The organism is Devosia alba, assembly GCF_039938915.1.
Taxonomy (GTDB): domain Bacteria; phylum Pseudomonadota; class Alphaproteobacteria; order Rhizobiales; family Devosiaceae; genus Devosia; species Devosia alba.
The window spans coordinates 1-57,215 of record NZ_JBDUUI010000012.1 but is presented as its reverse complement, the minus strand read 5'-3'; the positions used below and the strand labels follow the sequence as shown (position 1 = coordinate 57,215).

Sequence of the window (57,215 nt, the reverse complement as noted above, 5' to 3'; positions counted from 1 at the left end):
CGATGTATAATCGCTACTTCACCAAGGACGGCAATCTGGTCAAGGTGTCGAACTTCAGCGATGACGAACTCGATAGCCTGATGAAGCAGGGCCAGGCTGAAACCGACCCGGCCAAGCGCGTCGAAATCTTCCATGCTTTCGAGCAGCGCCTTGCCGAGCAGTCGCCGTGGATCTGGCTGTCAACGTCCTACAGCTACACCGCCCAGCTCAAGACCGTTTCGGGCTATGAGCCTTCGCCAACCGGTACCCTGTTCGGCATCACCAAGATCGCCATTCAGTAATCCAACCGGGGTCGGCCTCCAGGCCGGCCCCTCTAGCCGCGGAGCGGACAGCGATGAGCTATGTGGTGCAGCGTCTGCTGACGTTCCCGTTGATCCTGCTGGGTGTTTCGGTCCTGGTATTTGTGTCGATCCGGCTGATTCCGGGCGACGCGATTACCGCCATGCTGGGCACCGAGGCCGGAATGATGACCCCGGACCAGCGCGCGGCGCTGGCCGCCTATTTCGGCATTGATCAACCGGTCTGGTCACAATATTCGCGCTGGTTCCTCGGGCTGTTTCAGGGCGATCTGGGTGTATCCTCGATCTATGCCAAGCCGGTTCTGACGGTGATCCTCGAGCGCTTCCCGCTGACGCTGCAGCTGTCGCTGATGGCCATGGTGATTGCCCTTGGTGTCGGCGTACCGCTGGGGGTGCTTGCCGCCACCCGCAATGAGCGACCCAGCGATCTGGTGGTGCGCGTGCTGGCCATGCTGGGCCAGTCCACCCCGAGCTTCGTCATCGGGGTGTTGATCATCTATGTACTCTCGGTGTTTTTCGGCATGGTGCCGGCGATGGGGACGTTCACGCCAATCACCGTCGATCCCTGGGGCAGCCTGGGGCAATTGTTCTTTCCCGCCGTCACGCTGGGCTTTGCCTTCGCCGCTTCGGTGACCCGCATTTCGCGATCCTCCATGCTCGACGTGCTCAGTGACGACTATGTCCGTACCGCGCGCGCCAAGGGCGCCTCGCCGATGAGCGTGGTCTGGCGCCATGCGCTGCCCAATGCGCTGATCCCGGTGGTCACGCTGTCGGGTGTGGAGTTCGGCTATCTGCTGGGTGGCGCGGTGATCGTCGAGCAGATCTTCGCCTTGCCCGGACTCGGGCGGCTGGTGCTTGATGCCATCACCCAGCGCGACTATGCGCTGGTGCAGGGCACGGTATTGTTCGTGGCCTTCAATTTCCTGGTGGTCAACCTGCTGGTCGACCTCGCCTATGTCGCGCTCGATCCGCGTATTCGTCTCGGGAGCCGCTGATGACCAGGGTTTTTGGCGCATTGTGGCAGCACCCGTCTGGCCGTATCGGACTGTTCATTATCGGGCTCTATCTCACCCTGGCGCTGCTCGGCGTGCTCGGCCTGACCCCGCATCCTGCGCTCAAGCAGTTCATGATCGACCGGCTGACGGGCCCCAGCGCCAACTATTGGATGGGTACCGATCTGCTGGGCCGCGACACCATGAGCCGGCTGATGCTCGGCATCGGACAATCCATGCTCATTGCCTTTGCCTCGGTCGCCTGGGCGACCCTGGCCGGCACCATTATCGGCCTGTTCGCCGCCTGGCTGGGCGGGCTCTGGGATGGTGTGCTGATGCGGCTGATGGATGTGCTGCTGGCCTTCCCGGCCATTCTGCTGGCGCTGCTGATCATCGCCATTGTTGGCCCCGGCACCTTCACCAGTGTGACGGCCATCGCCATTGTCTATACGCCCATTTTCGCCCGCGTGGTGCGGGGGCCGGCCCTGTCGCTCAAGCAGCGCGACTTCGTCGATGCCGCGCGCACCTTTGGCAGCTCGCAGCGCTATATTCTGAGCCGGCACCTGCTGCTCAATCTGGTGGCGCCGCTTGCCGTCCAGGTTACCCTGGCGCTGGCCTGGGCCCTGCTGACCGAAGCCGGGCTATCCTTCCTCGGGCTGGGCACCCAGCCGCCGACCCCATCGCTCGGCCTGATGCTGGCGGAAAGCAAGAACCTGATGCAACAGGCCCCCTGGCTGATGATCTTCCCCGCCTTGACCATCATGCTGGGCATTCTGGGCTTCAACCTGACTGGTGATGCGTTGCGCGACATTCTCGATCCGCGCACCCAAAGGAGGACGGCATGACGCCCTTGCTTCGCGTCCGCGATCTCCATGTCGGCTTCGGTCGCGACCCCAAAGCCAATGAAGTGGTCAAGGGCGTCAGCTTTGAGCTGATGGCGGGCCAGACCCTGGCCATTGTCGGGGAGTCAGGGTCCGGCAAGTCGGTGACGGCCTTGTCGATCAACCGGCTGGTGGACTTTGGTGGCGGCCAGATTACGGCTGGCTCGATCCATTTTCAGCGCAGCGACGGGTCGGTGCTCGATGTCACCCAGGCCGACGAGAAGACGCTGCGCCAGGTGCGCGGCAGTGGTATCGGCATGATTTTTCAGGAGCCGATGACCTCGCTCAATCCGGTGCACACCGTCGGCGCCCAGATCGAGGAGGCCTTCCGGCTCAATCGCGGTTTGACCGGTGCCGCCGGGCGACAGGCCGCGCTCGACGTACTCGACCGCGTGCGTATCCCTGATGCAAAATCGCGCCTGGCCTATTATCCGCACCAGCTCTCGGGCGGCATGCGCCAGAGGGTGATGATCGCCATGGCGCTGGCCAGCAGCCCGCGCCTGTTGATCGCGGACGAGCCGACCACGGCGCTGGATGTCACGGTGCAGGCCCAGATCATGGCGCTGCTGGCCGAACTGCGCGCCGAAACCGGCATGTCGATGATTTTCATCACCCACGACATTGGCCTGGTCGCCGGCATAGCCGACAATATCATGGTCATGCAGCAGGGCGTGGCCGTCGAGCAGAACCAGATCGATGCCGTGCTCGACAATGCCCAGCACGACTATACCCGCCACCTGCTCAAGGCCGTGCCGCATTTCAGCGCCGGCAAGGCGGTGCGTACCGATGGCCACCGCGTCGAGGGGCGCGCGCCGATTGTCAGCGTCGACGATCTGGTCGTGCGCTTCCCGGTCAGCCGTGGGCTGTTCCGCGCCAAGGCCGCCGTGCATGCCGTCGACGGCGTGAGCTTTGACTTGCAGCCGGGCGAAACCCTGGCGATTGTGGGCGAGAGCGGCTCGGGCAAGTCGACCACGGCGCGTGCCATTCTTGGCCTCAACAGCCACCAGCGCGGCGCTATCACCACCGCTGCGGGTCGCTCAAGACGACCGATCCAGATGGTGTTTCAGGACCCCTTTGCCTCGCTCAACCCGCGCCTCAATGTCGAGGCGCTGCTGGCCGAGCCGGCGATTGCCAATGGACAGCGCAAGGACGCCGCGCTGCACGAGCGCATGCAGTTTCTGCTCGAACGGGTCGGCCTGCCCGCCGATGCCCTTGAACGCTATCCGCACCAGTTTTCCGGCGGTCAGCGCCAGCGCCTGTGCATTGCCCGTGCGTTGATGCTCAATCCCGATGTGGTGGTGTTGGACGAGGCCGTGTCGGCACTCGATGTGTCGGTGCAGGCGCGGGTGCTCGATCTGCTGGTCGACCTGCAGCGCGAGTTCAATCTGGCCTATCTGTTCATCTCGCACGACATGGCGGTGGTCGAACGCATTGCCCATCGCATCGCGGTGATGTTTGCCGGCCAGATCGTTGAAATCGGCGAGGCGCGTGGCGTGCTCGCTGATCCCCAGCACAGCTATACCAAACGTCTGATCGCCGCCGTGCCGGCTGTCGAGCGCCGCAATCAGCACTTTGCCGTGGATATGACCCAGGTGCCCTCGCTGGTGCGTCAGGCTGGCTATGAGCCGCCAGCAGCACGCTGGCGCCAGGCCGGTATCGACCATCAGGTTCGCGTCGAGGTGGCCTCATGAGCCGCATCGAAAGCCGGATCGAGCGGGCCATGGCGCCGCTGAGCCAAGCCGTTGATTCCGCGCGCCTGCCCGGTGGCGTGCTGGGACTGATTGACCGTGACGGCAATCGCGCTGTCCGCGTCCTTGGTGCGGCGCAGCTGACGCCGGAGCGCCGGCCCATGCGCCAGGCCACCTGGTTTGATCTGGCCTCGCTGACCAAAGTGCTGTTCACCACCGAGCGCATTCTGGCGCTGGCCGAAGCCGGCACCATCGACCTTGACGCGCCGCTGATCAGCGTGTTGCCCGATTTCCGCCAGTACAATCCCGACAATTGGGAGCGCAGGATAACCTTCCGCCAGTGTCTGGGCCACCAGACCCCGTTTCCCGCCGTGTTCCCCCTCTACACCTATGGCCGCGATCCCGACCTGTTGCGCGCCTTTGTGCTGCAGCATGAGTGGCCAGCGGGTCCCGCCGTCTATTCCGACATCAATTTCATTCTGCTCGGCCTGGCGCTGGAGCGGCTTGAGGGGCGCTCCATCCGCGCGATGAACCCCGGCACCGGCTTTGCCTGGTCGGCCGAGCCGGCCCAGGCCGCCGCGACCGAGCAGTGCACCTGGCGCAACCGCCTGCTGGTTGGCGAGGTGCATGACGACAATTGTGCGGCGCTGCAGGGCGCCGGTCATGCGGGCCTGTTTGGCACGGTTGATGGGCTGCTCGATTTTGCCGTCGGCAAATTGGCGACGACCGCGCCCGATGCCCTGATCCGCACGCCTGTATCAGCGCGCCGCACCCATGGCTGGGAGCGCCCCCATGATGGCTGGTCGGGTGGCGAGCGCTGCTCGGCCGACACTATCGGTCATACCGGCTTTACCGGCACCGGACTGTGGATCGATTTTGCGCGCGGCCATGCCTGGACACTGCTGAGCAACCGCATTCATCCGACCCGCCATTTTGACAGCGGCATTTTTGCGTTGCGCCGTGCCGTGGGCGATCTGATCAATGCCGACTAGGGAGATGACGATGGAACCGATCTGGGCTGTGGGCCTGATGACCGGAACGGTGCTGGACGGCAATATCGATGTGGCGCTGCTGCGCACCGATGGCGAGACCATTGAGCGCTTCGGGCGCTACACTCTGGCGCCCTATCCGGCGGCGATCCGCACGCTGCTGGAAGATTGCCTGGCACAGGCCCGGCTGTGGAATTTCGAGGGCCCCGAACCGGCGATTTTTGCCGCCGCGGAGGACGCCCTGACCCGAGCACAGTCGAGTGCCGTTGCCGATCTGGTGGCGCAGGCGGGCCTGAGGCCCGATGACATTGGCGTTGTCGGTTTTCATGGCCAATCGGTGCTGCATCGCGCCCCGCAGCCCGGGCGGATCGGTGCCACGCGCCAACTGGGCAATGGCCAGTTGATGCACGACCTGCTCGGCATTCCTGTGGCCTATGATTTCCGCTCGGCCGATGTGCGCGCTGGTGGTCAGGGGGCGCCGCTTGCCGCCGTCTATCATCAGGCTTTGCTGCGCACCATTGGCGCGGTGGACGGGCGCACGGCGGTGCTCAATCTGGGCGGCGTGGCCAATGTGACCTGGTGGGATGGGCACGATCAACTGATCGCCTTTGACGCCGGCCCGGCCAATGCGCCGCTCAATGATTTCATCAAGGGACTTGGTCTGGGCGAGATGGATCGCGATGGCGCCATGGCGTTGCGCGGCAGGGTCGATGAAGCGCGCCTGAGCCAGTTGCTCACCCATCCCTATCTCACCGCGCCCTATCCCAAATCACTCGACCGTTTTGATTTCCTCGCCAGCATGGCCGATGGCCTGGGGCCCGAGGATGGCGCCGCGACATTGACCGCCTTCACCGCCGGGGCGGTCGGCAAGGCGCTCGACCTGCTGCCGCGCCGTCCCGAGCGGATCGTGGTGTGCGGTGGTGGCCGGCATAATCCGGCGATCATGCACATGCTGGGGGAGCGGGCCCATGTCGAGGCGGTCCCTGCCGAAGCGGTCGGCTGGCGCGGCGACGCCACGGAAGCGGAGTGCTTTGCTTTCCTGGCCGTGCGGGTGCTGCGCGGCTTGCCGATCAGCTTCCCGACCACGACCGGCGCGCCGCAGCCGCTGACCGGCGGCATTTTGGTGGGCTGAGAATGGATAAACCCGTCATCGAGGTTACCGAGACGCCGTCGGCTGCCGATCTGGAAACCATCGCCCATAATCTGAGTGCGTTCAACGACAGCGCGGTCGGACCGGCAGACCGCCGGCCGCTCGCCGCCTTCGTAAGGGTCGATGGCGAGTTGGTGGCGGGCCTGTCCGGCTATACCGGCTGGGGTTGGCTCTATGTCCAGCTGCTCTGGATCGCCGAGACGCAACGCGGGCGAGGGCTGGCCCGTCAACTGCTGGCGGCCGCCGAGGCCGAGGCCATGGTGCGCGGCTGTCATGGCGCCTATATCGACACCTTCAGCCCGCAGGCGCTGCATGTCTACCAGCAGGCGGGCTACACCGTGTTCGGCACGCTGCCCGAGTTCCCACGTGGCCACACGCGCAGTTTTCTCTCCAAGGCTCTGGCATGAGTGCGCCTACCCGCATCTGGCAATGAAATTCCCGGACGCCAGCGCTCTGCGCCGCAAGAAAGGGCTACCTCACGCTTGAGGCTCGCCGCGCCATCGCCCCCTGCAGTATCCAGTAGGCGAGGGACCCAGCAACGCAATACCCTGCGTATCCGAAGGTCTGCACGGGGACAGCCGCCCCTGTGTCGATGAGCAAACCGGCAATGCCCGGTCCCAGTGCAGATGCAGCGACAAGGGCGGCTGTGGCCAGCGAACGAATGGCGCCGATGTGCGCCGTACCGTAAATCTCGACCCATAGAGCGCCGACTACCGGGTTCATCATCCCCTGGGTGAGGCCGATGCCGGCAAAGACGAGTGGCATGGACCATATCGGCTGGGCAGTTCCCAGGATGAGACTGGCCACGGCAAGGGGCAGCAGCACGAAAGGCATGAGGCGCCAGGAGCCAAAACGGTCGACCATGAAGCCGGCGAAGATCGATGACACCGCGACCGACAGGGACAGAAAGGGGAACATGGCGGTGAAGGTCGTCAGATCCCAACCCTTCACCTCGGTAAGATGGGCCTGGTGGAATATGTACAGCGTGCCAATGGCAGGCGGCGCCATGATCCCCGGGAGCAGCATGTAGAACAGCGGGTCCCGCAGAACTCGCCCCCTGGTCCACTGGGATCCGGTTGGCTCCAGCGTGGACATGCCGTCAGGATTGGCGATGACGGGGCGGCCCTTTCTCCCTTCCGGGGGATCGCGCAAGAGAAACCAGATCGCGGGCACCACGAGGCCGACCAGGACTGCTGCCGCTCCAGCCCACACATTGCGCCAGCCGAAGGCCAGGATCGAAACCGTCAGCACGAATGGCAACACCGCGTCACCGATCGTGTAGCCCAACCCGGCGAAGGAAAGAGCCCGTCCTCGAAAGCGGTTGAACCAGCGCGACATAGTGGTCATCGCGACATGACTCAGCATGCCCTGTCCGAAGAACCTCAACAATGCCAGGGCGACGACCAGAATGGCGACATGACCCGCGCCAGCCATCATCAAAGCCGTGGCCGCCAGCCCAAGCATGCAGATAATGGCCAGACGTCTGGCCGGCAGCCTGTCGGCGAGGACCCCGGCGAACACCAATACGCTGGCGCTGGCGAGCGTGGCCAGCGTGTAGAAACCGCCGAACTCGCCATGGCTAAGGCCAAATTCGGTCCGAAGGGCGGTGTTGAACTGGGCGATGAAGTTGGTTTGGCCGGGCATGGTGGCCAGGGTCATCATGGCGCCCCCGGCTATCCATTGGAACTGGCGCCCCGTCAACTCGGACAATGGCGGCGATTTGGGCGAGGCAATGACGGACAAGGAGGTGACTTTCCCGGCGGTGCCGGTGGATAAAGAAGAAAGGCGACAGTTGCCAAGCGGCCAGGGACCGCGGCGCGAGCGTAGCTTTGATACCCGAGCCTATCCAGTGTTTGTCTGCGCACAGGAAATGCACAGTGTCGCTGCCGGATCGATTTCAAGTCGCCTGAGAGAAATGGCTTCGCCACAGTCGAGGCATTCACCGAATTCGCCCGTTTCGAGCCGCCTCAGGGCCATTTCCAAGGCCACCCTCCGGGCCTGACGCCGTTGATCGGAAGCCTGGGCCAGAGCCTGCCCTTGAATGGCGTCCATGCGGGACAAGCGACCCACGCTCTGCTGATCCAGTTCAACCGGCGCCCGGTCCGCTTCGGTGCCTGTCGACAACCGATGAAGCTCCGCGAGTTCACTGCGGATGAGGGTCTCAAATCGAGGCGAATCCTTGCCCTTGAAATGTTCAGCCATCAGGCGTCTTCCCCCAGTCGGCCGCCATCGCTGAGCAGGATGCGCTTGATGGATGACGGCATGTTTCCCTCCCCCGATTATGGCGGGCTGCTGGCCGCGATAGCGGCCAGCATTGGCCGTCAGCGAAACAGCATCACCGGACGCTTGACCGATCGGACCATCTCGGCGGTGGTGCTGCCGATGAACAGGCTGCGGATGCGGGAGTGTCCGTAGGCACCCATGACCAGCAGGTCGATGTGGTCGGCCTCGGCATGGGAAGCGATGACCTTCTCAGCCTCGCCATCCTCGATGTGGGTGTGAATGGTGTAACCGGCGCTCCGCAGCACATTGGCAGCGGCCTCCAGGTTCCCGCGCGCCTCGGGGGTATCCCTGCCGGCTGTGACCAGGTGACCTTCCAGCCCCGCGAACAGCTTGCCGGTTGCGATGTGGTTGATGGCCTTCATCACACTGGGGCCACCATCGAAGGCAACCAGGAAGCGTTTGACCGGCTGGAATGCCCGTGAAGCAACCAGGACAGGCTTCGTGCTGGTCCGCACGACGCGCTCGAGATTGGAACCGAGATGCAGCTCGGCGAAGTCAGCAGCCTCGCCACGCTTGCCAATCAGGATCAGGTCGGCCTCTTTCTCGAGCTCCTGCACGGCTTCGACAATGTCGCCGGTTCGCAACTTGCCAATGACAGAAGGTGCGCCGGCCTGAAGCAGGCGCTGCACACCAGCATCGACGATCAGGCGGCCCCGCTGCTGCGCCAGCTTGGCGCGCTGGGCATCATGTTCGGCCAGTTCTTTGAGAAGGCTAGACCGGGCGCCCAGTTCCAGGCTGCCCGACAGGTCGAACGGGGTGCTGGAGAGATCGCGACGCCCGATCACATGAACAACGTCGACGCTGGCCGCTATGGTCGTAGCCACCCAGGCAGCATGATCGAGGACACTGTGGGCGTAAGCCGAGCCGTCGATGAAAGCGATGAGTTTGGTCATCCTGGGTTCTCCTCCTAATGGCCCATGAGGCGGTCGAGCGCCCCTGGCTTGTCATGGATGGCCAGGCGATCGACGATGGTCTCGCTGGCCTCGTTCATGCCGACCAGGTTCACCTCGGCGCCCTCGCGGCGGAACTTGAGGATGATCATGTCCAGCGCCTGGACGCTGGAAATGTCCCAGATATGGGCATGCGTGACGTCGATGGTGACCTTCTCCAGCGCTTCCTTGAAATCGAAGGCATTGCTGAAGTCCTCGGCCGAGGCAAAGAACACCTGACCCTCCACCGTGTAGGTCCGCTCCCGGCCGTCGGGTGACAGGCTGGAGCTGATCCGGAAGATCTGCGAGATCTTCCAGGCGAAGAAAATGGCAGAAAGCAAGACGCCGACCAGGACGCCGATGGCCAGGTTATGGGTATAGACCACGGTCAGCACCGTCGCGAGCATCACGATCGATGAGCTGCGGGGATGGGTAACCAGGTTCTTGACCGAGCTCCATGAGAAGGTGCCGATCGAGACCATGATCATGATGGCCACCAAGGCCGCCATCGGGATCTGGCTGACCAGATCGCCCAGCACCAGGATCATGAAGAGGAGGAAGACGCCGGCCGCAAAGGTCGAGAGCCGCCCGCGGCCGCCGGACTTCACGTTGATGATCGACTGGCCGATCATGGCGCAACCGGCCATGCCACCGATAAAACCGGTCACCGTATTGGCGATGCCCTGGCCAACGCACTCCTGATTGCGGTCGCTCTTGGTGTCGGTGAGCTCGTCCACGATCTGGGCGGTCATCAATGACTCAAGCAGTCCCACGACAGCGACAGCCGCCGAGTAGGGCAGGATGATCATGAGCGTTTCGAGATTGAACGGGATCTGCGGGATCAGGAATATGGGCAGCGTGTCAGGGAGTGCACCCATGTCGCCCACCGTGCGAACGTCCAGGCCAAGCGCCAGCGCAAGCGCCGTCAGCACCACAATGCAGACCAGCGGGGACGGAATGGCTTTGGTGATGCGAGGGAAGAGATAGATGATGGCGAGACCGCCGGCGACCATGGCATAGGTCAGCCAGCTGACATTGGTCAGCTCCGGCAACTGCGCCATGAAGATCAGGATGGCCAGCGCATTGACGAAGCCAGTCATCACCGACTTCGAGACGAAGCGCATGACATAGCCGAGCTTGAGGAAGCCGGCCGCGATCTGCAGGAGGCCCGCGAGAACGGTAGCGGCCAGCAGATATTGCAGCCCGTGATCCCTGACCAGGGTGACCATCAGCACCGCCGTTGCCGCCGTAGCCGCCGAGATCATGCCGGGGCGACCGCCGACGAAGGCAATCAGGACGGCAATCGAGAAGGAAGCATAGAGGCCCACCTTGGGGTCGACGCCAGCGATGATGGAAAAGGCGATGGCTTCAGGGATAAGGGCGAGGGCGACCACAAGGCCGGCGAGAATGTCGCCTCGTATATTGCCGAACCATTCGGCACGCATTCGGGGGAGGATATCTTGCATCTGGTGTCCATCTGTGGAGCGCCGCCAGCCAAAGGGGCTGTTGCAGCTGTCGGGATACACGGATGTCCTGAAGGGAAGCGGCGGCAATGCCCATGTCGGGCCCTACGAAACGCGGTCATCTGAAAAGAACACAGCTTGGATGGTAGTGCCGAATTCGGGATGGTCTGACCGGCAGCCGAACGCTTCAGGCGTTCCGTTGCATTGATGTTCATACGATCTGGTAGGTGACCGGGGGATGGGCGCCCGGAGAAGCCACCCGCATTGCGGGTCCGACGACGGTGCTTGAATGCCCCAGTTGACCGTGAGAAGCAAGGGGCAACACCTTCGCGGCAAGGCGATCCCTGTCGCCACGCAGATCGCGCAGCTGGATCGCCGAGCGGCTCGAACTGGTCAAGCCCCATCCGTGCTGCGCGACTTTCGGCTACTCAGGCCGCCATCTCAGTAGTGTGGGGAGTTTATTGGAGCGGGTGAAGGGAATCGAACCCTCGTCACTTGCTTGGGAAGCAAAAGCTCTACCATTGAGCTACACCCGCGACGCGCGAATAGATGCTGGAATTCGCGGCGGGCGTCAAGGCACCGTGACGCCCGCGTGTCATCGCACGCTCTCGCCTGACCTGCATTTTCGCAGCCCTGATGCTGGTCTCGGCGTTCCGATACTCGTCAACGTTGACGGTCCTTGCCAGGCAGGGCGGGGGGCAGGGCACCATCGTCCGTTTCTTTGAGCCCGAGATCGTCCAGCAGCCAGTCTTCGGCGTTTTCAAGTTCCTTGGGCAGGGATCGGCTTTGGTCTGTGACGGGCGGCGCTGCCAGCCAGATCGCGAGCCGCTTCAGCATTGCGACAATGGAGCGACGCAGCTGGCTTACGTTGTGATCCGAATAGGCGATTGACATGACAGGGCCTCGTTTTGCTGTTCTCACACAGCCTGTCAGCGCACAACACATCGTTCAAACAAATGTTTTGAACTTTAATGATCGATAAAGCGGATGTATAGGTAATAGCATGATCGCAATCGACCCAGATTTTCTGCGCAGTTTCCTCGCCATTTCCGACACCGGCAGCTATGGCGCGGCCGCCAAGCGGGTGAACAAGACCCAATCCACCGTTTCCGCCCAGATGAAGCGGCTTGAGGACACACTGGGCGTTACGCTGTTTGAAAAGGCTGGCCGCCGCAATTTTCTGTCTCCAGAAGGGCTTCGGTTGCTGCATTACGCCAAGTCCATCGTGCGCCTGAATGAAGAGACGGTGAACGCCTTCCGACGGGTTGAGGTGGCCAGTGCCATCAAAATTGGCATGTCCGATGATTATGCCCAGGCATTCCTCACGCCCGTGCTCAAGCGGTTTACGCAGCGTTATCCGCAAGTGGAGGTGGAAGTGCTGACCGCCGACACGCGCGAACTGCGCGAGCGAGCGGATCTGGACAGTTTTGATGCGATCGTCGTTTCCGCAAATTCCAGGCTGGATGGCCTGGAGATATTGCGGCGCGACCGCCTTTATTGGATCGGCGGCGAGGGTTGTCACGTTCATCTCGAGGAGCGCTTGCCCTTGGCGCTCTGGTCCGAGGGATGTAACTGGCGGGCCATGGGATTGGCCGCGCTGGCACAGACCAACAGGGACTATCGTATCGTCCATACGACATCCAATGCGCCCCTGTTACGCTCTGTTGTGCGCGAGGGGCTGGCGGTCACGATTGGCCCGAAGTGGTATCTGGGCGCCGGTCTGGTTCTGCTCGAGGACATGAACAGGACGTGGCCGCCGGGCGAGGACAGTGTTGGCCTCAAGGTTCGGTCCAACGAGCTGTCAGAGCCATTAGAGGTGTTTCTCAATTATCTGCGCAGCTGTTTCCGCAAGGAAGGCAGCTTTGCCGATGGGTAGCCATCGGGCGCAGCCTTGCCGCCCTATTCGCTGTAGGGCTTGAAGTGCTTGGACAGCTTGAGAGTCTGGGCCTGATAGTTCGAGCCCGAGGCGGTGCCATAGAGCCGGTCCGGTGTTTCCGCCAGCCGTTCATAGATCAGCCGGCCAATGGTCTGGCCGTGGCCGAGCAGAAACGGTACCTCGCGGCTGCGCACTTCAAGCACGGCACGGCTGCCCGTGCCCCCGGCGGGGGAATGGCCAAAGCCGGGGTCGAAAAACCCCGCATAGTGGACGCGGAACTCACCCACCAGCGGGTCAAACGGCATCATCTCTGCGGCATGGGTCGGCGGCACATGCACCGCCTCATCGCTGACCAGAATGTAGAATTCGTCCGGATCCAGGATCAGCTCCTGGCGGCCGCGATTATGCAGCGGCTCCCAGAAATCGTGCACATCGAGCGCCGCCTTCCTGTCGACATCAACGACGGCGGTATGGCGCTTGGAGCGAAAACCCACCAGCCCATTGCGTCCGGTGCCCTTGAGGTCGATCGACAGGGCGACCCCATCGCCGACCGGCACATCATTGTCGAACACCAGCGTGTCGCTGGCGTGCAGCGCCTGGTGCTCGGCGACGGTGAGGCGGTTGTCGCCACGGCGGAACCGCATCTGGCTCAGCCGCGATCCGGTCCGCACCAGGATCGGAAAGGTGCGCGGGCTGATTTCGACATAAAGCGGGCCCTGGTAGCCCGCAGGCATCTGGTCAAAGCCGCGGGCGCGATCGCCAATGACACGGGTGAACACGTCCAGTCGCCCCGTCGAACTCTTGGGATTGGCCGACGCGCTGACCATGTCGGGCAGTTCCAGGCTTTCCTGCAGCGGCACCAGATAGACGCAGCCGCGTTCCAGCACGGCGCCGCGGGTCAGATCGATCTCGTGCAGTTTGAGCGCTTCGATGCGTTCGGCCACCGAATGGCTGGGACCGGGCAGGAAGCTTGAGCGCACGCGGAAGGCAACTTCGCCCAGGCGAAGGTCCAGACTGGCCGGTTGCACCTGATCGGCGTCGAACGGGCGATCGGCGATGATCGAGCCCTGCTGGTGCAACGCCTCGATCAGCCGCGCCGGAAACACGCCCTGCGGCCAGCTCTGTTGCTTGTCCATACTCTTGCGCTTTCCGTTACTTTGGCTGTTCCTAGCAATCCCTGCAATTGACGCCAACAGCCAATTGGCTTTAGATCACAACCCAGTGGTGATTTGGCCGGTCGCTTGCAGCCACTTTAAACAAATTGCTAAAGACCGTTTGGGAACCGGCCGCCTGTAGCGAGCCGGTTTTTTGTTTTGAAAGCGTGACCATGTCCAAGGCGAATAACCCTCTTCTCGACCCCACCCGCCGGTCAGCCGAGACCCAGCTGGTCCATGGCGGTGGCAAGCGCACGCAGTTCAATGAGACCAGCGAAGCGCTGTTCCTCAATTCGGGCTACAGCTACCCCAGCTCTGAACATGCCGAGCGCCTGTTCAAGGGCGAACTTCCCGGCGCACATAATTATTCCCGCTTTGCCAATCCGACAGTCGACGTGTTTCAGGAGCGCATGGCGCTGCTCGAGGGCGCCGAGGCGGCCCGTGGCTTTGCCTCCGGCATGGCTGCGGTCACCGATGCGGTGATGAGCCAGGTCCGTGCTGGCGATCACATCGTCGCCTCCCGCGCCCTGTTTGGCGGCTGTCGCTTTGTGGTGGAAGATTTCATGCCGCGTTTCGGCGTCACCTCGACCCTGGTGGATGGCCGCGACCCGGCGAATTTCGCCGCGGCAATGCAGCCCAATACCAAGGTGGTGTTTATCGAGACCCCGACCAATCCGACGCTGGAACTGGTCGACATCAAGGCTGTGGCCGATATTGCCCACGCCCATGGCGCCGTGCTGATCGTCGACAATGTGTTTGCCACCCCGCTCTATCAGAAGCCGCTCGCACTGGGCGCAGATCTGGTCACCTACTCGGCCACCAAGCATATTGACGGGCAGGGCCGGGTGCTTGGCGGTGTCGTGCTGGGCTCCAAAAAGCTCATCGAGGGGGATATACACACCTTCCTGCGCCAGACCGGTGCTTCGCTCAGCCCCTTCAATGCCTGGGTCTTGCTCAAGGGCCTGGAGACGCTACCGCTGCGCGTGCGCCAGATGACCGAGAGCGCCGGCAGGATTGCCGAGGCGCTGGCCAGCCACGCCAAGGTGCAAAGCGTCATCTATCCGCATCACCCCAGCCACCCCCAATATGACCTGGCCAAGGCGCAGATGACCGGCGGGTCGACGCTGGTGGCACTGGATGTCAAAGGGGGGCAGGAGGCGGCGTTCAGGCTGTCGGATTCGCTGGCCGTGATCCTGATCTCCAATAATCTGGGCGATGCAAAATCCATCATCACCCATCCGCGCACCACGACCCACCAGCGGCTGACCGAAGATGCCCGGCTTGAAGTGGGCGTTACCCCGGGGCTGCTGCGGCTCTCGGTCGGGCTTGAATCCAGCGACGACTTGATTGCTGATCTTCTATATGGCCTGGACCAGATCTAGGGAGACCAACCAAATTGCGGCTGCTGGGTTTGATAATGCTGCTGGTACTCGCCGGGTCGGGTGCGCCCGTTCTGGCGCAGGCTTTGCCCTATCACGCTGATCCCTCGGCGCGCGAAATCCTGCCCGGTGCCAACGCCGTACCGGCCATCCGCTTTCTGACCACCGCTGATTTTCCGCCCTTCAACTTTCGCGACGCGAGCGGCGAGCTGATCGGCTTCAATGTCGATCTGGCCAAGGCGATCTGCGATGAGGTCAACGTCGCCTGTACCCTGCAGGCCTGGCCGTGGGAACAGGCCGCCAATGCCCTGTCTGACAATCAGGGCGATGCGCTGGTCGCCGGACTGGAGATGTCCGAAGCCAATGGGCAATTGTTCGACTTTTCCGCTACCTACATGGCCTTGCCGGGGCGCTTCGTTACCCGCGCTGAGGATGTCAGAAGCTTCGATATCGATGGGCTGACCGGCAAGACCGTTGCGGTACGCCGTGACAGTGCCCATCAGGCCTTCATGCAACGCTATCTGCCAGATGTCAGCGTGGAACAGTTCGACACCGAACTGGCGGGTCTGGCGGCACTGCAGGCCAGCGCGGTCGACGTATTTTTTGGCGATGGCATGCGGACGTCATTCTGGCTCAACCAGAACCTTGATTGCTGCGGTTTTGCTGGCGGTGCCTATTTTCGCCCCGCCCTGTTCGGCGAAGGATTGTCGATTGCCGTGCCGGCCGGCAATGACGCCATCCGCCACGCCATTGACTGGGCCCTGGTGCGGCTCAAAGACAATGGCGTATTGGACGAATTGTATCTGCGCTGGTTTCCGGTGGGCTTCTACTAGAGTGTCTTCAGCAAGAGTGGCGCGACTTTTTGCAGCTCGAAGACGCGACCCATCGCAAACCTAGTCCGGCATGCGCCGATGGCGGGCCCGCGCACCCACTTCGATCGCTGCGGTGGTCAGGCGATCAAGGTCCAGCCGATCCCGCAGCATTTCGAGGAACCGGAGTTCCTCCTGCTCCAGATGCAGATCGACCGAGGTCACCTCAACGGCTACGGCATAGGCTGTATCCTGCAGCTTGGCGGGCAGGGCGGCAATGGCATCATCGATCACCTGGTCGAGGCCACCCGGACCATTGAGCTTGTCGGCGCAGGAATTGGCGACGGCGGTCAGACGACCGGGATCAAAGCTCTCGAATACTGGCAAGCGGCTGATCAGCCCCTGGATGCGCACCAGTTCCTTTTCAGTCATCTGGCTGTCCGAGGAAGCGGCAACGATCATCAGGTGGATCAGGGCATCATGGGCAATATTGGGCATTGAATCTTCCAGCTCTGGCTTCGGCAAGCGATTGCTAGGCGTGTCAGGCGGGCTTGGCAAGCTTGGCATGCTCTGAAAGCGTTGACGCCATTGCGCGGGGATGCAACACCACCGGCATTTCCTCATCTTGAAAGGCCTGCCCTTTGTCGCCCGCTCCGTTGCCCGTTCTCGATCCTGCGTATTTTGACGCTGCCCAGACAGCCCGCGCCTGGCCGTTTGAGGAAGCTCGCAAACTGGTCAAGCGGCTTGAGAAAACGGGCAAGGGCGAGGCCGTGTTCGAAACCGGCTATGGCCCGTCGGGCCTGCCCCATATCGGCACGTTCGGCGAAGTGGCCCGCACCACCATGGTGCGCACGGCCTTTCGCCTGCTGACGCGCGACGAGGTCCCGACGCGGCTGATCTGCTTTTCCGATGACATGGACGGGATGCGCAAGATCCCGGAAAACGTGCCCTCCAGAGAGGCCATGGAGCCGCATCTGCAAAAGCCGTTGAGCGCGGTGCCTGATCCCTGGACCAATGAATATGCCAGCTTCGGCGACCACAACAACGCCATGCTGCGCCGGTTTCTCGATACCTTCGGCTTCAACTACGAATTTGCCAGCGCCACCGACTATTACAAATCCGGCAAGTTCGACACCGTGCTGCGGCTGGCCGCCGAGCGCTATGACGACATCATGAAGGTTATGCTGCCTTCCCTGGGCGCCGAGCGGCAGGCTACCTATAGCCCTTTCCTGCCGATCTCTCCGATCAGCGGTCGCGTGCTCTATGTGCCAATGAAGGAAGTCAACGCCAAGGACGGCACCATCACCTTCGACGACGAGGACGGTCGTGAAACCACATTGCCCGTCACCGGCGGTCACGTGAAGATGCAGTGGAAGCCCGATTTTGGCATGCGCTGGGCTGCTCTTGGCGTTGATTTTGAAATGTTCGGCAAGGATCACCAGACCAATGCGCCGATCTATGACAGGATCTGCGCCATCCTCGGCGGCAAGCCTCCCGAGCACTATGTCTATGAACTGTTCCTCGATTCCGAGGGCCAGAAGATTTCCAAGTCCAAGGGCAATGGCCTGACCATTGACGAGTGGCTGCGCTATGCCGGCAATGAGAGCCTGGGGCTTTACATGTTCCAGAAGCCGCGCACGGCCAAGCGTCTGCATTTCGATGTCATCCCGCGCGCTGTCGATGAATACTATGCCTTCATCGCCGGTTACCAGGATCAGGACACCGCGACGCGGTTGGAAAACCCGGTCTTCCACGTCCACTACGGTGCTGTGCCAAACCCCGATGTGCCGCTGAGCTTTGCCCTGCTGCTCAATCTCGTGGCCACCGCCAATGCCGAAGACACCAAGGTGCTCTGGGGCTTCATCTCGCGCTATCTGCATGGCGCGACGGCGCAAACCCACCCCGAGATCGATCGCCTGGCAGGTTACGCCGTGCGCTATTTCAACGACAAGGTGAAGCCGGCCAAGGTCTATCGCGCGCCGACCGAACAGGAACGCGCAGCGCTGCAGGACCTGCACGACCAGCTTGGCGCGCATGAAGGCTCGGTGGATGCCACAGCACTGCAAAATCTGGTCTATGAGGTCGGCAAGGCCCACCAGTTCGAGCCGCTGCGCGATTGGTTCAAGGCCATCTATGCCGTGCTGCTCGGTGAAGACCAGGGCCCGCGTTTTGGCTCGTTCATCGCCCTGTTCGGGGTCGCCGAGACGCGCAAGCTGATCGCCGACGCCCTGGCCGGGAAAATGCTGGAGAGCTAGTCCAGCGCCTTGCGGAAATACACCACGCGACTGGTTTCAGCAAAACCGAGCGCGTGATGCATCTGCTGGCTTATGGTGTTGTCCAGCAGGGCATCGGATGCCAGTTCGGTGCAGCCGCGCTGCCGCACCCAGGTTTCGATGCTGGCAAGCAGCTGCCGGGCGAGACCCATCCGGCGATATTGTGGCGCCACATAGATGCCTTCAACGAAGCCGACCGGGGAGGTGTTGCAGCCATTGACGTGGTCGTGGCGGATACTGGCCTCGGCAAAGCCGGCCGGTGTACCGTCGGCCAGCCGGACGATCAGGTTGATGGTGTCATGGGGTCGGTGCAGCTGCGCGGCGATCTCGGCCCGGTGCTCGTCAGGCGCGGTGTCGGGCCACAGGGCCTGGCGCATCGCCGCCCAGGAATCACCGTCGGCGCCTGTGGCGGCAGTGACCGACATCACTGGCTGGCCCAGATGATGCGGGCGATCCAGTCGATCTCGGTCAGCGCAAAAATGCGTGGTTCGTAGGCGGGATTGAGCGAGTGCAGTTCGATCTGCTTGCCGGTCTGGCGATAGAGGATCTTGGCCATGACTTCGCCGTCATGTGTCCTGACCACCACCCGATCGCCCCGCCGCACCTGCTCGATGGGCGACACCACGATCCGGTCGCCTTCCCGATAAAGCGGCTCCATGGAATCGCCGTGCACCTCAAGCGCATAAATGCCGCCCTGTTCAGGGGCGGGCAGGGCGATTTCATCCCAGCCTTGTCCAACCGGAAATCCGGCGCTGTCAAAAAAGCCGCCACTACCAGCCTGCGCCAGCCCGAGCAGCGGCACCGTGTGCTGAGGCGCATTGTCATTGAGCTGGAGGAAGGCCCCGGTGCCTGACAGGAAGGCGTCAAAGCTCTCGCCCGTGGCGTCCAGGATTTTGGAAATACTCTCGGTTGACGGCCAGCGTTCGCGCCCATCCTTGCTGATGCGCTTGGAAACGTTGAACGCCGTCGCGTCGAGACCAGCCAGCTTGGCGAGCGCCGAAACGGAATGACCGTGGCGCCGCGCCAGCGCATCAATCCCGTCCCAAATGGCTCTGTGTGACAGCATGGCATGAGTCCAAGGCAGGAAGTATGTCTCAGGTGTGGAATTTAATCCTATCTATATTCCCCTCCACGGCCCGTGTAAAGAGCCGATTCCCGGCGCTTGCGGCCAGCCGCACACCCCATTAGGTTCGCGCTCATGAGCACCCCAGATTTCGTCTACAAGATCGCCACCGAAGCCGCGTTCGCACCCGCCCGCGACACGCCCTCCTTTACCGGCATGACGATCGATGCCAAGGATGGCTACATCCATTTTTCCACTGCCGCGCAGCTGGCCGAGACCCTGCGCCTGCACTTTGCCGGTCAGTCCGGGCTGGTGCTGCTGGCGGTACGCAGCGCCGATCTTGGTGATGCCTTGATCTGGGAAGCGTCGCGCGGTGGCGCTTTGTTCCCTCATCTTTATGGTGGACCGCTGCCTTGCGCTGCCATTGCCTGGGAGGCGCCGCTCAGCGTCGCCGCCGATGGCAGCTGCGTCTTGCCCGAGGCCGTGCAATGATTTTTTCTGCGCTCTCCCCGCTGCTGCGCATTCCGGCCTTGTCGGGGATGACCCAGCAGGCACTGCTCAAGATGGACGCCGAGACCGCGCACGGCGCCACGATTACCGCGCTGCGACTGGGTCTGGCGCCAGAGCAGAGCCACGCTGACAGCCCCGAGCTGCGCACCAGGTTGTGCGGCATGGAGCTGAACAACCCGATCGGCATGGCGGCGGGCTTTGACAAGAATGCCGAGGTGCCGCGTCAACTGGCGCAGATGGGTTTTGGCATGGTGGAAATCGGCACGGTCACGCCGCGCCCGCAATCGGGCAATCCCAAGCCGCGCCTGTTCCGCCTCCCCAGCGCCCAGGGCGTGATCAACCGCATGGGCTTCAACAATGAAGGCCACGACGCTGTGTTCGCCCGGCTGAGGGGTTTGCGTGTTCCAGCAGCGCTTGGGGTCAATATTGGCGCCAACAAGGATAGCGAGGATTTCGTTGCCGACTATGTGCTGGGGGTGCAGAAATTTGCCGATCTGGCCGATTACCTGACGGCCAATATTTCCTCACCCAATACGCCCGGCCTGCGCAATCTGCAGAGCGATGAAGCCCTGCGCCGTTTGCTCGGCGAACTGCTCGCCGCCCGGGCCAAGGCCAAAACGCGCGTGCCGGTGTTTCTCAAGATTGCGCCCGATCTGGATGAAGCCGCGCTCGATGTGATCGCCAAAGGGGTGCTCGCCACCGATCTTGATGGCCTGATCATCTCCAACACCACCACTGCCCGCGACACCGTAGCCGGGCTCGACAATGCCGACGAAGCCGGCGGGCTGTCGGGCAAGCCGCTGTTTGAGCGCTCAACCCAGAAACTCGCCCAGATGCGCCAGCGCGTCGGCGATCTGCCCATCATTGGTGTCGGCGGTATTCACTCGCCACAATCGGCCCTGGCCAAGTTCGAGGCCGGCGCCAATGCGATCCAGCTCTATTCGGCGCTGGTGTTCGGCGGCCTCGACCTGCTCGATACCATCAAGCGGGGGCTCGTAGCGGCCGTACGCACCCACGGAAAGACCAATATCGATCAGTTGGTGGGGAGCCAGACGGCCGACTGGGCCGCCGGCAAAGCGCGGCCCTAGGGCTGTTTCGGACTGGTGGAAAACAACGCTTCGAACTGACCATCTTCAATCCGAGCCGCAGCGATCACCGCCTGGGTGCGGCTGTCGACGTCCAGCTTCTGCAGGATGGCCGAAACGTGGGCCTTGACCGTGGCCTCCGAGATCGTCAGTTCATAGGCGATCTGCTTGTTCATCAGGCCGTCGCTGAGCATCATCAGGACCCGTACCTGCTGTGGCGTCAGCGTTGACAGGCGGCGCATCAGCGCGGTGTGGTCATCGTCGCTGCTCAGCAGTGTCCCGTCGGGCACAAACACCTCGCCCGACAGCACGGTCTCGATGGCCCGGCGGATTTCGGTCGGGCCGGCCGATTTGTGCAGATAGCCCGCTGCGCCCAGCTCGAACGCCCGGCGCACCACGGTGCTGTCCTCTACCGCCGAGATGATCATCACCGGAATATCGGGGTATTGTGCGCGCAGCAGCAGCAGCCCCGAAAAGCCCCGCACCCCCGGCATGTTGAGGTCGAGCAGCACCAGATCGCAATCACGGTCAGCCTCAAGCGCGGCGCTCAACCCGGCCAGATCGCCGGCCTCCTCGACTGTTACCGTAGCGTCGCCACCAGACAGGGTCTGGCGTAACGCGGCACGGAACAGTGGATGGTCATCGACGATGATGATGCGGCGGCGTGTCATGTTGGTGTCAGCCTCTCAACGCAGACAATTCAGGTGCACAATCAACCTATAGCCATAAGATCCCAGAAAATCAGCTCTCTTGGGGGACTTAACAGGCATAATGCGACAATGCTTAACCGGTTCTTTACCATGTCTTACCAAGAGTGGCCGTCATACCTTCGTGTTGAATCGCGAGGGGACCGTCTTTTCATGACAGGTACCGTTTATGGCTCGCGCGCACTCATTTCAGGATCTGTCCGACCGGTCGAGTGACCCCCAGCCGGGCGAGTGGCAGGCACTGCGCGGCGAATTGGTAGCCCTGCTCGATCAGGTTGAAAACCGCTACGCCCGCGTTGACCGCGAAGAGCCGGCGCTTGATGGACTGACCCAGCGCGTTCGCAATCTGCGTGATCAGGTCATTGGTCCCGAGCCGGCTGTCCGTCGCCGCGAAGCCCTGCGCACCGTCAAGCGTGCGGTTGACCGGTTTAGTGATCGCGACGAGGCCACCCGGATCGAGGACGAGCAGGACGCCCTGGCAAGCGCCATCGCCGAGATCCGTGGCCGCCAGATGGCGGGCAGTGCTGTCCCCATGGGCCGCCATATCGTTGATCTGCCCGAATTCCGCGAGCTCAATGGGCTGGTCGGCGGCCTGTCTGGCCGCCTCGAACAGCTCGAAAGCGAACTGAAATTCCAGCGCCACGGCAATGGCAGCGTGGACGAAGTGGCCAGCCAGGTTGAGCAACTCACCCACGTCGTCGAGCTGCTGGCCGGTGCGGTCGGCGAGACTGGGCAGGTCAAGCGCCTCGAGTCCCAGATCGCTGCCTTGGCCGCGCTGATCGAGCAGGGCCCCAAAGTTGGCCTCAGCGCCATCAACAAACGCCTTGATGATGTCTCGGCCACCGTCGGCAAGCTTGCCGAACTGCAGGCCCAGCAAATGGAACGCGAAATCGCGCGTGAAGACCGCCCTGCGGCCGCGCCGACGTCCGACGGCGCAGCGGCTCTGGTTCCCGCCATGCACGCCATCGAGACCAGCGTCCGCAATATCTATGATCGCATCGACGCGATCGAGCAGAATGTTACGCTGCCCTCCAGTGATTTCGAGCGGCTGACTGCGGAGATGGCCGCCTTCACCCAGGCCATGCATAGTCAGGAAACCGCCCCCGGCGCACTGGTCAAGAAGGTCGATGCGCTGGCCGCCCGCATCGGTGATTTCGAGGGCGCCAATGGCGATGTCGCCGGGCTCAAGCAGGATATTTCGGCGCTGCGGCAGGCGGTGATCGCCGGCATGGAGCCGCGCTTCAACCGGATCGAAAGCCAGATTGAGGCGCTTTCCGACCGGCTGGTGCCTGGCGCCGGGAGCACGCAGGTCGAAGATCAGCTCAAACTGCTGATGCAGCGCATGGATGAAGCCAGCACCCAGCTCAACGGCCTGGCCAAACTGTATTCCACCCCCAACGACGCCGCCGACATCGAAGCAATGGCTACTCTGGTTGCCGAGCGCACCAGCGAGGCGGTAGCGCGCAAGGCGCCAGCACCCGTCGCCATGTTCGGTCCCGACAGCCTCAAGAGCATCGAAGACCGTCTCGCCGGCATGATCAAGAGTGCCGGCAAGGTTCCCGATTATGAGACGCTGGCCGATCTGGTCGCCGAAAAAACCTCGCAGGCCGTCGCCAAATCGGCATCCGGCCCGACCGCCGCCGGTATCAGCCATGACAGCATGAGTGAACTTGAGCAGCGCATGACTGCCCTGTTCAAGACCGCCGGCAAAGATACGGCTGAACGCCTGATGCGTCTTGAGGCAGCGCTGAGCAATCGCGCTGCAGCGTCCCAGCCTGCCGCTGCGACGCGCAGCAGTTCAAGTGTTGCCGCAACGCCCGAGGCCTGGCCTGCGCCCCCCGTGCTTGAACCATCGAACGCCAGCCCAGGCGAACGGCTCGAAGCCATGTTGGCGGCGCTGGGAGACCCCGATACCGACAACGACGCCATGCCGGCCAATCCGGGTGACGATGCCCCCCTGGTTGACCCCGGTTTCAGAAATTCCGGCCCGATTGGCGCCGCGCTGGCTGCCAAGGCCAGTGCTGCCCGCTCCACCGTGCTCGCCCCTGAACCTGTGGCGAAGACTGCCCCGGCCGCAGCGCCAAAACCCGCAGCGACCAAGACCGCCGGCCCGGCGCCGGCCGAGCGCCCTGCGTTTGCGCCAGATACCGCCGAGCGTCCGCCCCGGCCGCAGTCGAGCTTCTCGCAAGGGGTTGCCGACAGTTTCCAGCCATCCAGCCCAAGCCTGTCACCGGCCGAGGTGCAGACCAGCCAGAACAGCACCAGCACATTTGTGGCCGCGGCGCGTCGCGCTCAGCGGGCCCGCGCTGAAGCTGTCGTGCCTGACGCTACGGCCAACTCGCTGATCAGCCGCGCCCTGTCGCGCTTCAGGCCCGAGAAAGAGGTCATGCCGGTCGCCGAGCAGCCGCCCAAAGCTGAAAAGCCAACCAAAGCCCCCAAGGCGCCCAAGGTAGCCAAAGCCCCCAAGCAGACCAAGGCGAACAAGGTTGAGCCGGTGGTGGTTCCGCCCATGCGGGACGCCGATGACGATGCTGATCTCCGGCCCAGCTTTCTCATCCGGCATCGCCGGCCACTCCTGCTCGCGGCCGCGCTCGCTGCCGTATCCATGCTGGCGCTCAATCTGGTCATGCAGCGCATGGCAAGTGCCGAGCCCCAGCAGGCGATTGGCGCAGCGCCGGCGATCGAGGCAGCTCCCACAGTTGCGCCCGCATCATCGCCGGACATTTCCCTCGTCCGCCCCGAACCGCGCGTCATCGACATGATCGATGATACGGCGACGGCCTCGATAAACCCCAAGGTGTCGAGCTTCATGCCCTCCGCCACGCCGACAACGCCGATGCCCGCTTCTCTCCTGGCGTATGCGGACGGTACTGGCGCTACGTTTGCCCCACGCGCCACCCCGGGCAGTGCGCCGGATACAACCGGCAGCATTCCCGAGCAGAACGCCAGCGTCGACGTCTTTGACCTGCCGCCCGCAACCGTTGGTCCCCTGGAACTGCGCCAGGCTGCAGCCAATGGTGACACCAAGGCGCAGTTTGAAGTCGCTGCGATTTTCAGTGAAGGTCGTGCGGTCGAGCAGGATCATGCCCAAGCCGCCATCTGGTACGAGCGTTCTGCCGCGCAGGGATTCGTGCCCGCCCAGTATCGCCTGGGCAATCTCTACGAGACCGGCACCGGCGTCGACAAGGATCTCGAAATCGCCAAGCTCTGGTACCAGCGTGCGGCAGACGCCCACAATCGCATGGCCATGCACAATCTGGCCGCGCTCCATGCCGGTGGCCAGTTGGGCGAGCAGGCATTCGAAACGGCTGCGGAATGGTTTGAGCAGGCCGCATCACGGGGCATGACTGACAGCCAGTTCAATCTGGGCATGCTGTATGCGCGTGGCCTGGGCGTGCCGCAGGACTTTGAGCAATCCTACAAATGGTTTGCCTTGGCTGGACTCGGGGGTGATGCCGACGCCGCCAAGGCGCGCGACGACATTGCCAAGTCCCTGAGCGCCGACGCAGTCAGCCGGATCAATGTCCTGGTCGCCAACTGGAAGACGACGCCCATTGACCTTGCCGCCAACTTTGCGCCAATCGGCACCTGGTCAGACAAATTCGCGCCCGGCGAGCCCATCAGCGCCCGCGACGTCGTCACCAAGGTGCAGACGGCACTGGCCAGGCTGGGTTTTGATATCGGTACGCCGGACGGTCTGGTCGGCCCCAAGACCGCCGAGGCGATCGCGGCATTCGAACGCGGGACGGGCATGAGCGAAACCGGCGCCATCAACCCACGGCTGCTGGCAGTTCTGGGCAGTCAGCCGGTCTGATTTCCGGCCTTTCGCCCGCCCGGCGTCCGACGCACAACAATATTGCAGTTTCTGTCCCTGAAAACCGGGCCTTTGACTTATTGTTGACGGACGCTGCTGTAGGGTGATGCCAGCGTAGCAATTTCGAACGGAACCAGGGTCTTGCAGATCTATCTGCCGATCGCCGAAATTTCCGTGAACCTCTTCTTTCTCGTGGGGATCGGAGGGGCCGTCGGATTCCTGTCGGGCCTGTTTGGCGTCGGCGGCGGATTCCTGCTGACTCCACTGCTGATTTTCTCGGGCGTGCCAGCTTCGGTGGCCGTTGCCTCGGTCACCGGACAGGTTGTCGCCGCGTCGACATCGGGTGCCTTGGGGTATTATCGCCGCGGTGGAATTGACCTCCATCTCGCGCTCTACCTGATACTTTCGGGCATTGTTGGTGCCGTCGGCGGCGTAGCGGCATTCGCTCTGCTGCGCGATGCTGGCCAACTCGACCTCGTCATTTCCGTCGGTTTTCTGGTGCTATTGGGTTCAGTGGGCACGCTCATGCTGGTCGAGTCGACCCGCTCCCTGCTCAAATCGCGCAAGGGCGTGGTGGTGCGTGAGCGGTTGCCCAATCAGCACAACTGGATCCACGGCCTGCCGCTGCGCGTCCGGTTCAAGAAATCCCGCCTCTATATCAGCGTCCTGCCGGTGCTGCTGATCGGACTGTTCATCGGCTTTGTCGGCTCGCTACTGGGCGTGGGCGGCGGTTTCATCATGGTGCCGGCGTTGGTCTATCTGCTGCGGGTACCCGGCAGCATCGTTATTGGCACCTCGCTGGCCCAGGTTGTGGCCATGATGGCCGCCACCACCATCCTGCATGCTGTGCAGAGCCAGAGTGTCGATATCATACTTGCATTTTGCCTGATGATCGGCGGCACCGTAGGGGCTCAGTTCGGCGCTTCCGCCGGCAAGCAATTACGGGGCGAGCAGTTGCGCGGCCTATTGGCGCTGCTGGTTCTGGCGGTCGCTATCCGTTTTGGCTTCTCGCTGATCCTCACCCCTGCCGATGTCTTCAGCACGGCGGTGATGGGAGCAGGCAAATGACCCGGCTGCTCACCCCATTGCTGCTTGTCCTGCTGCTGATTGCACCGGCCCATGCCGAGCGGCTGGTATCGCAGATGTCCAATGAAAGCATCGAGATCACCTCGAGCTTTGATGGCGAGCGGATGTCGTTCTTTGGCATGATCGCCCCCGACGCCGGTTCCGAGCAGAAATTTGTCACCGGTCCCTTCCATGTCGTGATCGTCGTGCTGGGTCCGACGCAAGACCGCGTGGCCCGCGAAAAGACCCATAATTTCGGCATCTGGTTCAACACCGATCAGGTCGGGTTCGACAATTTCCCCAGCTATCTCCACGTGCTTTCCAGCAGCCGGCTGAACGACATTTCCGACGTCACCACCCTGACGGCTAACGGCATCTTGCCCGAGTCTTATACCTTGGCCGCCAGTACCGGCGATTGGTGGAAGTCGGCAATCTTCAGTCGCGAACTGGTGCGTCTGATGACCGAGGAAGGACTGTTCGGTGTGCAGGAAAACGGCGTCAATTTCCTGTCCGACAATTTCTACTCGGCCCGGCTGACGCTGCCCAGCAATGCGCCACCCGGGCCCTATATCGCCCTGACCTATGTGTTCCAGAACGGCGACATCATTGCGCGGAAATCCGAGGGTTTTTCGGTGCGCAAGATTGGCTTTGAGCGCTTCGTCGCGATGGCCGCCGTGCAGAGCCCGCTGCTTTACGGCCTGGTTTGCGTCATCCTTGCCCTGTTCACCGGCTGGCTCGGTGGAGCGATCTTCAGGCGCTGATTATCTGCGCACCAGCCGCTTGCGGCTGACCGGATAGGTGCGGTCCTTGCCCAGCATCGTCACTTCCAGCCCCGGCAGATGAAACAGCCCCTCAAAGGCCGCCGACAGAATGTTGATAGACCCTGTCGAGGCGCCATAGGCCGGCAGGATCATCAGCCGATTGTCGTGCACAAAGCAGGGCCGTCGGGTCGATCGACCGTCCATCTGGATATGGGCCGCCGGATGCAGATGGCCGGCAATCAGCCCTGATATGCCGCGGCGGGGTTCGTGCGTCAGGGTCAATCCGGCCAGCACCAACTCGGCCATCGCCGTGCCCGCCAACCCGTTCGGGGCGGGGTCGTGGTTGCCGGAAAGCCAGGTGCACTCAACGCGCCCGGCGAGCGTATCAAGTCGCATACGGTCCGACTTGGCCAGAAGATTGCTGGCATCGGGGCGATGGAAGCTGTCGCCAAGGGCTACCAGGCGCTGCGCGCCGGTGCGGCGCAAATCCGCCTCAAGCCGCGCCAGTGTCAGCCCGGTATCATAGGGCGGCAGCATCTGTCCGCGCGGGGCAAAACTGCTCATTTTTTCCAGGTGCAGATCAGCGACCAGCAAGGTCTGCTGCGCGTGCCAGTACAGCGCGCCAGAGGGCAGCGGCTCGAAATTGTGACCGGCGAATCGCACAATCGGTGTCTCTGTGCTCTCGGCATGAAATTGAACCTGGCTCAAATCTGTCCGAGTGCCTCACGCATCAGTTCATCTGCAGCATCAGCCATAGCCGATTCGCGGCCTTCCCCGAAAATCGGCTCCTTGCCGATATCGAGCATCACCGGCACCGCCAAGGGCGAAATCTGGTGCAGTGGCTTGTGCACGATATGGCCGCGAATGCGCCCCAGCATGGCGCCCAACCGCTCGATGTCGAGCAGGCCGCGCGCCGCATCGCGCCTTGTCGCCTGGATCAGGATGTGGTCCGGCTCGTGCTGGTAGAGCACGTCATAGATCAGGTCGCTACTCATGGTGATCTGGCGGCCCGATTTCTCCCGGCCCGGATGCCGCCGTTCGATCAACCCGGCAATGATCGCGCAATTGCGGAAGGTCCGCTTCATCAGCGCCGATTCATCGAGCCAGGCTTCCAGGTCATCGCCCAGCATGTCCTGCGAGAATAGCTCGTCCAGCGACAATCGCCCGGTGCGGATCAGCGCGGAGAGATCGCCCAGTCCCCAGATGGCCAGCGCGTATTCGGAGGCGACAAAGCCCAACGGCCGGGCCCGGGCCCGCTCCAGCCGCCGCGTCAGCAGCATGCCCAGCGTCTGATGGGCCAGTCGACCCTCAAATGGGTAGCAGACCAGATAGTTCTGTGCGCCGCGCGGAAAGGTCTCGACCTGCAGGCTGTCGCGGCGCGGCAGCACCGAGACATCGCGCTGCAGCCGCAGCCAGTCGCTCACCTGGTCCGGCAGCTTGCCCCAGTCATCGGGACTATCCATGATCCGCCGGACCCGTTCGGCCAGATAGGTCGAGAGCGGAAACTTGCCGCCCATATAGGATGGGATCTTCGGATTGGTGGCCTGCGCGCGGGAAACGAAAGCCTCGTTGTCGCGCATGCCCTCAAAGGCGACGATTTCGCCACCAAACATGAAGGTGTCACCCACCAGCAGCGTGCCGAAGAAATACTCTTCCATCTCGCCGAGCACGCGCCCGCCCGCGCCAATCGGGCTTTGCGATTGTCCCTTTTTCATGCCGCGCGAGCGCACCAGCCGCACCCGCACCATCGGCTCTTCGATAATGGTGCCGATATTGAGCCGGTATTGCTGGGCCACCTGCGCATTGGCCACCCGCCAGGTGCCATCCGCGGTCAGCTTGAGCCGCGCATAGCGCTCATAGGCCTTGAGGGCATAGCCACCCGTGGCCACGAACTCGAGCACCCGGTCGAACTGGCTGCGTTCGAGGTCACGATAGGGCCAGGCCAGCCGGACTTCGTCATAGAGTGCATCCGCAGCGAACGGCGCCGCACAGGCCATGCCCATAATGTGTTGGGCCAACACGTCATGACCGCCCAAAACCGGGTCTTCGCTATCCTGCTGGTTCTCGGCTACTGCTTCCAGCGCCGCTTCGCATTCAAGCACTTCAAACCGGTTCGACGGCACCAGCAGCGCCTTGGATGGTTCATCGAGCCGGTGATTGGCGCGGCCGATGCGCTGCAGCATGCGCGAGGACCCCTTGGGCGCACCCACCTGCACCACCAGATCGACATCGCCCCAGTCAATGCCCAGATCGAGCGTCGAGGTGCACACCACCGCCTTGAGCGTGCCGGCCACCATGGCGCTCTCGACCTTGCGGCGCTGCTGTACCGACAGCGAGCCATGGTGCAGCGCGATGGGCAGCAGGTCATCATTGATCGCCCATAGCCCCTGGAACAGCATTTCGGCCTGGCTGCGTGTATTGACGAAGAGCAGCGTGGTCCGGTGCCGCTTGATGGTCTCATACAGCTCGAAATGGGCATAGTTCGCCGAATGCCCGGCCCACGGCAGGCGCTGTTCGGTTTCGAGGATTTGCAGAACCGGTGGCGCGCCGCCCGAAGCCTGCAACAAATGTGTTGGCCTGCCCGGCACGGGCTGGGCAATCCAGTCGGCCAGCAGATCTGGTCGCGCCACCGTGGCACTGAGGGCGGTGATCTGCAGCCTGGGCGCCAGACTGGCAATCCGCGCCAGCGCCAAAGACAGCAACTCACCGCGCTTGGAGGTCACCAGCGCATGCAATTCGTCCAGCACAATGCGCTTGAGCGAACCGAAGAACAGCTCGGCCTGCGGGTGGCTGATCAGCAGGCATAGCTGCTCGGGCGTCGTCAGCAGGATATGCGGCGGCTTGGCCCGCTGCCGGGCGCGCTTGGAGGCAGGCGTATCCCCGGTCCGCGTCTCGACCTTGATCTTGAGTCCCATCTCCTCGATCGGCGTGGTCAGGTTGCGCTGCACGTCAACCGCCAGTGCCTTGAGCGGCGAGACGTAAAGGGTATGCAGGCCCTCATGCGTCCCGTCGATCAGATCGGTCAGCGTTGGCAGGAACCCGGCCAGCGTCTTGCCCGCCCCGGTCGGGGCAATCAGCAGCGCCGAGGCGCCCGCCTGCCAACTGTCCAGCACATCGAGCTGATGCTGGCGCGGCAGCCAGCCCTTGGATTTGAACCAGTCGGCGATGATGGGGGGCAGGGCGGTCAACCGTCAGCCCTTCCGGCCTTCCCCCGCAAGGGGGAAGCGGCGATCACGACTGGCCGCGTGAATAGCGGGGGTTCTGGCAGACCACAAACTTCGCAAGTCGCACCTTCTGCAAATCGCCAAACACCCTATATGATCCCTCAGGACCACAACAGGGAGGGCCAGCATGACCGATCAACCCCAGACCGAAACGCGGCGTTCCCCGGTGGAACGCCTTTTTGGCGGCCACCCCATCAGTGTGCTGCTCAAGCTCGCCTTGGTGTCGCTGCTCGTCGGCTTTGTCATGAGCATTTTCGGTGTCGATGCGCAGCAGATCGTGCGCGGCGCGGTTGAGCTGCTGCGCGAAACCCTGCGTGATGGTGCCGGGATCTTCCGCAATCTTGGCGGCTATATCCTGACCGGCGCGGCGCTGGTGGTGCCGATCTGGCTGCTGATCCGCCTCGCGCGGAAAAGCTGATGGCTCCCGAGCATCTCAATCTGACGCCGCAACAGGCGCTGTCACGTCTCGTGCCGCATATTCTGGAAATGCAGTCAAACGCTCACGCCCGCATTGCCATCGGCATCGCCGGTGGTCCTGGCACCGGCAAATCCACCCTGGCCAGCGAAATCGTCATCATGCTCAACGCCACGCATCCCGGCAGCGCTGCCGTGGTCCCGATGGACGGCTTTCACATCAGGCACGCCAAGCTCGAAGCCATGGGCCAGACCGATTTCAAGGGCGCGCCGCACACTTTTGAAGGTGCCGAATTCGTCAGCTTCCTGCATCATCTCAAATCGGCAAAGACGGCGGTCAGCGGCCCGGGCTATTCCCGCCGGATCGAAGACGTCGTCGACAACGCCTTCACCATTGGCCCCGATGTGCGCGTGCTGGTGGTTGAGGGCAATTACCTCCTGCTGACCGAAGGTCCCTTCGCCGGCGTCAAGCCATTGCTCGACTATGCGGTGTTCATCGACGTGCCGCGCGATCTGGTGCAGGCGCGTCTGCTCAAGCGCCATGCCGAGGAGGGCCTGTTCAGCGAAGACCGCAATCGTGCCCATATCGAGCGCAATGATTTGCCAAATTACGACCTGGTGCGCCTGTCGCAGGACCGGGCAGATGTGGTGATCTCTTTGCTTACCGACCACTGATTCTGCGAGCTCCCAGATGACCACCGGCGTGCGTCCCCAATATCCCTTCGACGTGCGCCATGCCGATGTGTGGAAGATTGCCATCCCCGCTTCGGTGGCCTTCATAACCGAACCGCTGGTCGGCATTGTTGATATCACCGTCATTGGCCGGCTCGGCGATGCCGGGCTGCTCGGCGGCCTGGTGCTCGGGGCGCTGGTATTCGATGTCGTCTTTTCGATGGCCTATTTCCTGCGCATCGGCACTGCCGGGCTGACGGCCCAGGCAGTAGGGGCGCGCGACCCGCGTGACGGCCTGCTCCATGTCAGCCGCGCCCTGGTGCTGGCGGTGCTGATCGGGCTGGGCATGATCGTGCTGGCGGTTCCCTTGCATTGGGGCGCCCAGGCCCTGCTGGCGCCGGGTCCTGGCGTTGCTGCGGCGCTCTCGGAGTATTTCTTCATCCGCATCTGGTCGGCGCCGCTCGTACTGATCAATCAGGCGCTGCTGGGCTGGTTCTATGGACGTGCCGCCGCCGCCACGGGCATGCTGCTGCAGATGCTGCTTCATGGCATCAATATTGTTGCCAGCATCGTGCTGGTGTTCGGGCTGGGCATGGGCGTCCGTGGTGCTGCTCTGGGCACCGTGCTGGGCGGTACCGTAGCCGCGCTGCTCGGCCTGATCCTGCTGGTGCGCCACTATGGCGGGGTGACCCGTCTGCTCAGCCTGGCGCCCCGCATCGACCTGCTCGACGCCACCGCCCTCAACCGCATGTTTGGTCTCAGCCGTGACCTGATGATCCGCTCGGCCGCCCTGATGGGCGCCTATGCGTGGTTTGCGGCACAAGGCTCGCGCATGGGCGAAGTGGCGCTGTCGGCCAATGCCATCCTGCTCAACCTGCTGATGGTGGTCTCGTTCTTCCTCGATGGCGTGGCTCAGGCCGCCGAGCAGTTGACCGGCAAGGCCGTCGGCGCCAATTGGCGTCCGGCCTTTGACCAGGCCTATCGGCTGAGCTTCGTCTGGGGTCTGGTGCTGACTGTGTCCATGGGGCTGGCCTGGTATTTTTCCGGCCCGCTGCTCATCGGTATCATGACGACCAATGCCCAGGTCCAGGCCTACGCCGTGACCTATCTGCCGATCGCCGCGCTGTGCACCATCAGCTTCATGCCCGCTTTCGTCTATGACGGGATTCTGATTGGCACCACACTCAACACCACCATGCGCAATGGCATGGTGGTATCGCTGGTGGTGTTTCTGGCCGTGGCCCTGGTGGCCCAGCCCCTATGGGGCAATTGGGGTCTCTGGGCCGCCCTGCACAGCTGGTTCATCGCCCGCGGCGTGATCTATTGGTGGGCGCTGGAACGCCGCAAGGCAGGCCTGTTCAGCGCTCCGGCCTAGTTGATCCGTGGACTTGGGTTGCGCGCCTGATTGGCCAGCCCGCTGATTGCGGCGCGCAGGGCGGCGGGTTTGACCGGTTTGGTGACCACGGCGATGCCGCGCTCTTCGGCCAGCGCCCGCACTGCCGGGCTGCGGTCAGCCGTGACCAGCGCTGCCGGCAAATGTCCGCCCACATTGTGCCGCAGCCATTCAATGGCATCCAGGCCCGAGGTCTGGTCGAGGTGATAATCCATCAGCACCAGATCGGGGTACCAGCCCTCAAGCAACTGCTCCTTGTCGATCTGCTTGAGCGACAGCGCACTGCGCACATCGCAGCCCCAATGGCGCAGCAAACCCTCCATGGCTTCAATAATCGATCGCTCATTGTCCACGCAGAGGACCTTCAGCCCAAGCGTGCCAAAATTGATCTCGGCGAGAGCGGGGGCCGGTTCGCTCATCGGGCGAATGGTGCGGGTCAGCGGCAGGAACAACGAAAACCGCGAGCCACGTCCCTCCACGCTGTCCAGTTCCAGGGTCAGGTCCAGCGCGGTGACCAGGCGCTGCACAATCGACAGGCCAAGCCCCAGTCCCTGCGCCATGCGTGCGCCGCGCTCCAGCCGGGAAAACTCGGCAAACAGCAAGCGGTGCTGATCCTTGTTGAAGCCAATGCCCGTATCAATGACGTCGAGCCGCATCCGATTGCCCCGCCGCCGGAAGCCGACCAGTACCTTGCCCCCGCGATTGGTGTATTTGATCGCGTTGGACACCAGATTTTGCACGATACGCCCGACCAGCGAGCGGTCGACCAGCACGGTGGCATTGCTCGGCACGAGGCGCAGCGAAATATTGCGCTCGCGTGCCATCGGCCCGAACTCCACTTCGATCCGTTTCAGCAGATCGCGCGCCGCCACCGGCGCTGGTGCCGGCTTGAGGGCGCCACTGTCGATCCGCGAAATGTCGAGCAGCGCCGACATGATGTCTTCCACCGCCGTCAGCGAGGCCTCGATCGAATTGGCCAGATCGGCCAGGCCCGTCGATTTGGAGCGCTCGATCAGGGTTGATGTATAGAGCCGCGCCGCGTTGAGCGGTTGCAGCAGATCATGGCTGGCCGCAGCCAGGAAACGCGTCTTGTCGTGATTGGCCGCATCGGCCTTGGCCCGTGCGCTCTCCAGTTCCATATTGACCCGGGTCAGCGCCGCCGTACGCTCGGCCACCCGGCCTTCCAGCGAATGATTGACCTGCGCCAGCGCGCGCTCGGCCTGCACCCGGGCGGTGACATCGGAGAAGGCAATGACCAGGCCGCCATCGGGTAGCCGGCTGGAATGAAACTCCAGCGTCTGGCCGTGCTTGCCCGGCCTTTGCGTCACCGTTACCGGCGAAGACGTCAGCAGGTTGATCCGCTCGATCGCCAATCGCGCCGGATCGCCTTCGCCAAGGTCACCGCGATCGCCCAGGAACAGGGCAATGTCGAATAGCGGCGTCCCCAGCTTCTGCAGGGCAGAGGGCAATTCCAGCAAGGCGTTATAGCGGGCGTTGGACATCACCAGCCGCATCCTGGCGTCAAACACCGCGATGCCTTGCGGGATATGATTGATCGCCTGGATCAGGCTCGTTGCTGGGACGAAGGTATCGGGCGACATGGGAAGGACGATCGAAATCACTGCGGGACACGTCGGACTATCTGCCCCCGACCTGCCCTGCGCAAGGCCAACTCATGAGCCATTGCTTTTGCCCCGTCTCTCATTGATGGTAATTGCCCGCCGGTCGCGCGGGCCGCCCGGGGCAGGTGGAAACCACAAGGAAAGGGCTAGCCATGTTCAAGGAATTTCGGGACTTTGCAATCAAGGGCAATATGGTCGATCTGGCAATCGGCGTTATCATCGGCGCCGCCTTCGGTGCCATCGTGTCATCCCTGGTCGACGACGTCTTCATGCCGGTGATCGGCCTGATTCTGGGCGGTATCGACTTCTCCAATCTGTTCATCGTGCTGTCCAACCCCAACAACATTGCGGTGCCGTCGCTGGCTGTTGCCCAGGAGGCCGGTGTCGCAACATTGAATATCGGCCTGTTCATCAACGCGCTGGTCAAGTTTACCATCGTCGCCTTCGTGCTGTTCATGGTGGTCAAGGGCATCAATTCCCTGAAACGGGAAGCGGCCAAGGCACCTGTCGAGGAGACCCCCGCGCCGAGCAAGGAAGAGGTCCTGCTGACAGAAATCCGCGACGCTCTGCGCGCCCGCTGATCCGATCGGGGCCAGCCCTCAGGCTGGCCTTGTCTCTGTCAAGAACATAGGACCAAAGTCCATTGACAATAAAAAACTAGGCAAATATACCTAAATGCGTAGCAACGCATACGTATTGCCCGTATCGGCGCGCGGGAACACTTAGTGCAAACTACTTTATGACACGCCGCGGAGGCGGTAGCAGGGTCGAAGCGAAATATGCCAGGGCAGGGGGCACTATGAGCGAAGTCGTTTACTACCATTCCTCACCGAACCGCGACCGGTTGATTCACATCGTGGATTCCGATCGTGCGACCTGCGAGGCCTTGAGTGTGGTGTTCCGACTGGAGGGGTTTCAAACCACCTTCTCGGTGGACGCAGCCCATTTCATGCTGGGTCTTGAGCGGCGCAACCCCGATATTGTGGTGCTCAATCTGCGGCTTGGCGAAGAAAGCGGCCTCAGCCTGTTACGGCGCATCAAGGCGATGGGTACCAGCACGCCGGTGTTCATGCTGGCCGATCATCCCCAACTGGATGCCGCTGTCACGGCCATGAAGATTGGCGCGTCCGATGTCCTTGGCAAGCCTCTTGATACCGAACATCTTCTCGCCGATATCCGCGAAGCGTTGCAGCAGGATGTTCATCTCAACGCCATGCAGGGTCGTCGACGCATGGTCGAGGTGCGTGGCTTTTCCCAGCTCACCCCCCGTGAGCGCGAAGTGCTGCAACTGATCACCAATGGTCAATCCAACAAGGAAGCCGGTCGCGTCCTGGGCATTTCTCCGCGCACCATCGAGGTTCATCGTGCGCGGGTCATGGAAAAGCTCGGCGCCCGCAATACGGCCGATCTGATGCGGATCGTGCTGACGAGCTAGGGGTGTTGTGGCCCGCGGACAGGGTGCCGCCTGCCACCAGGCCTGCGGCTTGGCGCCGTTGCCTGGTCTGTCAGCGCCGGCCTTGCAGCAGGCGAACCAATGGCCCCGGCAGGGCTAGCCGCCCACAGTCGGCAGCGTCAGGTCACCAGAGGTCAGCTTGCTGGCGGTGATCTTGGCGTCAGCGGGTTCGCGGGGCAATTCCAGACTGGTCCACACGCTCACCAGGGCATGGCGCAGTTCGAACACCATCTCATCGGTGTGCAGGGGCGTTGGGGTGATCCGCAGCCGTTCCGTGCCCTTCGGTACGGTCGGGTAATTGATGGGCTGGATGTAGATATTGTGCTTTTCCAGCAGCATGTCGCTGGCGGCCTTGCACTGGCGCGCATCGCCCACCATCAGCGGCACGATATGGGTCTCGGTGTCCATCACCGGCAGTCCGGCATCGGCCAGAATGGCCTTGGTCAGGCGGGCCTGACGCTGATGCATCATGCGCTCATGACCATTACCCTTGAGGTGCTCGATCGAGGCGCGGGCGGCGGCGCACAGCGCCGGCGGCAGCGACGTCGTGAAGATGAACTCGGCCGCATAGGAGCGCACGGCATCAATGATCGCCTTGTTGGCGGTGATATAGCCGCCCATGGTGCCAAATCCCTTGGCCAGCGTACCCTCGATGACGTCGATCCGGTCCATCAGCCCTTCGCGTTCGGCAATGCCGCCGCCGCGTGCGCCATACATGCCCACGGCGTGGACTTCATCGATATAGGTCAGCGCGCCAAATTCCTCGGCGAGATCGCAGATCTCCTTGATCGGGGCGATATCGCCATCCATCGAGTAGATCGATTCAAAGCAGATCAGCTTGGGCCGCTTGCGATCGACCTGCGCCAACAATTCGCGCAGATGCGCCACGTCATTGTGCCGGAAAATGGACTTCTGCATGCCTGACTGACGCACGCCCTGGATCATCGAGGCGTGGTTGAGCTGGTCCGAGAAAATGACGCAATCAGGCAGCAGGCGCGCAATGGTGGAAATGCCGGCTTCGTTGGAGACGAAGCCCGATGTGAACACCAGTCCCGCTTCCTTGCGGTGCAGATCGGCGAGCGAGCGCTCAAGCTCGACCAATGGGCGGCTGGTGCCCGAAATATTGCGCGTGCCGCCGGAACCAACGCCCAGCTTGCCAGCGGTTTCCTGCATGGCGCTGACCACCTTGGGGTGTTGGCCCATGCCCAGATAGTCATTGGAACACCAGATGGTGATGTCGCGTTCATTGTCGGCGTGATCGCGATAGATGGCTTTGGGAAACTGACCGGCCACCCGCTCCAGATCGGCAAATACCCGGTATCGTTTCTCGGTCCGCAGCGCATCAACGGCATCTTCGAATATGCTGCGATAATCCATCGAAACTTCCTTATTGTCTGTCGCGGACCATTTGGGCGCCCGATTCCGACATTAGAAATATAGGCCGTAGCGACCGATGCATTGACCCACGTCAATCTCTCATTGCCTGCCAGGCCCACCTGTTGGGGCCCACAAATGAACCGCAACATCAGACTCGTTCTAAACTGCAAATGCCCATCTGCCAATGTGCCAGATGCTCGCAGGCAGATCGGCTTGCGGATATCCAAGACCTGGCGCGCAGCCGCCGCACCCTGTGCCACCGGCATTTTTACCTCGGGCTGCCAATGCTTGTCGGGTGGCAATTGTCGCGCTAAGCCGGAGGCTGGACAGCCCCGGAGCCACCATGACGCGCTTTGCCCATTATCCCAGCCTTACAAACATGCCGGTCGTCATTTCTGGCGGCGCAACGGGCATTGGCGCGAGTCTGGTGCGCAGTTTCGCCGCGCAGGGTGCCAAGGTGGGTTTTGTAGATATAGCGCTCGATGAAGGCCGTGCCCTGGCCCGCGAACTGGCCGGGCTCGGCCAGACCGCCACGTTCATTGCCTGCGACATCACCGATACCGCCGCCTATCAGGCCGCCATCGCCAGCTTTGCTGAAGCCCATGGCGACGCCCTGGTACTGGTCAACAATGCCGCGCACGATCAGCGTCACGACTGGGCCGAAATTACCCCCGCCACTTGGGACGACCGCATGGCGGTCAATCTCAAGCACGCGTTTTTCGCCATTCAGGCGGTGGCCCCGGGCATGGCCCGGGCCGGCAAGGGGTCGATCATCAATACTGGGTCGATCAGTTGGATGATCCTGACCCCATCGCTGCCCCTTTACGAAACGGCCAAGGCAGCGACGCATGGACTGACCCGCGCCATGGCGCGCGAACTGGGCAAATCCGGCATTCGCGTCAACACCCTGGTGCCAGGGGCCGTCATCACCGAGCGGCAGCTCAGACTCTGGCTCGATGCCGCTGCCCTCAAGTCCATTGAAGATGCCCAGGCCCTGGCAGGCCACGTCTATCCAGATGATGTCGCCCGCCTGGCCCTGTTCCTGGCCGCCGATGACAGCGCCATGATTTCAGCCCAGCAGTTTCTTGTTGATGGTGGCTGGGCCAATACCTGATTTCGTTCATCGACTGTTCAGGGACTTTCGTTCATCACCTTCCTGCCGTATTCAAGGGGCACCTACTGGCCACCAAACCGAATCCTTCAGGGGGATATTCTATGAAGTCGAAGATCTTTGTTGCGCTTGCCGCGACGCTGGCACTCACTGCCTGCACCACCACCGATCCGTATACCGGCCAGTCGCAGCTATCCAACACGGCTGGCGGCGCGCTGATTGGCACGGGCGGCGGGGCCCTGGCGGGCGCGCTGGTCGGCGCCGCAGTTGGCGGCGACCCCCGCGTTGGCGCCCTGATCGGCGCGGGCGTTGGTGGGCTGACCGGCGCCGGCATTGGCGCCTATATGGATCAGCAGGAAGCTGAATTGCGCGCGCAGCTGCAGGGCACCGGCGTTTCGGTTACCCGCGTTGGTCAGAACATCATCCTGAACATGCCGTCCAACATTACCTTCGCCACCGATCAGTCCAACGTGCAGCCGCAGTTCAACTCGACCCTGGTGTCGGTGGCTCTGGTGCTCAAGAAGTTCGACAAGTCGATCATCGACGTTTACGGCCACACCGATAGTCAGGGCGATGATTCATACAATCTCAGCCTCAGCCAGCGCCGCGCTGTTTCGGTCGCCACCATCCTGGCCAACCAGGGCATTGATCAGCGTCGCTTCTATATCGAAGGCAAGGGCGAAATGAACCCGATCGCCTCCAATGCCACCGAACAGGGGCGCGCACAGAACCGCCGCGTCGAAATCCAGATCGCGCCCATCAACAGGGGCTGATCCAACCATTTTCCTGCAATGAAGGCGCGGCTTCCAAGCCGCGCTTTTTAGTTTCCGGGCACTGCCGGCTCAATAACTGGCTCAGCTACGGGCGACCCCGGCTGCACATCGCTGCCCGGCGCGCCGGTCAACAATTGCATCAAAAACAGCACGGCGATGACAATAGCCAGGCCGATCAGCCCGTAGAGCCACCAATTGGTTGGGCCGGTGGCGCCGACCGTTGGTTCGTGCTCGCCAGCAACCTTGATTGCTGAATCAGGGGGAAGGTCAATGCGAGCCCCGGTTTCGTCAATCAGGGCGTCGACCTCGGCGACTTCGGGATTGGGCCGGTCGGGTGCGCGGGCCATCAGAAGTCTCCCTTCAGCACCGTGTCGGCACCCACATTGTTTTCACTACCGCGCCGGACTTCGGCAATCGCTGTATCAATCTCGTCCGCGGAGAAGCCAACATCAGTGCCGTTGGCATTGGCGCTGCTCACCTCGGCCTTGAGCTGGTGCAGCAGGTCGATTTTTTCCTTGGCCGTAAAGAGCGTGTGGTGGGCAATCTGTTCGGGGGTCAGATTGTCCTGCCCCCCCATGCGGCTGCGCAAGCTGTCAAAAACCATGATGATCCCCTTCGTGTTCTGGTCTAGCAAAACGCCTTGGCATCGTCGCGGTTCCCCCAGGCCGCGCTGGCAAGGCCCGGTCGCCGTTTTGTTCCCATCAATTTTGCTGGGCCGATCACATTTTCTGATCATGGAACCGCACGGCGGCACGTCACGTTAGCCGGTCAGACGCAACCAAGAGGAGTTCGCAAATGGCTTACGAAGACATTCGCAATCAAAACGCCGACGTCAAGGAAACCCATGACCTGATTGCCTCCGACAAGGTCGAGGGTACCAAGGTCTACGATCCGTCGGGTGAGCATATCGGCTCGATCGAACGCATCCTGGTGGAAAAACGCAGCGGCAAGGTATCCTATGCCGTGCTCAGTTTCGGTGGCTTCCTTGGCATGGGCCAGGAGCACTATCCTCTGCCCTGGTCCAAGCTGGACTATGTTGAAGACCTTGGTGGCTATCAGGTCGATGTGACCAGGGAGCAGCTCGAAGGCGCCCCGAAATACGATAATGACGACGACTTCTGGACCGCCGAGAACGGGCGTCGTGTCTATGACTATTACGGCGTCGCACCGTACTGGATCTAGCCAGTCAACGGCAGCACCGCGAGTGATGCGACCCACCGGCGCCCTATGGGGCGCCGGACCTGTTTTGCCCTATCGCAGCCCTTGATCCCGGCATGCATGGTCCGACTGGGAGCCAGGATAAGGCCAGACAAGGCAAGGAACGAAATCCCCGATAGCGAACCGGGCCAAGTGACCGTCGCGGTCTGCGGCCTCACTGCTCACCATTGTACCGAACCACGATCAGCACATCGCTTTCAGCGATGTCCGGGCGCGTACGGCTGGCCTCGCTGCCATCAAGCTGCACCAATAGTGGATCGCCATTCTGCCCGCCCTTGGAGAGGATCAACGCATCGGCCTGGATACCACCCACCGAGCCGGCGAGGCGAAGCGCGGCGCCATACTGGGCACCGGTGGTCAGAATGAGCGAGAAATCGCCTTCCCCGGCCTGGTAGGTCATCACGGCATCGGCCGGCAGAAACTTGCCCAACAGGTCGGCCAGGGCACTGGCCTGCGCCGGGGTCATCGCGCCGGTCATGCCCAGATTGATGCTCCCCGCCGCCAGCTTCTGCACCATGGCACCCCAGCCAGCGACAGGCTGCTGGACGCCTGTCTCAAGACGGGATGACGTCAGCAACTGTGCCTGTGCATCGGGCTTCCGATTGCAGGCGCCCTCACCGGGGCTGGTATCCACCAGCTCGACAGTCACCGCGTTGTCCAGATGCTGGAGCGCGACAGGAAGGTCGACAACAAGGGAAATATCGCTGGTTGAGCCTGCAAAGCGCTGCGTCTGCAGCAGGTTGCCATCGAGCGAGACCCGCAGCAGCCAATCGTTACCCGCCGCCAGGGTGCTGGCCCGAATGTCGATGGCGAGACGGTCTGGTACCCTGCCCTGGGGCAGATCGGCCAGCGCATAGGGGATGGTCCAGCGCTTGGTGCCCCGAAAATTCCGCACCGTGGTATCGGTGGCCAGTTGCTGCACGCTCAGCGGCCAGCTCGCCAGTGCCGCAGGGGCGACCCGATCACTGCGACGCAGGGCCACAACGGCATCGACGCCAGACGCACCCGACATTGCCACATCGCCGGCATCGCGCAACTCCAGGGGCATGCTGGACGCTGCACTCGCAATCAGGCGCGTCGCCTCGTGCCCGTCTGCGACCAGGTCGGTAGCAATTCCCGCGCGCCGCAGCCGCTGCGCGGCCCAGATGGCCATAGGCTGGCTGACATCGCTCAGCGACAACGCCAACGGGCTGGCTGCGGCCACGATGGCGGTCCGAGGATCGTTGATCGCCTCACTTGTGGTCACCGCCAGGGCAGATTGGGGCTCCAGACTGATCACGCTGCCCCAATTGCCTGCCTCGGTGGGGCAGGTCTGTCCGCTGCTGGTCGTGCCGTGCGCGGCCAGGCCAAGTGCGACCACAGGGCGTTGTAGATCCTCATTGCTGAGCGGTACCGAGACATTGATGGTCTGTTGCGCGCTATCCAATACGATAGCCTGGCGCAGCGTGCCGTTTACCGAGATCTGCAGCACACCATCGCCGTCGTGCGCCAACTGGCTGTCAAGAACCAGATCAAGTTGGCCGGAAGTGTAACTGTCGAGCGGCGGCACGGCAAACACTACTTCGGTCTCGTCGGGAAATCCCATCAGCCCAACCCACTCACCAAATTTGGGCCGCGGCACCCGCAGAGTTACCAATGGGGTGTCGATGCTCGATGTCTGGGTCTGGTCGAGACCGGGCCCGGTGGTTCCGGAAAATGCCGTCACCGTATTTCGGGCAAGGGCGCGGCCATGATCGGAGATCTCGATCAGGGTCTGCCGAAAATCGCTGCCCCGGGAATAGCTCATGGCGCCGCCGACCAGTGCGAAGCTGGTTAGTGCCAGCAGGATGAGGCGCCAGAGGTCGCGCATCAGGCAGCATCCAGCGCGTTGATCGTGACGTCGCGGGGAACGATGCCCTCACACTGCAGCAGGCCTGAGCGTCGCTCGCGCGTGCTCATGGGCAGATTGTTAAAGATAGTGAGCTGATGTGCCACTTCGGCGACCTGCAATGCGGTGGGGCAATCACCAAAACCGCTTTCGCCCAACAACACTGTTCTAGTCATCATAGACACCATTCCGCCCTTCGTTCCGAGCGGGTTGCCGGACGCGCTGACACCAAAATCTCCGGCTTGTCAGTCCTCAGATCAGAGTGGCAAGATTTTCATTTGTGCGATGCGGTCCCATACGTTTGATTAAATTCCTGCGCAATAGCTATTGTGAAACTTCTGCTTAACCATCGTCGCCCAAGCTGTGTGCGCAACGCTCTATTCGTCTTAATCGTTTGATTCAGTTTCGTTTTGTTCGCCCGGCATCAGAAGGTGCGCATTGTGCATGGAAGCCATGCCCCTGCGGTCGCGCTGTTGTGCTGGTGGCGCCCGGTGCACGAGCGGATGACACCGCCGGCGCTTCCGTCTGAGTCTACACGCAAATGCCAACCAGGCGGGACACGACAGAACCCGGCTGCGCGCCGCCATGATGGCGAGTGCAGCGCGGGGTCGATCATGCCGGGGTATCGGGGACGCCGCTCAACGAAAGGAGGCTTATGATGAGTGCGTGGTCGCCTTGCTGAACGTCTCAACGAGTTCGCTGGCCGATGCTTCCAGGCGGGCGATGTCTTCTGGACCAAAGCTGCGTGGTTCATAATCCATCAGGGCCAGAGCGCCAACGCAGGAGCCGTCCGCCAAGACCAGCGGCACGGCGGCGTAGAGGTCGATGCCATTGGTCAGCAGATAGCCATTCTCCCCCACCAGAGGATGTGGCGTTTCGCTATGGATCACCAGTGGCTGGCCTGTTTCGGCCACGAGGCTGGTCAGCCGGAATGCCTCTTCTTCCTCCATGTGGCGTTCGTCCTGCAGCAGATTGATGGCGGCGACCGGAATATCGAAGCTGTCCGCCACGGCCTGTATGGCCCGTCCCAGCGCATCGTCGCCGCGCCCTGCGCCTGCGAAGGGTTGCGAGGGGGCATGGCCCGATGCCGTGCCCCCCTCGCTGTTTCGCCAGCGCGCCGCAACGCCGTCGACAGCCTCCTCGACCGAGCGATAGATCGCCTCGACATGCAGGCCTTCGACCGTCTCACCCAAACTCAGTTCATGCAGTGCCACCACCACGACACGAAGACCGGGCGCCATGCGACCAATGCGCCGCGAAACGTAGCGGGCGTGAGTGCGGATATCGGCACCAGCAAACACCAGCACGATGAGCTTGACGCCTTCAAGGTCAAGTCGGCCGATCGCTTCCTGCCGCACGGCAACGGGCGGCAGCACCCTGCTGCTCAGGCCTTCCTCTGCCAGGTGGAGTCCCAGGATCGTGGCCACGCATTCGTCGATCTCGGTACGGCCGCCGACGAGAAGTATCGGGCTGTGTTCGGGCCAGTCGACATTGGATATTTCGTCCACGACCGCTTCAAACGATGCCACCAGCATACGGCGCTGCGGCAAGGCCTCGGCTCCATGGGCAAGCTCGTTGCTGGCCATGCGCAGGGCGGGCATCATGACATTGTCGAGATAGGCGCGGGTATCGTGGGTCTCGATATAGTCTTCGGTGGTCTCGATCGCATCTTCGGTATTGCCGCGCAGCATGCGTTGATAGAGCCGCTCGGGTGGCGACAGCACGGGCTCGCTGCCCAGCAAGGTTTCAAGAAAGCGGAATTGCGGCAGGTGCCGGCCGATAACCACCAGACAAACCGTCATGGGTGTCGCCAGGATCAGCCCCACCGGTCCCCACAAGGTGGCCCAGAACATTGCCGAGAGCAGGATGGCGATTGCCGAAACGCCGGTACTGGAACCGTAAAGCCGCGGTTCGATGACATTGGCAGTTGTCAGATCGAGCACCAGAAACAGCCCGAGCGACATCAGGAACATGTTCCAGCCCGGATCGACGGCGAAGGCCAGCAGCAGCGGAATGGTCGCAATGATCATCGCGCCGACAAACGGAATATAGCGGAACAGGATGATCAGCAGACCCCAAAGGATCGCGCTGGGCACCCCGATCAGCCATAGGCCGAGGCCAAAGATGATGCCATAGACGGTGTTGACGGCCAGCTGGATCAGCAGATAGCGGCCAACCCGGTAACTGGCGTCGGCAATAGCCAGATTGGCCTTGGAGTAGCGCCCCGCACTGACCAGCCGGATGAAGCGTTCCTGCAGATCGGCTCGCCCCATCAGCAGGAAGACCAGAAACACCGCGACGATGGCGACGGTGGCCACCGGGCCGATGATCGAGCCCAGCACCGAACTCAGAATGCCGACGGGGCCGATTTCGTTGGAGATGGTGACCGGCAGGGGCGCGCCGGGACGCGGCGCCTCCGCGCCATCCAACTGATCCCCAACCCCGGCAATAGTGCTGTTGATGCGATCCAGAATCGAGTTGCTGCCGAACTGCTCCTGCAGCCCGCTGACCTTGCTCGATATGGTTTGCCGGTACCCGGGCAATTCCTCGGCCAGCTTGATGACCTGGGTGCCGGCCAGAAAGGCAAAGCCGCCCAGTGCGGTTAGCGCGAGCATGACTGCAAACACCACGGCAACAGGATCGGGAACGTGCAGGCGCTTGCCAAACCACGTCACCAGCGGCGCCAGGGCAAAAGCCAGCAGGATTGCCAGCACCAGTGGCACCAGAATGCCGGCGCCGAGATAAAGCAAGGCTGCCAACAGCGCAAATGTCGCCACGCCGGTAAAGGCGGAGATTGCGCGTGTCGGTTCGCTTGAAAATGGCAGTTGCGGCTGGGACAAGACGCTGTTCTCCGGCCTTCCAAAACGCGGCACTGAGCCAACAGTTCCCGCTTGCCGATGACATGTCTCTCATTGAACATGCATTCGTTATAGTCAGACGTCGCACGGGATCGAGTCGGGAAGAGCCAAGCTGACGACCGTAGGAATGCGACAGCTCGCGTCGACCGGAATGGGGGCCGAGAGCGATTCGCCCACTTTCAGGAACGAAGTTGCGATTAGCTGCCGTTCCTGCTGCAACCGCCCAAAGGCGGCTGCCGAACTCGGCCAGTCTTCGATCATAAGTTGGGAGTGCGAAATTGCCCCCAGGCGACACGCTTCCGGCCGCAAGGTCGGATTTAGGTTTCTTCCGCCAAGTAGCGCACCCACCGCGCAAAGTGTCCCTGTTGTGCTCACGACCTCTTGCATTTTACCCATCATGCATCAGTCGAATTAACCGTCTTCCTGCGCCGCTGTCCAATTCGGATCGTGGGGTATTGCAGAGCGCCGTAATTCTATGTTGTTTACACGAATATATTTTTTTGATTTGATTCGTTATTTGGCTTGTAGCTATGTCATTGCGTTTGTTGGCCTCAGTGCTTGCTTTCATGCTGTCTAGTCTCTGGCTTTCCGCCGGTGCACTGGCACAAGAGGCTTCTGATCATAGTGACGTGCCAAAGCTTGCGGAGGAGGGCTTTGGAGACTGGCTCTATCGTTGCGCTCAACCTTCTCCGGTTGAAGCAACCGCTCAGCAGCCCGTGTGTGAAATATCGCAATCTGTCATGATCAAACCGCCCGGGAGAGACACTGGCGGTCCGGCAACCGAGTTGATCGAGATCCTCAATCTGACCTTTCTGCGCGCCAACGATCTGGCCAACAAGGTTGAGTGGGCCCTGGCGGTCCTGACGCCTTTGGACGTGCATCTGATCTCTGATTTTGGGCTGCGCATTGGTACAAATAAGACCATTTTAGCGCGCTATCGAAACTGCAATCATCAAGGATGCTGGGTGATCGTACCCATCGATAAAGAAGGGCTTGAAAGCCTGAAAAGGTCGGCGGAGGGGGTTGGTGCCTTTCGACTTATCACCGGGCAAGACGTCAACGTTTCTTTCTCGCTTATCGGGTTTACCAAGGCATACAACGCACTGGTTGCCGGGAGCCCGCCAAATGATGACAACGGCGTTGCACAATGAGGGGCAGTGCCCCGCTATGGGTTGGGCGCGACGTTCGTGCCGATTGGCGCTGATCGGTGCTGCCGTTCTCGTCCTGCTGGTGGCCAATCCAGTCACTGCCCAAACGCCGCTTGAGCAGGCAACTCGACAGGCCGAGCAGGTGCAGCGCGACCAGGCGGAGCAGGCTCGTCGGCAAGAGCTGGAAGACAGGCTGGCACGCGACCTGGCGCCAGTGGGTGAAATGCCCCAGCGTCCTGTCGCTGAAGCCAGGAATGGTGTGGCTGCATGCGTTGCTATTGAGCGGATTTCAATCGAGGGCATTACACTGCTGGCGCCGGATCTCGTGTCTGAACTAACACGGCAGTACTATGGTCAATGCCTTGGCCTTGCTGAACTCAACGACATCCTGAAACAGGTCACATTTCTCTACGTTGAACGCGGCTTCATCACGTCGCGGGCGTACCTGCCAGAACAGGATTTGTCTGACGGCGATCTGCATATCGTGGTTGTCGAAGGCAATCTGAGCGGCATCATTATGGACGGCGAACCCGCGGCCCACCACTCGCAGATATTGACGGCATTTCCGGGCCTGGTGGGCAAGCCGGTGAACCTGCGCGATGCAGAGCAAGGGCTCGATCAGATTAACCGCCTCAAGTCGCGCAGCGCCACGACTGAGATGAGTCCTGGAGAAGACGTTGGCGATACCATTCTTCTGGTCACCACGGAGCACGGTAAGCCTTGGAATATCACCATCGGCTCCAACAATCTGGGCGGGCAATCGACGGGAGAGTATCAGTCCAAGATCGACATCACTTTCGACGACCTTATCGGGCTGAATGAACAATGGTCCCTCGGGTATCAAAGGAGCATGGGCAGGCATCCGCTCTGGTTTTCCCAGGATCGGCCCAATAGTGACACCTACAGTGGCGGCGTGTCCGTGCCGTTCGGATATTGGACATTTGGCCTCAATGGCTCTTGGAATGAGTATCTCTCTGAGATTGTTGGAAACGTAGCGCGGATCGAAACGTCTGGGCGGACCAGAACTATTGATTTCGATGCTTCCCGGGTTGTTTTTCGCGATCAGGTTTCCAAAACAACCATGTCCGCTGGGCTGAGCTGGAAAAGCACCGAAAGCTATATTCTTGGTAGTCTGGTGGAAGTTTCGAGCCGAAATCTCTCAGTGGCCAATCTAGGTCTGTCGCATTCGCGCCAGCTCATGGGTGGGCAGTTGAGTGTTTCGGGGACCTATTCACGCGGATTACCCATTCTTGGTGCGTTTGACGACGCCGCTGCCGCGCCAGGTTCGCCCAGAGGCCAGTTCAATAAGTTCAGCGGTAGTCTGACATTTGCAAAACCGTTTGAGCTTGGCCAACTCACCGCCATCTACAACGGGTCTGTGTTGGGGCAGTGGTCCCCCGATCTAATGCTTGGTTCCGAGCAAATGTCGCTGGGCGGGCTGTCGAGCGTGCGAGGCGTTCGCGAGTCGCTGCTTGCGGGCAACAATGCCTTGACCGCTCGCAATGAACTTTCTTTGCAATTTCCAGAATTGCCCAATGCTGACCTTGCCAATTTTTTGGGTCGGTTTGAGCCTTATGCTGCCTTGGACGTGGGTCAGGTTTTCGAGCAAACCGAACACGACATTGCCGGAGGTATGTTGGCTGGGTACGCCGTCGGGCTGCGCAATAGCCAGGGCGCTCTCAGTTTCGATTTTTCATATAGCGATCTGATCTCGGCGCCTGCGGCTCTGACCAGCGCTACCGACCAACCCGGCGTTTATTATGCCCGGATGTCATTGCCATTTTAGCACCTGCGTATTTTGGGGTATTGCGATGTTTCGGACAAACAGGCTGACGAAGAAGTCACACGGCTCGCTGTTGTCTCTTGATCCATACCCTCAGGCGCGCAATTGGCAGCGACGTGTTCGCGATGCTTTTGCCATCTCCATGAGTCTGCTGGTTGCGGCACAGCCAACATTGGTCATTGCGCAACAAATTCAAATAGATAGCGCTGCCGCGACATCCAACCAGGCGACGATCGACGCTGCCGGCAATGGCGTACCCATCATCAACATCGTTGCACCCAATGCCGCGGGCCTGTCGCACAATAAGTACTCCAATTTCAACGTAGGGGCGCCCGGCGCCATCTTGAACAACTCCAACCAGAGCCTGGGCCAGTCCCAGCTCGGCGGCTTTGTTCAGGGCAACACCAATTTAACGACCTCCGGGCCCGCCAGTGTCATTCTCAATGAGGTCACCAGCGCCAACAGGTCATCGCTGAACGGCATGCTCGAAGTGCATGGGGCAGCGGCCGGGGTCGTGATTGCCAACCCCAACGGCATCACCTGCGATGGCTGTGGGTTTATCAATACGCCCCGCGTGACGTTGTCGACCGGCACGCCCGAACTGGGCGCCGGGGGCGCTCTGTCCAATTTGCGCGTGGAGGGGGGCGATGTTCTGATCGGACTCAGCGGTGCCAATCTGGGCGCAGTGAGCGTTTTTGACATCGTATCGCGCAAGATATCGGTTGGTGGACCGGTTCTGGCAGGAGATCAGCTCAACCTTGTGGCGGGACGCAATAGCTATGCCTATCAATCCGGTCTGATCACACCGATGGTCTCAGACGGCGGTGAACCGGCCATTGCCATCGATTCATCGCTCGTGGGTGGTATGTATGCGGGCCAAATCAAGCTCGTATCAACAGACCAAGGCGCTGGTGTGCGGATGCAGGGCCAGATGGCGGCCAATGCCCAAGGCATGACGCTGACTGCGAGCGGCAAGCTGGTTCTGGGCAAGGTCCAGTCCAACGGAAAGCTGCGCGCGCAGTCTACTCAAAGCACCGTTGAGGTCCAAAGCACGCTGTTTTCGGGGCAAGCCATTGAGCTCGAAGGATTAACCGCGGTTGAGCTCAAGGCGGGCGCCTTGGTGGCTTCGCAAGGTGATCTTTCGCTCAAGGCTGAGACCGTCAAACTGGAGCAAGGAGCGCTGGCGGCGGCGGGCGTCAACATAAATGGCGTCCAGACGGCGACCGGTACATTGGATGTTCGGGCCACGACGCTCGATGCAGGCAATGGCCAACTCGCTGCGGGCGCCGATCTTGTCATCAACGCCGATAGCATCAACCTCGAGAGGGGTATCGACGATGGCACAGACAGCTTGCGTTCGCTCGGCCAGATTGCCCTGACGACCAACAACCTTGCCGGTTCCAACGCCCGCATTTCCTCGGCTGATGGTCTCGCCCTCAGTTCTGCGAACGCGCTGGCAGTCGTTGGCGGAACGTTTGCGTCTGGTGGGAACCTCCGCGTCGAGGCGGCAAGCGTTGACCTCAACGCAGACATCACGGCGAGCGGCACGCTCACGGTCCGCGGTGTGGCAGGCCATGTCGTCAATCAGGGCCGATTGGCGTCGGACGCTGCAACTTCGCTTGTGGCAGCCTCGATCATATCCAACTCAGGCGATATCCTGTCCCAAACCGCCCTATCGCTTAATTCTGGCGGTACGGTCACAAACAGCGCGTCTGGCAAGATCGTCTCCAATGGCACGGTTGTCCTGTCCAACGGCGCCGTCGTGAACCATGGGCAGATAGGCGCCCAGGGTGGTCCCCTCGAACTCAATGTTGCAGGGGCCCTGGACAATTCGGGGACGCTGCTGAGCACCAGCTCCGCCAGCTTTGGTGTGGATGGCAGCATCACCAACAGCGGCAACATTCTGGTGGAGGACGGCCTCCAGATTCAGGGTTCGACCGGTGCCCGTGCCGGCAGTTTCGAGAACACCAGCATCGGCACCATTAACGCCGGCACGCTCTCGCTGGCGGTCGCCCACTTGAACAATGTTGGCACCTTGACCGCCCATGACGCTGCACTGAGCAGCGACGTCTCGGGCAATGTGGCCAACTCCGGCACCATCAACGCCAAAACGCTGGTCGATCTGGCTGTTGGCGGCAATGTCACCAATTCGGGGTCGATGGTTGCCGAACAGACCATTGCGCTTGCCGGCCTAGCCGGCGGTTATCTGGCCACCCTCACCAACGCCGCGGGCGGTGCGATCAATGGCGGCACCGGGCTTGCGGTAATGGCCGCTGCCCTCACCAATCAGGGGGCCGCAGGCGCCGCCAATGGTGCCGTTGACGTCGCCCTGACCGGCGCGTTGAACAATACCGGTCTGCTCTATAGTGGCGGATCGTCGCGGTACCGGCTGGATGGTGCCTTCACCAATATTTCGGCCGACATCATAGCCGAGACGGAGCTGACCATTGAGGGCCTGAGCGGTCCGCGTGCGGGTGCCGTGCGCAACGTCTCGGGGAATATTGAAGCCGTTGTGGGCCCGCTTGTTGTGCGCAGCGCCTCGCTTGCCAATGAGCGCCTGCAGCTTTCGGTGGGCTCGGCTGCCCCGACCAGCACATCCTCGGGCAATACGACCTACACCACGACCCAGGAGGTGGTTACTGCCAATAGCGCCGCAGCCAAACTCCTCTCAGGCGGCAGCATGATCATCGAGACCGGTTCGCTGACCAATGGTTACAGCCAGATCGCCGCCAATGGTGACATCACCATCAGCGCATCGTCCGTCACCAATATGGGTCGTGACCTGATCCGCACCGTTGTAACGACCACAACCACGCAGCATTCCAACACCTATTGCGCCGGTTGGTTTTTGTGGTTCTGCACTGGAAATCAGACCGATTACTGGACCACCTCGGAAAGCAGCACCTCATCGAGCACGACCGGTGCCGTCTTTGGCACCATTGAAGCGGGCGGCACACTGACTGCCAACGTTTCGGGCTACGTATCAAACAATGCCGTGCGTAGCGCGGCCAACCAGATCGGCCTGGCATCAGGCGCACGTGCGCTGAATGCCGCCAATGTCAGTGCGACGTCCGGTGCAAACAGCCTTGTCGCGCTCTCCAATCTGAACGTCAGCGTCGATTCCCTGCTGAACCGGACGGCTTTGTTCGATGCGCCGACGGCGCCCAACGCCCCCTATCTGATCGAGACGCGATCCGAGTTCATCGACCGCAGCAAATTCCTGGGCTCGGATTACTTCCTGAGCCGCGCCACCGGCTATGACCCATCGATCATCGCCAAATTGCTGGGCGACTCCTATGTCGAGACCCGCTTTGTCCAGGATCAGGTCTTTACCTTGACAGGGCAGCGCTATCTGGGCCCGGTAAGCAATTCGCAAGATCTGATGAAAATGCTGTTCGACAACGCATTGGTCGAGCAGCAACGGCTGGGACTCAGCGTGGGCGTCGCCCTCACGTCCAGCCAGATCGCCGGACTGACCCGCGACATTGTCTGGCTCGAAAAGCAGATTGTCCAGGGCCAGGAAGTGCTTCTGCCGCGGGTCTATCTGTCGACAATGACGGCCAGCAATGTTGATTTTGCCTCCGCCCAGATCCGCGCAGGCCAGGTCGATGTGGCAACGGGCTCGCTGATCAATTCGGGCAATCTGTTCAGCCTGGGCAATCTGCGCGTCAGCGCCACCGATGCGGTGATCAATCGCGGTGGCAGCCTGTTCGCGGGCGCCGATATTGTGATCGACAGCAAGGGCCTGTTCGCCAATATATCGGGCACTGTTTCTGGCGATGACGTCACCCTTGTTGCCGGCTCGGTTATCAACGACACCGAAGCCACCCGCGACCTTTACGCCAATGGCTTTTCGGACCGCCAGCAGCAGACGGCGCGCATCGAAGCCCGCAATGATCTGGTCGTCAGCGCCATCGGCGCCGATGGCAGCATCAACGCCACCGGTGGGGCCTTCGTCGCTGGCAATGAGGCCCGGCTGACGGCGACCGGCGACGTCACCATTGAAGCATTGCGTCTCGATAGTGCGCGGCAGGAGAACATCAAGGGCGGCTATGACCGCAGCGCGTCGGGTGTCCATACCTTGGCCACGGTCCAGTCCGGCGGCGACCTGCAGGTCACCAGCGGCGGCGACATCCTCATGCGCGGCGTCAGCGTCGAGGCTGGCGGCGACGCGACGCTCGAAGCCATCGGGGACGTCGAAATCGCCTCGGTGCAGGATTATCGCAATGAAGAGCTCAAGCTCGAGCTCCACGGCAGCGGCTTGTTTGGCACCGGCCTGTTCGGCTCGAAAATCAATATTGATCGCCAGCAAAGCACAACCGAGACCAGGCGCACAGAGGCCAATGTTGGCGGTGACTTGGTCATTCGGGCCAATGTTGGCGACATCACCCTCGATGCCGCAAAACTTGATGTGGTCGGCGAGACGCTGCTCGATGCCCAGAACGGTCAGGTCGCGCTGCTCACCGATACCGACAACACCTATTCGTCAGATTTCTATCGCGATGAGGGCTTGCTGTGGTGGAGCCAGCAGGATCAGGGCAGTTCAACCGACAACGTCATTCATACCCTGATTGAATCCGGCGGTGGTCTGACGATCACCACCAGTGATGGTGTGGTGGTCGAGTATCGCGAAACGGGTGATCTCAACGCCTCGATTGACCAACTTTCAAAGCTGGATGGGCTGGCCTGGATGGATCAGGTCCGCCAGCAGGGTGATGGTCAGTGGCAGGCTGTGGCCCAAGCTGAGCAGAGCTGGAACTACCAGGATCAGGGGCTGACCCAGGCTGGGGCCGCGCTGGTCGCGCTGGTGGTCTCGATTGCCACCCAGGGAGTCGGCAGCGGCTTTGCTTCCGGGCTCGGCTTTGCCCAAGGGACGATTGTCTCTGCAGCCATGGAGGCGGGCATCACCTCGCTGGCCACTCAGGCCTCCATTGCCCTGATCAATAATCAGGGTGACCTCGGCGCCACTCTGGCGGATCTGGGGTCTGACGCCACGCTCCGAGCGCTGGTCGGCTCGATGTTGACTGCTGGCCTTACCCAGGGCGTGCTCAATGTCGCCCAGATCGGTGCGGTCACGCCCGGCGCAAGCCTGGGCCAGAACTTCGCCAATGCCGCGCAGCGCAACCTGATCAAGGCGGCAATCAAGATTGGTGTTCAGACCACGGTCGAAGGCCAGCCTCTCGACCAGTCCCTGATCTCCGCCCTTCGCCTCACCGCTGCCGATACATTGGGCGCCTCGGTTGCCACCGAAATCGGCAAGGCTGTCCACGGCAATCAGATCCACACGGCCGCCCAACTCATCGCTCATGCCGCCTTGGGCTGCGCTACAGGGGCAATCGGCGCGGGCGACTGTGCCGGCGGGGCCACGGGGGCGGTGGCCGGTGAAGTCGCTGCGCAGGTGATGCTCGCCAATTGGACGAAGCAACAGATCACCTCGTTGTCGGACGGGAGCAGGAGTTGGACGCCCGCCGAGGTTAGCGGTGAGCTTGCCCGACTGAGGACCGAATTCCAGACGTTGAAGGCACAGGGCGTGAATGTCGCAGCGTTGGCGGGTGGCCTGGCCGCGCTATTCGTAGGTGGAGACGTGAATACCGGCGCCATGGCCGGTGGCAATGCTGCCGGCAATAATACATTCGCCGAAGCAGGAGCGATAACCGGTTGCGCGGTAGGCGCTCCGGCCGCTGGGGTGGGCTGCGCCCCTGGCGCAGCAGCAGGCGCACTGGTCGGCTTGGGGATTGATGTCACTATTGCTATTTTGATCGCCGCCGGTGTCTACATTATCGCCGACGAGGTCATGAATGAGGCTGATGACGGCGATAGCCCCTGGCCGTCCAATGGCGGGCCCCCGCTGGATGGTGAAGAAGCGCCCGGGAACGGCCAAGATCCGAATGATCCGAACGGCACCACGACAGTGCTGGTCTTGGCTGGAATAGGTTGGACAGCTACTAATTCAGCGTCAAGCGAACAAAACGCTTTGCGACACTGGATGGACCATGGAGCAGAGTTCCCAGAGTTCAGCACTGTTCAGCAATATGTGCAGAGCACCCAGAGTTTTGTAACCAATCCACCAGGGGGAACCCTTACTAAGGTTCGACCAGGAGGAGACATAGTTTTCTACGACCCCGCAACCAACACCTTCGCCGTCAAATCGGCAAACGGCGCGCCGAGAACTATGTTTAGGCCTGCGCCAAGATCCCCGTCAAACCCGAACGGATACAATCCCAATCTGTATTCTTCACCGTTAGAGTATTTTCATGCCCAGTGAAACACACGTGCCCGATCCTAGTCATTGCTGTCGGGTCTGCGGTCTAGATCAAAGAGAGCCTATATGGGGAGAAGATGGACGCACGCCCACCTACGGCATATGTGCATGCTGTGGCGTTGAGTTCGGGTATGGGGATGGGGATCGAGAAAACTGTCGCGCAATTAGAAAAAATTGGCTCGAAACAGAGAGGGGGCGTTGGCGTTACAGTGATGAAAAGCCATCAGGCTGGTCTATTGAAGAGCAACTGAAAAACATCCCTTTGGAGTATGTTTAGGCCGCTGTTGTTGACGGCGCTGGCGTGTTCCCGACCCCGATCATCGGGCAGCCGGCCCAGGAAGGCGACAGCGGCTTGGCCCGTGCCACGGTGACGCCGGGCACGCTCAACCTGGCAGGCTAGACCCAGGATCTGGCGGCCCTCAATACCGATCTAGCGCTGGCCAATAGTCAGGCCAAGATCTTCGACATCGATGCGCTCAAGGCCAAGCAGCAGAGCGCTGCTGCCCTGTCAGAACTGCTCAACAATTCGATTGGCGATCTGTCGGTTCAGCTTGGCTTTGCGGAGGGGTCTCCGGAGAAGATCGCCCTGCATGCGGCGGCAGGGGCGGCTGTCGCGGCAATGGCCGGAGGCAATATCGGCACCGGGGCTCTGGCCGGCGGCGCCAGCGAAATTGCCAATGGCGTACTGCAACAGGCGCTTGCCGCCAATCCCGATCTGACGCAGGACCAGAAAACCGCCATCACCCAATGGGTGGCCACAGCCGTCGGTGCAGCGGTCGGTGGGCAGGCGGGCGCGGCTGCTGCGCTCGACAATATCAATCATAATTATCTCACCCATGAGCAACTTGCGACTCTGGCAATGGAGCTGGCCGCCTGCGACGCGGGTCAGGAGGCCGCAGCCTGCAAGGCCAACGCTTCGCAGCGCTATCAGGCACTCGATTTCGCGCAGGAAAATGCCTTTCAGGCGTGCCGCACCATGGAATGCGTCGATCAGCATCTCGGTGAGATGCAATTCGATCAGGCCAAACTCTATTCGCAGATTTTGGCCATCCAGGAATTGGGCGCGGATTCCGCTCTCGGTCAGCGTCTGCTGGCCAACCAGATCAACGAACGCCCACTGACTGGGGGCGGCTCCGTTCTTGATCTGCGCATCGCGAGTGTAATAGCGGGTGTCTCCTATTGCGAGGAAAGCGGCCAGGCTCCGGGCTGTTTCGAACAAGGCCAGACGTTCGAATATTTGGCTGAATCAGTGACCGCCGCGGCCTACGCAGCCCTTGGCGCCTCGGCATCTATCCGCGCCACGGAAGCTGGCGTTGCGAAAGCGCCAAATGGCATTGCCACTCAGGCTGAAGTTGAGAAAAATTTCCAACAGAACCGACAGTTTTGGTCTAGCGAACCAATCAACTTCAATGGCAATAAAATATACCAACGAAACAATTTGATTGACCCAAAACTCGTTGACGTGAAGTCTGGAAAGACCAATCTGGAATTAATGCAATCAGGTCGTGCGCCCATTGGACCTGACGGGTATCCAATTAATCTCCATCATATGACGCAAACGCAGACCGGGCCCATAGCCGAGATGACCCGAAGTTTTCATCAAGGAAACTCGTCGGCAATACACATAAATACAAACGAAATACCCTCTGGTATAAACCGCGCTCAATTCAATTCTTGGAGACGTGATTACTGGAAAAACAGAGCGAGTGATTTTTAGGTGACAGAAATTGATAAGGAAATTTACGACGTAATTAATGGGATTAATATTATAGATGACCCTTCTGTGCGTAAGATATCTTTGCCAGACGACGCGCTGATTGATCGGTACGAAGTGGCGGCCGGGCTTTCCTTTCCTAGTGATTATAGGGTCTTTCTCAAAAGCGTAAGCAATGCATTTGTTGGAGATTTGTCCCCCCTAACTCTCAATGACGAAATGGGTGGTGTATACGGGGAGCTGCTGTCTGCCATCACAGAGGGGCGTTCATTGGGCTTGCCGCATGATTGGATTCCCATATGCGAAGACAACGGTGACTACTACTGCTTGGCCCCTGATGCATCGGTTCGCTTTTGGAGCCACAATGGTCCATCAGATGAGACATGGCCCAATCTGACGAGCTGGATGAAGGAAGTTTGGTTGGCGGGGAAATAACTCTGATCTGCCCGCATCAGGTCGAAAGTCCATCGGTGTCATTGGAAATTCTGCATTGCCGCTGAAAAATGCGTCCGCGTGTTGTCGTGCCACAATAAAACAGTCAGCGTTGACGCATCACACGAAATGTTGGGAGCTGCGACTTAGTCTGCAGCTACCACGTCGCCGTCAGTGGTAATGTCGATCTCAAGGGTGGCGTCATTGCCTCCACGTCTGCTGCGGATCAGAATTCTCTCTCCGCCGATAGCCTGACCTACTCAGACATCGACAATGCCTCCAGTGCCACGACCTCCAATCTGGGCGTGGCGATCGGCGCTGGCGGGCTCCCGACCCCGATCATCGGGCAGCCCGCCCAGGAAGGCGACAGTGGCGTGGCCCATGCCACCGTAGCACCGGGCACGCTCAACCTGGCACCTTTAGATAGCTTTTTCTGTGTCACTACACAGCTCTCTATTGCTGCTAGACGATTCCAGAAGAATCGGCGCACGCCAGATTAAAATGGTTGAAGTCCATACCGCTGAGATCTGCGTGTTGAAGGTCCGTCGCAGGGTCTAGAGCTGCTGCCCGGATTTGCGCCTTATATGTCTCAAATGGCACTTCCAGCTATGCGTTGAGCTGTGCCGATGTCGCCTCGTCAAAAAATCCAAACTCGAAGGGATCAATCTTCTGTCCGTCGTCAGATGATTTGGCTCAGATTGGCTCTCGGATCAGCGGAGTGTCG

General features: G+C 61.6%; 48 protein-coding genes, 1 tRNA gene, 1 pseudogene, 1 riboswitch and 1 other annotated feature (1 of these 52 running past the window's edge). Of the genes and pseudogenes, 29 read left to right on the top strand and 21 right to left on the bottom strand.

Annotation, left to right across the window (positions count from 1 at the left end; translation table 11 throughout):
• The 7 genes in view from ABFY71_RS15920 to ABFY71_RS15890 are tightly spaced (at most 53 nt apart) and all read left to right on the top strand, a layout consistent with a single transcriptional unit that may run on beyond the window.
• Positions 1–281, top strand: the end of a protein-coding gene (locus ABFY71_RS15920; RefSeq protein ID WP_347946944.1) for an ABC transporter substrate-binding protein. 1,240 nt of this gene lie to the left of the window's left edge; the window shows 281 of its 1,521 coding nt (coding positions 1,241–1,521); its start codon lies beyond the left edge, outside the window; its stop codon occupies positions 279–281.
• 53 nt (positions 282–334) lie between these two features.
• Positions 335–1,294: an ABC transporter permease gene (locus ABFY71_RS15915; protein WP_347946943.1), complete on the top strand. Its 960-nt coding sequence runs from the start codon at positions 335–337 to the stop codon at positions 1,292–1,294.
• Positions 1,294–2,136 carry an ABC transporter permease gene (locus ABFY71_RS15910; protein ID WP_347946942.1) on the top strand — a complete coding sequence of 281 codons (843 nt, stop codon included), beginning with the start codon at positions 1,294–1,296 and terminating at the stop codon, positions 2,134–2,136. Before ABFY71_RS15915 ends, ABFY71_RS15910 begins: the two co-directional genes overlap by 1 nt.
• The gene (locus ABFY71_RS15905; protein WP_347946941.1) at positions 2,133–3,863 is read left to right on the top strand and encodes an ABC transporter ATP-binding protein; all 1,731 of its coding nucleotides are present in this window, start codon (positions 2,133–2,135) and stop codon (positions 3,861–3,863) included. The genes ABFY71_RS15910 and ABFY71_RS15905 overlap by 4 nt, the downstream gene beginning before the upstream one ends.
• Positions 3,860–4,852: a serine hydrolase domain-containing protein gene (locus ABFY71_RS15900; RefSeq protein ID WP_347946940.1), complete on the top strand. Its 993-nt coding sequence runs from the start codon at positions 3,860–3,862 to the stop codon at positions 4,850–4,852. The genes ABFY71_RS15905 and ABFY71_RS15900 overlap by 4 nt, the downstream gene beginning before the upstream one ends.
• A gap of 10 nt (positions 4,853–4,862) precedes the next feature.
• Positions 4,863–5,981, top strand: a complete 1,119-nt coding sequence (locus ABFY71_RS15895; protein WP_347946939.1) for an anhydro-N-acetylmuramic acid kinase — start codon at positions 4,863–4,865, stop codon at positions 5,979–5,981.
• A 2-nt stretch (positions 5,982–5,983) separates the two neighbouring features.
• The gene (locus ABFY71_RS15890; protein ID WP_347946938.1) at positions 5,984–6,406 is read left to right on the top strand and encodes a GNAT family N-acetyltransferase; all 423 of its coding nucleotides are present in this window, start codon (positions 5,984–5,986) and stop codon (positions 6,404–6,406) included.
• Between the two features lie 64 nt (positions 6,407–6,470).
• Here the strand turns inward: ABFY71_RS15890 and ABFY71_RS15885 are convergent, their stop codons facing one another.
• The 6 genes and pseudogenes from ABFY71_RS15885 to ABFY71_RS15860 all read right to left on the bottom strand — a co-directional run bounded on the left by ABFY71_RS15885 (position 6,471) and on the right by ABFY71_RS15860 (position 11,568).
• On the bottom strand, positions 6,471–7,742 hold the full coding sequence (locus tag ABFY71_RS15885; protein WP_347946937.1) for an MFS transporter: 1,272 nt from the start codon (positions 7,740–7,742) through the stop codon (positions 6,471–6,473).
• A 159-nt stretch (positions 7,743–7,901) separates the two neighbouring features.
• A pseudogene (locus ABFY71_RS19340) lies at positions 7,902–7,976 on the bottom strand (TraR/DksA family transcriptional regulator); the annotation flags it as partial.
• A 344-nt stretch (positions 7,977–8,320) separates the two neighbouring features.
• A complete protein-coding gene (locus ABFY71_RS15875; RefSeq protein ID WP_347946935.1) occupies positions 8,321–9,175 on the bottom strand; it encodes a universal stress protein in 855 nt (284 codons plus the stop codon).
• Positions 9,176–9,189: 14 nt separating this feature from the next.
• Entirely contained in the window at positions 9,190–10,677 is a 1,488-nt protein-coding gene (locus ABFY71_RS15870; RefSeq protein ID WP_305583165.1) for a SulP family inorganic anion transporter, read from the bottom strand.
• A 222-nt stretch (positions 10,678–10,899) separates the two neighbouring features.
• Positions 10,900–10,951, bottom strand: a sequence feature (sul1 is cis-regulatory element that is thought to sense ions involved in sulfur or methionine metabolism; They are found in Alphaproteobacteria).
• A 185-nt stretch (positions 10,952–11,136) separates the two neighbouring features.
• Positions 11,137–11,210: transfer RNA gene (locus ABFY71_RS15865), tRNA-Gly, on the bottom strand.
• A 127-nt stretch (positions 11,211–11,337) separates the two neighbouring features.
• Positions 11,338–11,568, bottom strand: a complete 231-nt coding sequence (locus ABFY71_RS15860; RefSeq protein WP_347946934.1) for a hypothetical protein — start codon at positions 11,566–11,568, stop codon at positions 11,338–11,340.
• A gap of 109 nt (positions 11,569–11,677) precedes the next feature.
• Between ABFY71_RS15860 and ABFY71_RS15855 the strand changes: the two genes are divergently transcribed.
• Complete coding sequence (locus ABFY71_RS15855; protein WP_347946933.1) at positions 11,678–12,550, top strand: LysR family transcriptional regulator; 873 nt, start codon at positions 11,678–11,680, stop codon at positions 12,548–12,550.
• A 23-nt stretch (positions 12,551–12,573) separates the two neighbouring features.
• Here the strand turns inward: ABFY71_RS15855 and ABFY71_RS15850 are convergent, their stop codons facing one another.
• Positions 12,574–13,686: a 2'-deoxycytidine 5'-triphosphate deaminase gene (locus tag ABFY71_RS15850; protein ID WP_347946932.1), complete on the bottom strand. Its 1,113-nt coding sequence runs from the start codon at positions 13,684–13,686 to the stop codon at positions 12,574–12,576.
• 75 nt (positions 13,687–13,761) lie between these two features.
• A riboswitch (SAM riboswitch) is annotated at positions 13,762–13,837 on the top strand.
• A gap of 40 nt (positions 13,838–13,877) precedes the next feature.
• Between ABFY71_RS15850 and metZ the strand changes: the two genes are divergently transcribed.
• Both metZ and ABFY71_RS15840 read left to right on the top strand, forming a co-directional pair.
• Entirely contained in the window at positions 13,878–15,086 is a 1,209-nt protein-coding gene (gene metZ, locus ABFY71_RS15845) for an O-succinylhomoserine sulfhydrylase (protein ID WP_347946931.1), read from the top strand.
• 35 nt (positions 15,087–15,121) lie between these two features.
• On the top strand, positions 15,122–15,916 hold the full coding sequence (locus ABFY71_RS15840; RefSeq protein ID WP_347946930.1) for a transporter substrate-binding domain-containing protein: 795 nt from the start codon (positions 15,122–15,124) through the stop codon (positions 15,914–15,916).
• Between the two features lie 60 nt (positions 15,917–15,976).
• Here the strand turns inward: ABFY71_RS15840 and ABFY71_RS15835 are convergent, their stop codons facing one another.
• Positions 15,977–16,390: a tellurite resistance TerB family protein gene (locus tag ABFY71_RS15835; protein WP_305579985.1), complete on the bottom strand. Its 414-nt coding sequence runs from the start codon at positions 16,388–16,390 to the stop codon at positions 15,977–15,979.
• Between the two features lie 143 nt (positions 16,391–16,533).
• Here ABFY71_RS15835 and ABFY71_RS15830 point away from each other — a divergent pair, with 143 nt between their 5' ends.
• The gene (locus tag ABFY71_RS15830; protein ID WP_347946929.1) at positions 16,534–18,147 is read left to right on the top strand and encodes a lysine--tRNA ligase; all 1,614 of its coding nucleotides are present in this window, start codon (positions 16,534–16,536) and stop codon (positions 18,145–18,147) included.
• Here ABFY71_RS15830 and aac(6') read toward each other — a convergent pair.
• Both aac(6') and ABFY71_RS15820 read right to left on the bottom strand, forming a co-directional pair.
• A complete protein-coding gene (gene aac(6'), locus ABFY71_RS15825; RefSeq protein ID WP_347946928.1) occupies positions 18,144–18,590 on the bottom strand; it encodes an aminoglycoside 6'-N-acetyltransferase in 447 nt (148 codons plus the stop codon). The genes ABFY71_RS15830 and aac(6') overlap by 4 nt on opposite strands.
• Positions 18,590–19,231 carry a S24 family peptidase gene (locus ABFY71_RS15820; RefSeq protein ID WP_305579991.1) on the bottom strand — a complete coding sequence of 214 codons (642 nt, stop codon included), beginning with the start codon at positions 19,229–19,231 and terminating at the stop codon, positions 18,590–18,592. Before ABFY71_RS15820 ends, aac(6') begins: the two co-directional genes overlap by 1 nt.
• A 132-nt stretch (positions 19,232–19,363) precedes the next feature.
• Here ABFY71_RS15820 and ABFY71_RS15815 point away from each other — a divergent pair, with 132 nt between their 5' ends.
• Positions 19,364–19,720 carry a DUF952 domain-containing protein gene (locus tag ABFY71_RS15815; protein ID WP_347946927.1) on the top strand — a complete coding sequence of 119 codons (357 nt, stop codon included), beginning with the start codon at positions 19,364–19,366 and terminating at the stop codon, positions 19,718–19,720.
• Positions 19,717–20,826, top strand: coding sequence for a quinone-dependent dihydroorotate dehydrogenase (locus ABFY71_RS15810; RefSeq protein WP_431021544.1), 1,110 nt, complete (start codon positions 19,717–19,719; stop codon positions 20,824–20,826). Before ABFY71_RS15815 ends, ABFY71_RS15810 begins: the two co-directional genes overlap by 4 nt.
• On the opposite strand, the gene ABFY71_RS15805 is transcribed toward ABFY71_RS15810, so the two are convergent.
• Positions 20,823–21,494, bottom strand: coding sequence for a response regulator (locus ABFY71_RS15805; protein WP_305579997.1), 672 nt, complete (start codon positions 21,492–21,494; stop codon positions 20,823–20,825). The two genes, ABFY71_RS15810 and ABFY71_RS15805, sit on opposite strands and share 4 nt — an antisense overlap.
• A 205-nt stretch (positions 21,495–21,699) precedes the next feature.
• On the opposite strand from ABFY71_RS15805, the gene ABFY71_RS15800 reads away from it, so the two are divergent.
• The 3 genes from ABFY71_RS15800 to ABFY71_RS15790 all read left to right on the top strand — a co-directional run bounded on the left by ABFY71_RS15800 (position 21,700) and on the right by ABFY71_RS15790 (position 27,170).
• A complete protein-coding gene (locus tag ABFY71_RS15800) occupies positions 21,700–25,344 on the top strand; it encodes a peptidoglycan-binding protein (RefSeq protein ID WP_347946926.1) in 3,645 nt (1,214 codons plus the stop codon).
• Between the two features lie 141 nt (positions 25,345–25,485).
• Positions 25,486–26,412, top strand: a complete 927-nt coding sequence (locus ABFY71_RS15795) for a sulfite exporter TauE/SafE family protein (RefSeq protein WP_347946925.1) — start codon at positions 25,486–25,488, stop codon at positions 26,410–26,412.
• On the top strand, positions 26,409–27,170 hold the full coding sequence (locus tag ABFY71_RS15790; protein ID WP_347946924.1) for a TIGR02186 family protein: 762 nt from the start codon (positions 26,409–26,411) through the stop codon (positions 27,168–27,170). Before ABFY71_RS15795 ends, ABFY71_RS15790 begins: the two co-directional genes overlap by 4 nt.
• Here ABFY71_RS15790 and pdeM read toward each other — a convergent pair whose 3' ends face one another.
• Both pdeM and ABFY71_RS15780 read right to left on the bottom strand, forming a co-directional pair.
• Positions 27,171–27,833 carry a ligase-associated DNA damage response endonuclease PdeM gene (gene pdeM / locus ABFY71_RS15785; RefSeq protein ID WP_347946923.1) on the bottom strand — a complete coding sequence of 221 codons (663 nt, stop codon included), beginning with the start codon at positions 27,831–27,833 and terminating at the stop codon, positions 27,171–27,173.
• Positions 27,834–27,874: 41 nt separating this feature from the next.
• Complete coding sequence (locus ABFY71_RS15780) at positions 27,875–30,358, bottom strand: ligase-associated DNA damage response DEXH box helicase (RefSeq protein WP_347946922.1); 2,484 nt, start codon at positions 30,356–30,358, stop codon at positions 27,875–27,877.
• A 163-nt stretch (positions 30,359–30,521) separates the two neighbouring features.
• Between ABFY71_RS15780 and ABFY71_RS15775 the strand changes: the two genes are divergently transcribed.
• Genes ABFY71_RS15775 through ABFY71_RS15765 form a run of 3 tightly spaced genes read left to right on the top strand, consistent with a single transcriptional unit; the run spans position 30,522 to position 32,855 of the window.
• Positions 30,522–30,812, top strand: coding sequence for a DUF6460 domain-containing protein (locus ABFY71_RS15775; protein ID WP_347946921.1), 291 nt, complete (start codon positions 30,522–30,524; stop codon positions 30,810–30,812).
• Positions 30,812–31,483 carry a nucleoside/nucleotide kinase family protein gene (locus ABFY71_RS15770; RefSeq protein WP_347946920.1) on the top strand — a complete coding sequence of 224 codons (672 nt, stop codon included), beginning with the start codon at positions 30,812–30,814 and terminating at the stop codon, positions 31,481–31,483. The genes ABFY71_RS15775 and ABFY71_RS15770 overlap by 1 nt, the downstream gene beginning before the upstream one ends.
• A 16-nt stretch (positions 31,484–31,499) precedes the next feature.
• Complete coding sequence (locus ABFY71_RS15765) at positions 31,500–32,855, top strand: MATE family efflux transporter (RefSeq protein WP_347946919.1); 1,356 nt, start codon at positions 31,500–31,502, stop codon at positions 32,853–32,855.
• Here the strand turns inward: ABFY71_RS15765 and ABFY71_RS15760 are convergent.
• Positions 32,852–34,495: a hybrid sensor histidine kinase/response regulator gene (locus ABFY71_RS15760; protein WP_347946918.1), complete on the bottom strand. Its 1,644-nt coding sequence runs from the start codon at positions 34,493–34,495 to the stop codon at positions 32,852–32,854. The genes ABFY71_RS15765 and ABFY71_RS15760 overlap by 4 nt on opposite strands.
• Before the next feature lie 152 nt (positions 34,496–34,647).
• On the opposite strand from ABFY71_RS15760, the gene mscL reads away from it, so the two are divergent.
• Both mscL and ABFY71_RS15750 read left to right on the top strand, forming a co-directional pair.
• Positions 34,648–35,076 carry a large conductance mechanosensitive channel protein MscL gene (gene mscL / locus ABFY71_RS15755; protein WP_347946917.1) on the top strand — a complete coding sequence of 143 codons (429 nt, stop codon included), beginning with the start codon at positions 34,648–34,650 and terminating at the stop codon, positions 35,074–35,076.
• A 218-nt stretch (positions 35,077–35,294) separates the two neighbouring features.
• The gene (locus ABFY71_RS15750) at positions 35,295–35,930 is read left to right on the top strand and encodes a response regulator transcription factor (protein ID WP_347946916.1); all 636 of its coding nucleotides are present in this window, start codon (positions 35,295–35,297) and stop codon (positions 35,928–35,930) included.
• Positions 35,931–36,044: 114 nt separating this feature from the next.
• On the opposite strand, the gene hemA is transcribed toward ABFY71_RS15750, so the two are convergent.
• Positions 36,045–37,325 (bottom strand): 5-aminolevulinate synthase, encoded by a 1,281-nt coding sequence (hemA, locus tag ABFY71_RS15745; protein ID WP_305580021.1) that lies wholly within the window; start codon positions 37,323–37,325, stop codon positions 36,045–36,047.
• Positions 37,326–37,668: 343 nt separating this feature from the next.
• On the opposite strand from hemA, the gene ABFY71_RS15740 reads away from it, so the two are divergent.
• A complete protein-coding gene (locus ABFY71_RS15740; protein ID WP_347946915.1) occupies positions 37,669–38,439 on the top strand; it encodes an SDR family NAD(P)-dependent oxidoreductase in 771 nt (256 codons plus the stop codon).
• Positions 38,440–38,540: 101 nt separating this feature from the next.
• Positions 38,541–39,209 carry a YiaD family glycine zipper/OmpA-like lipoprotein gene (locus ABFY71_RS15735; RefSeq protein WP_305580025.1) on the top strand — a complete coding sequence of 223 codons (669 nt, stop codon included), beginning with the start codon at positions 38,541–38,543 and terminating at the stop codon, positions 39,207–39,209.
• Between the two features lie 47 nt (positions 39,210–39,256).
• On the opposite strand, the gene ABFY71_RS15730 is transcribed toward ABFY71_RS15735, so the two are convergent.
• A complete protein-coding gene (locus tag ABFY71_RS15730) occupies positions 39,257–39,556 on the bottom strand; it encodes a KH domain-containing protein (protein WP_347946914.1) in 300 nt (99 codons plus the stop codon).
• Complete coding sequence (locus ABFY71_RS15725; protein ID WP_347946913.1) at positions 39,556–39,813, bottom strand: hypothetical protein; 258 nt, start codon at positions 39,811–39,813, stop codon at positions 39,556–39,558. The genes ABFY71_RS15730 and ABFY71_RS15725 overlap by 1 nt, the downstream gene beginning before the upstream one ends.
• 191 nt (positions 39,814–40,004) lie before the next feature.
• Between ABFY71_RS15725 and ABFY71_RS15720 the strand changes: the two genes are divergently transcribed.
• A complete protein-coding gene (locus ABFY71_RS15720; protein ID WP_347946912.1) occupies positions 40,005–40,391 on the top strand; it encodes a PRC-barrel domain-containing protein in 387 nt (128 codons plus the stop codon).
• Positions 40,392–40,581: 190 nt separating this feature from the next.
• On the opposite strand, the gene ABFY71_RS15715 is transcribed toward ABFY71_RS15720, so the two are convergent.
• The 3 genes from ABFY71_RS15715 to ABFY71_RS15705 all read right to left on the bottom strand — a co-directional run bounded on the left by ABFY71_RS15715 (position 40,582) and on the right by ABFY71_RS15705 (position 45,134).
• Positions 40,582–42,276, bottom strand: coding sequence for a hypothetical protein (locus tag ABFY71_RS15715; RefSeq protein ID WP_347946911.1), 1,695 nt, complete (start codon positions 42,274–42,276; stop codon positions 40,582–40,584).
• Complete coding sequence (locus tag ABFY71_RS15710; RefSeq protein ID WP_347946910.1) at positions 42,276–42,473, bottom strand: hypothetical protein; 198 nt, start codon at positions 42,471–42,473, stop codon at positions 42,276–42,278. Before ABFY71_RS15710 ends, ABFY71_RS15715 begins: the two co-directional genes overlap by 1 nt.
• Before the next feature lie 474 nt (positions 42,474–42,947).
• Positions 42,948–45,134, bottom strand: a complete 2,187-nt coding sequence (locus ABFY71_RS15705) for an AI-2E family transporter (protein WP_347946909.1) — start codon at positions 45,132–45,134, stop codon at positions 42,948–42,950.
• 548 nt (positions 45,135–45,682) lie between these two features.
• On the opposite strand from ABFY71_RS15705, the gene ABFY71_RS15700 reads away from it, so the two are divergent.
• From ABFY71_RS15700 to ABFY71_RS15680, 5 genes are all read left to right on the top strand, one after another.
• Positions 45,683–46,303: an invasion associated locus B family protein gene (locus tag ABFY71_RS15700; protein ID WP_347946908.1), complete on the top strand. Its 621-nt coding sequence runs from the start codon at positions 45,683–45,685 to the stop codon at positions 46,301–46,303.
• Entirely contained in the window at positions 46,278–48,086 is a 1,809-nt protein-coding gene (locus ABFY71_RS15695) for a ShlB/FhaC/HecB family hemolysin secretion/activation protein (RefSeq protein ID WP_347946907.1), read from the top strand. The genes ABFY71_RS15700 and ABFY71_RS15695 overlap by 26 nt, the downstream gene beginning before the upstream one ends.
• Before the next feature lie 139 nt (positions 48,087–48,225).
• Positions 48,226–54,348: a two-partner secretion domain-containing protein gene (locus tag ABFY71_RS15690; RefSeq protein ID WP_347946906.1), complete on the top strand. Its 6,123-nt coding sequence runs from the start codon at positions 48,226–48,228 to the stop codon at positions 54,346–54,348.
• Positions 54,349–54,964: 616 nt separating this feature from the next.
• On the top strand, positions 54,965–56,062 hold the full coding sequence (locus ABFY71_RS15685) for an HNH/ENDO VII family nuclease (protein ID WP_347946905.1): 1,098 nt from the start codon (positions 54,965–54,967) through the stop codon (positions 56,060–56,062).
• Complete coding sequence (locus tag ABFY71_RS15680; protein WP_347946904.1) at positions 56,063–56,494, top strand: SMI1/KNR4 family protein; 432 nt, start codon at positions 56,063–56,065, stop codon at positions 56,492–56,494.
• Positions 56,495–56,751: 257 nt separating this feature from the next.
• On the opposite strand, the gene ABFY71_RS15675 is transcribed toward ABFY71_RS15680, so the two are convergent.
• A complete protein-coding gene (locus tag ABFY71_RS15675) occupies positions 56,752–56,874 on the bottom strand; it encodes a hypothetical protein (protein ID WP_347946903.1) in 123 nt (40 codons plus the stop codon).
• Positions 56,875–57,215: the final 341 nt, after the last annotated feature.

What these genes read in the sequence shown, in the direction of transcription:
- ABFY71_RS15915 (WP_347946943.1), top strand. Translation starts at nt 335, where the DNA reads ATGAGCTATGTGGTGCAGCGTCTGCTGACGTTCCCGTTGATCCTGCTG.
- ABFY71_RS15910 (WP_347946942.1), top strand. Translation starts at nt 1,294, where the DNA reads ATGACCAGGGTTTTTGGCGCATTGTGGCAGCACCCGTCTGGCCGTATC.
- ABFY71_RS15905 (WP_347946941.1), top strand. Translation starts at nt 2,133, where the DNA reads ATGACGCCCTTGCTTCGCGTCCGCGATCTCCATGTCGGCTTCGGTCGC.
- ABFY71_RS15900 (WP_347946940.1), top strand. Translation starts at nt 3,860, where the DNA reads ATGAGCCGCATCGAAAGCCGGATCGAGCGGGCCATGGCGCCGCTGAGC.
- ABFY71_RS15895 (WP_347946939.1), top strand. Translation starts at nt 4,863, where the DNA reads ATGGAACCGATCTGGGCTGTGGGCCTGATGACCGGAACGGTGCTGGAC.
- ABFY71_RS15890 (WP_347946938.1), top strand. Translation starts at nt 5,984, where the DNA reads ATGGATAAACCCGTCATCGAGGTTACCGAGACGCCGTCGGCTGCCGAT.
- ABFY71_RS15875 (WP_347946935.1), bottom strand. Translation starts at nt 9,175, where the DNA reads ATGACCAAACTCATCGCTTTCATCGACGGCTCGGCTTACGCCCACAGT.
- ABFY71_RS15870 (WP_305583165.1), bottom strand. Translation starts at nt 10,677, where the DNA reads ATGCAAGATATCCTCCCCCGAATGCGTGCCGAATGGTTCGGCAATATA.
- ABFY71_RS15860 (WP_347946934.1), bottom strand. Translation starts at nt 11,568, where the DNA reads ATGTCAATCGCCTATTCGGATCACAACGTAAGCCAGCTGCGTCGCTCC.
- ABFY71_RS15855 (WP_347946933.1), top strand. Translation starts at nt 11,678, where the DNA reads ATGATCGCAATCGACCCAGATTTTCTGCGCAGTTTCCTCGCCATTTCC.
- ABFY71_RS15850 (WP_347946932.1), bottom strand. Translation starts at nt 13,686, where the DNA reads ATGGACAAGCAACAGAGCTGGCCGCAGGGCGTGTTTCCGGCGCGGCTG.
- metZ (WP_347946931.1), top strand. Translation starts at nt 13,878, where the DNA reads ATGTCCAAGGCGAATAACCCTCTTCTCGACCCCACCCGCCGGTCAGCC.
- ABFY71_RS15840 (WP_347946930.1), top strand. Translation starts at nt 15,122, where the DNA reads ATGCTGCTGGTACTCGCCGGGTCGGGTGCGCCCGTTCTGGCGCAGGCT.
- ABFY71_RS15835 (WP_305579985.1), bottom strand. Translation starts at nt 16,390, where the DNA reads ATGCCCAATATTGCCCATGATGCCCTGATCCACCTGATGATCGTTGCC.
- ABFY71_RS15820 (WP_305579991.1), bottom strand. Translation starts at nt 19,231, where the DNA reads ATGCTGTCACACAGAGCCATTTGGGACGGGATTGATGCGCTGGCGCGG.
- ABFY71_RS15815 (WP_347946927.1), top strand. Translation starts at nt 19,364, where the DNA reads ATGAGCACCCCAGATTTCGTCTACAAGATCGCCACCGAAGCCGCGTTC.
- ABFY71_RS15810 (WP_431021544.1), top strand. Translation starts at nt 19,717, where the DNA reads ATGATTTTTTCTGCGCTCTCCCCGCTGCTGCGCATTCCGGCCTTGTCG.
- ABFY71_RS15805 (WP_305579997.1), bottom strand. Translation starts at nt 21,494, where the DNA reads ATGACACGCCGCCGCATCATCATCGTCGATGACCATCCACTGTTCCGT.
- ABFY71_RS15800 (WP_347946926.1), top strand. Translation starts at nt 21,700, where the DNA reads ATGGCTCGCGCGCACTCATTTCAGGATCTGTCCGACCGGTCGAGTGAC.
- ABFY71_RS15790 (WP_347946924.1), top strand. Translation starts at nt 26,409, where the DNA reads ATGACCCGGCTGCTCACCCCATTGCTGCTTGTCCTGCTGCTGATTGCA.
- ABFY71_RS15775 (WP_347946921.1), top strand. Translation starts at nt 30,522, where the DNA reads ATGACCGATCAACCCCAGACCGAAACGCGGCGTTCCCCGGTGGAACGC.
- ABFY71_RS15770 (WP_347946920.1), top strand. Translation starts at nt 30,812, where the DNA reads ATGGCTCCCGAGCATCTCAATCTGACGCCGCAACAGGCGCTGTCACGT.
- ABFY71_RS15765 (WP_347946919.1), top strand. Translation starts at nt 31,500, where the DNA reads ATGACCACCGGCGTGCGTCCCCAATATCCCTTCGACGTGCGCCATGCC.
- mscL (WP_347946917.1), top strand. Translation starts at nt 34,648, where the DNA reads ATGTTCAAGGAATTTCGGGACTTTGCAATCAAGGGCAATATGGTCGAT.
- ABFY71_RS15750 (WP_347946916.1), top strand. Translation starts at nt 35,295, where the DNA reads ATGAGCGAAGTCGTTTACTACCATTCCTCACCGAACCGCGACCGGTTG.
- hemA (WP_305580021.1), bottom strand. Translation starts at nt 37,325, where the DNA reads ATGGATTATCGCAGCATATTCGAAGATGCCGTTGATGCGCTGCGGACC.
- ABFY71_RS15740 (WP_347946915.1), top strand. Translation starts at nt 37,669, where the DNA reads ATGACGCGCTTTGCCCATTATCCCAGCCTTACAAACATGCCGGTCGTC.
- ABFY71_RS15735 (WP_305580025.1), top strand. Translation starts at nt 38,541, where the DNA reads ATGAAGTCGAAGATCTTTGTTGCGCTTGCCGCGACGCTGGCACTCACT.
- ABFY71_RS15730 (WP_347946914.1), bottom strand. Translation starts at nt 39,556, where the DNA reads ATGGCCCGCGCACCCGACCGGCCCAATCCCGAAGTCGCCGAGGTCGAC.
- ABFY71_RS15725 (WP_347946913.1), bottom strand. Translation starts at nt 39,813, where the DNA reads ATGGTTTTTGACAGCTTGCGCAGCCGCATGGGGGGGCAGGACAATCTG.
- ABFY71_RS15720 (WP_347946912.1), top strand. Translation starts at nt 40,005, where the DNA reads ATGGCTTACGAAGACATTCGCAATCAAAACGCCGACGTCAAGGAAACC.
- ABFY71_RS15715 (WP_347946911.1), bottom strand. Translation starts at nt 42,276, where the DNA reads ATGCGCGACCTCTGGCGCCTCATCCTGCTGGCACTAACCAGCTTCGCA.
- ABFY71_RS15710 (WP_347946910.1), bottom strand. Translation starts at nt 42,473, where the DNA reads ATGATGACTAGAACAGTGTTGTTGGGCGAAAGCGGTTTTGGTGATTGC.
- ABFY71_RS15700 (WP_347946908.1), top strand. Translation starts at nt 45,683, where the DNA reads ATGTCATTGCGTTTGTTGGCCTCAGTGCTTGCTTTCATGCTGTCTAGT.
- ABFY71_RS15695 (WP_347946907.1), top strand. Translation starts at nt 46,278, where the DNA reads ATGATGACAACGGCGTTGCACAATGAGGGGCAGTGCCCCGCTATGGGT.
- ABFY71_RS15690 (WP_347946906.1), top strand. Translation starts at nt 48,226, where the DNA reads ATGAGTCTGCTGGTTGCGGCACAGCCAACATTGGTCATTGCGCAACAA.
- ABFY71_RS15685 (WP_347946905.1), top strand. Translation starts at nt 54,965, where the DNA reads ATGGCCGGAGGCAATATCGGCACCGGGGCTCTGGCCGGCGGCGCCAGC.
- ABFY71_RS15675 (WP_347946903.1), bottom strand. Translation starts at nt 56,874, where the DNA reads ATGGGCCACGCCACTGTCGCCTTCCTGGGCGGGCTGCCCGATGATCGG.